This window comes from Bordetella tumulicola, from assembly GCF_965138755.1.
Taxonomy (GTDB): Bacteria; Pseudomonadota; Gammaproteobacteria; order Burkholderiales; family Burkholderiaceae_B; genus Bordetella_A; species Bordetella_A tumulicola.
In genome coordinates this window covers 1-50,979 of record NZ_CBCSFP010000019.1, presented here as the reverse complement: position 1 = coordinate 50,979, position 50,979 = coordinate 1, and the positions used below count along the sequence as shown (strand labels likewise).

Here is a 50,979-nt window from a genome sequence, read left to right as displayed (position 1 = left end):
CCCCTGAAGCCCCCGACACGAACGCCTAAACAGCCAACCCTCTCAGCAAGAAAAAATCACCGCTGCAACAGCACTCACCCGTCAACAGCAGCCAAGATCTTCCCAAATAACGCATCCGCATGCGCCGAATCCAACCAGCGCACAATCACCACCATACGACGCTCAGGTTCCACCCACGTAAACGAGCTCCCTGCCCCCACGCCAAAGAAACTCGACGCCGGCACGCTGGGAAACATACGCTGGCCATCATTCAGCCAAATCAGATAACCGTAGTAAGCCGCCAACTCACTAGGCGTGCGCATTGCCTTTAGCCATTCCTTCGAAATCACCTGCCGACCATCCGCTGCCTGTCCGTTATTCAGCAGCATTTGACCCACCAGCGCCTGATCCTCGCTGCTGATCGACATACCTCCGCCCCAATGCGAACCGCCCGGCACCGACGGCATCAACTCGCCATCGATCTCGACCCAAGCATTGTCATAAGACACCCAATTCCACGAGTCGCTAGCACCAAGCGGACCCATGATCGCCTCGCGAAAAATCTCCGGCAGCGGCTTGCGAAACAGATGCAGCAACGCGTACGACAACTGATTAATCCGTACGTCGTTATATTCCCAATACGTCCCCGGCTTTTGCAGCGGTCGCGCATCGCCCTTCTTGCCCCCCGGGGGCGCACCGAACGTCACCGCGCGATAGCGATCCACCTGGTCCGGCACGCCAAAGCGCTCGCCCTCCCATTCACTCGTTTGCTGCAGCAGATGACGCCACGTAATCTGCGCGTTATTGCCCTCATCAAAACCAATACCCGGCACCCGCGCGCGCACGGGCTCATCGACATCCGGCAACAGGCCGCGGTCATGCGCCACACCTGCCACCAGCGCCAGATACATCTTGGCCACACTAAACGTCAGATCCGCACGCTGCGGCTCCCCCCACGACGCCACCGTCTTGCCATCGACCACCACCAGACCCGTATTCGGACCGCGATCGTGCACTGGCCCAAGCAGACGATTCCATGGCGGGGGGTCCCCCTGATGCACGCCCCATACACCATCGACCGAGCGGTCCCAGTTGCTCTCGTGTTCTTGTGCAAACTGGATGGCTTGCTGCATCAATGCGTCTTGCATGGAACCCCTCTTTGTAAAGGCGGGCGACCGGCGTGCTCGCCCATCGCGATTGGTATACCAAAATAGCGTTTCAACTAAATCATACGCAACACACTATAGACCGGCAACGGCTACGCAGATTTTCCCTATCATCGATAACCCGTAACGTTCCGGGCTAACAAGGCTTCTTTTGGGTATTCCCTCATAAAAAAAACCCAGCTCATTGCCTTATAGTGATCGCATAATCAAATACCATTTGGTATACCAACCAATGTAGAGCAGCGCTTTCCCCTTCGCCTAATGGCACGTATTTCGACGCCGGATCACCCCCGACGCCGGGCGTCTGGCAATCGTCTCAGCAATACCCGCAGTTTTCCGCTTAACCGATACGCTCACAGGAGCTCATCATGGCTGAACGTCGCGTTAGTTTCGCTGCACCGCTGGATTTTGTCTGTTCATCGTCCACTCGTCCCGGGTTGCCGCGCCTCAAGACATTGGCCACCGCCCTCTTGCTGGCTGGCTCCGTACTGGGCCTGCAGCCCGCCATCGCCGGCAAACAAGATGACACGCTGCGCATGGCCTACGACCAGGCCCCCGAGAGCGTCGACCCCTATTACAACAACGTACGTATCGGCGTCATCATCGCCGCCAACGTCTGGGACACGCTGCTGTATCGCGACCCATTGACCAACGAATACAAGGGTCAACTCGCCAAGAGCTGGAAACAGGTCGACGACAAGACCCTGGAATTCGAACTGCGCGAGGGCGTGAAATTTCATAACGGCGAAGAGTTTGACGCCGACTCGGTGGTCTACACCCTGAACTTCGTGTCCGACCCGAAAAACAAAGCCACCACCCAACAAAACGTCCGTTGGATCGACAAGGTCGAAAAACTGGGCAAGTACAAAGTACGGATCACCACCAAAGAGCCTTTTCCCGGCGCCAAGGAATACCTGTCCACGACCGTGGCCATCCACCCCGCCAAGTACTACGCCGAAGTCGGCCCGCAAGGTATGAACGCCAAGCCGGTCGGCACCGGCCCCTACAAAGTCGTGGAATACATCCCCGGCAAATCCATCACGCTGGAAGCCAACAAAGACTATTTCAAAGACTCGCCCAAGGCCCAGCCCAAGATCGGTAAAGTCGAGATCCGTTTTATCCCCGATCGCCAGACCCAGATGGCCGAGGTGATCTCGGGCGGCGAAGACTTCATCATGCATGTGCCCAAAGATCAAGCCGAGCAACTGAAGTCCATGCCGCAATTGCAGGTCAAGAGCGGGAACACGATGCGTATCGTGTTCATCAATATCAACAGCCTCGACAACACGCCGACCCCGCAACTCAAGGACGAACGCGTACGCAAAGCCATTGGACACGCTATCGACCGCGAAGCCATCGTCAAAAACATCGTGGGCGAAGGCGCCGAAGTCCTGAACACCATCTGCACGCCGTCCCAAGTCGGCTGCACCGACGAGGGCGCCCCGGTCTACAAATACGACCCCGCGTTATCAAAGAAGCTGCTGGCTGAAGCCGGCTATCCGGATGGGTTTGAAACAAGCATCGTCGCCTATCGCGAACGCAACCAGACCGAAGCCATCATCAACTACCTGCAGGCCGTCGGCATACGCGCCAAGCTGAACTACTTGCAATACGCCGCCATGCGCGACCTGATCCGCGAGGGCAAAGCCTCGTTGACCCACCAGACCTGGGGATCGAACCTGGTCAATGACGTCTCGGCCTCGACGCCGGTGTACTTCTCGTTCGGCCACGACGATATCACCCGCGATCCCAAGGTACGCGAACTCCTGGACAAGGGCGACACCACCATCGACAGCAAGGCACGCAACGCGGCCTACAAGGAAGCGCTGACAATGATCGCCGAGCACGCGTACGCGGTCCCCCTCTGGTCGCTGCCGGTGTATTACGTCGCCAGCAAGGACGTGGAGTTCAAGGCCTATCCCGATGAACTGGTTCGTTTTTGGGAAATGAGCTGGAAGTAAACCCAACCGCCCATTCGGCCACGCGGCAGCACACGGAGCGTCACTATGCTTGCATTCATGATCCGGCGGTTAGGACTCGCGGTATTGGTCGCCCTGACCGTTTCCGTCCTGGCCTTTATGCTGCTGCATCTGTCGGGAGATCCGGCGGTAGCCCTGGCGGGCGAAGGCGCCCGCCAGGCCGACATCGACATGGTGCGCCAAACCTACGGGCTGGATCGCCCTGTCGTCGTCCAATATGCCGACTGGCTCTGGCACATCGTCAACGGCGAGTTCGGTAACTCGGTTTATTTCAAGACCGCGGCGGGGCCGCTGATCCTGTCCAAGCTGAAAACCACACTGATGCTGGGGCTCGGTGCCCTGGGCGTGGCCTTGCTCATCTCCATCCCGCTTGGCGTGATTGCCGCGCTCTACAAGGGCAGCATTGCGGATCGCATCTGTTTGGCTGTGGCCGTCCTGGGCCAGGCATTGCCGAACTTTTTCTTTGCCCTGATGCTGATCATGCTCTTTTCGATCTCGCTGCGGATCTTGCCCGTATCGGGCAGCGGCACGTGGCAGCACTTTGTAATGCCGGCTATTGCACTGGGCTACTACGTCGCGCCCGCGTTCATGCGACTGATCCGCGCCGGCATGATCGAAGTGCTGGCGGCGGATTACATTCGTACGGCGCGCGCCAAAGGATTGCCCGCGGGCAAGGTCATTTTCAAGCACGCCCTGCGTAACGCCATCGTTCCCGTCGTCGCGCTGGCCGCGGTGCAACTGGGCTACTTGCTGGGTGGCTCGGTGGTGATCGAGACGGTCTTCGCCCTGGATGGTCTGGGCTATCTCGCTTATCAAAGCATCACCTTCAAGGACTTTCCCGTCATGCAATTGATTGTGCTGTTGCTGTCCGTGCTGTACGTCTTGCTGACCCTCGTGTCCGACATCGCCAACGCGTGGCTGGACCCACGCATCCGGGTGTCGTAAATCATGGCGCTCTCACCCTCGACCCTCATCGCGGAAGCTCCTCCGGTCACCGTGACCGCCTCGGCCTTGAAATGGCGCCGGGCGCGTAAGAACAAGGCCTTGATGGTCGGCGGCGGCATCTTGCTGCTGATCGTACTGATCGCCCTCCTGGCGCCCTGGATCTCGCCGCACGACCCTTATTTTCAGGATCTGGCCTATCGCACCGCTCCGCCTGTGTGGTACGAGAAAGGCACGTGGTTGCATCCCCTGGGCACCGACCAGTTGGGTCGCGACTACATGTCACGACTGTTTTACGGCGCGCGGATATCACTATTGATCGGCATCAGCGTCGCCGTGATCTCGGGCTTGATCGGCACCGCGATCGGCATGGCCGCCGGCTATTTTGGCGGACGCGTCGACATGGTCGTGTCCTTTCTCGTCACGACGCGCCTGTCCATGCCGGTGATCCTCGTCGCGCTGGCCACCGTCGCTATCGTCGGCGGATCGCTCTGGGTCGTGGTCCTGGTACTGGGGTTATTGAAATGGGATCGCTTCGCCGTCGTCATGCGTAGCGCCACGCAGCAGGTTCGCTCGCTGGAATATGTCTCGGCCGCACAAGCGGCCGGCGCCTCGACCTGGCGCATCGTGCGTGGCGAGGTTCTGCCCAATGTCGTGCCGCACCTGATCGTGATCGCCACCCTCGAGGCCGCCAGCGCCATTCTGCTGGAGGCCTCCCTGTCTTTTCTGGGTCTAGGCGTGCAGCCGCCATTGCCCTCGTGGGGCCTGATGATCTCCGAGGCCAAGGCCTATATGTTCTTTTCGTTCTGGCTGATCGCCATTCCGGGCAGTGCCCTGGCGCTGCTGATTTTCGCCATCAACCTGGCCGGCGATGGCCTGCATCAATGGCTGACGCCCGAGGACAAAGCCTGACATGAGCGACTCCGATATTGTGCTGGACGTACAAGACCTGCGTGTCGACATCGACACGCCCCGCGGCGCACTGCATGCCGTGCGCGGTATCTCGTTCCAGGTGCGGCGCGGTGAAACCCTGTGCCTGGTCGGCGAATCCGGTTGCGGCAAATCCATGACCTCGCTGGCGATCATGGGCCTGCTGCCTCGTACCGCCAAGCGCAGTACCTCGCGTCTGGCCGTCCTGGGCGAAGACCTCTCGCGCGCCAGTCGTGGACGCATCAACACGCTGCGCGGCAACAAAATGGCCATGATCTTTCAAGAACCCATGACCGCGCTGAACCCCGCCTACACCATCGGTGATCAACTTACCGAACACTATCGCCACCATCGCCACGCCAGTGCCGCTCAGGCCCGCGACCGGGCCATCGAGCTATTGGAAAAAGTCGGCATCGCGTCGGCCGGACAACGCCTGGGTCAATACCCCCATCAGTTGTCTGGCGGCCTGCGTCAGCGCGTCATGATTGCCATGGCGCTCATGTGCGGCCCCGAGCTCCTGATCGCAGATGAACCCAGCACCGCGCTGGACGTCACCATCCAGGCGCAGATCTTGCGCCTGTTGGCCGACCTGCAGGCTGAACTCGGCATTGCCATGGTGTTGATCACTCACGATCTGGGCGTGGTAGCGCGCACCGCCCGTCAAGTCGCCGTGATGTATGCCGGCCAGATCGTCGAGCAAGGTCCCGTCGCCGATCTTTTCGCGGCGCCGCGCCATCCCTATACCGAAGGCCTGCTGGCCTGTATTCCCGTACCCGGACGCACGCCGCCCGGTACGCCATTGGGCACTATCCCTGGCGTGGTACCCAGTCTGGTGGGCGACCTGCAGGGCTGTTCGTTCCACGACCGCTGCCCTCATGCCGAGCCCGACTGTCTGCAAACCATTCCCCTGCATCAGTCGCCCCATCGCCAATGGCGTTGTATTCGTACGGAGGCCCATTGATGCCACCCTTGCTTCAGGCACAAGACGTCAGCCGCAGCTTCACCGTCAAAACCGGCATGTTCCAGCCGCGCCGCACCCTGCACGCCGTCAACAGCGTGGATCTCGATGTGGAACGCGGCGGCGTGCTGGGCATCGTGGGCGAATCCGGTTGCGGTAAATCCACCCTGGCACGCGTCCTGCTGGGACTAATACCCGCCACCCAAGGCAGCGTCACCATCGAGGGCCAGGACATTCACGCCCTGACCCGGCGCGAACTCGCCCGTCGCGTGCAGCCTGTCTTTCAAGACCCCTACTCCTCGCTGAACCCCCGGCGCACCATCGCCTCGATCGTGTCGCTACCCCTCGAAGTCCAGGGCATCGCCAACCCGCGCCAACACAAAGCCATCGACATGCTCGAGCGGGTAGGCCTGCCCGCCCGGTTCGCCGATAACACACCGGGTCAGCTTTCCGGTGGCCAGCGCCAACGCGTCGCCATTGCGCGGGCGCTGGTCATGAATCCCGAGATCGTCATCTGTGACGAGCCGACCTCCGCGCTGGATGTATCCGTGCAGGCGCAGATCATGAATCTGTTGATGGCGCTACAAAAAGAGTTCAACCTGACGTACGTGTTCATCAGCCACAACCTGGCTGTCGTCGAGCACATCGCAACGCATGTCTCCGTGATGTATCTCGGTCGCGTCGTCGAGTCCGCGCCCGCCGCCGAACTTTTTCATCAACCGCGCCATCCCTACACCCAGGCCCTGCTCGCCTCAGTGCTCACGCCCGAACCCGGCCTGGGTATCCCCGATATGGGTCTGGGGTTATCCTTTCCCGATCCGATCAATCCCCCGTCGGGCTGTCCGTTTCACCCACGCTGCAAGCACGCTATGCCGCAGTGCCAGCAACAGCGACCCGTCCTGCAAGTCCAAGGCCGGGCGCAAGTCGCTTGCCATCTTTACCCGTCGTCGAACATCGAAGGAACACCGACACCATGAGCCGCACACAAGCCATTGCCAACGCCGAGCACTGTTTTGATTCAGGCGCCTTTCGTTCCGTGATCGCCCGCCGCGTGGCGATCCCCACCGAAAGCCAGAATCCCGAGCGCGCCGACATGCTGGCCCGCTACTTGGCCGCCGAAATGCAGCCCGCCTTCGAGGCCATGGGCTTTACCTGTGAAACGCTCACCCACGACAAAGCGCGCGCGCCGTTTCTCTATGCCGAGCGCATCGAAGACCCCGCCTTGCCCACGGTGTTGGGCTATGGTCACGGCGATGTGATCCGCGGACTCGAACCGGAATGGCACGAAGGCCTCTCGCCCTGGGAGCTTACCGAGCGGGACGGTCGCTGGTATGGGCGCGGCATTGCCGACAACAAGGGGCAGCACAGCATCAACATGGAAGCCCTGCGCCTCGTACTCGAAACACGCGGCAAGCTCGGCTTTAACGTCAAATACCTGATCGAAATGGGTGAGGAAACCGGCTCGCCCGGCCTGCGCGAACTATGCGAACAGCACAAAGACCGTTTTCGCGCCGACCTGCTCATTGCCTCGGACGGCCCTCGACTCAGTCCCCAGCGCCCCACCGTCTTTCTCGGTGCACGTGGCAGCCTGAATGTGGATCTCACCATCGAGGCACGCGACGGTGGCCATCACTCCGGCAACTGGGGCGGCCTGATCTCGAATCCCGGCATTCAATTGGCGCACGCCATCGCCTCGATCTCGTCGTCCTCGGGCCAGATACGCATCCCCGAATGGGTGCCGGCCGAGCTACCCGCCTCCGTGCGTCGTGCCCTGGCCGACTGCGAAGTCGACGGCGGCGCCGACGGCCCCACTATCGAACCCGACTGGGGCGAGCCCGGCCTGTCTCCTGCCGAGCGTGTCTTTGGCTGGTGCTCCTTCGAGGTCCTCGCCTACAAGACCGGCAATCCCGACACGCCCGTCAACGCCATCCCGCCGCGTGCCTGGGCGCGTTGCCAGTTGCGCTTTGTCGTGGGCGTCGATCCCGACGGCCTCCTGCCCGCCCTGCGCCGTCACCTGGATCGCCAGGGCTTTCCGATGGTCAAGATCCAGACCACGCGCGAAACCATGTTCAAGGCCACGCGTATCGACCCCGAAGACCCCTGGGTCAAATGGGCTGTCGCGTCGCTCGGACAAACCAGTGGCAAAAAAATCGCCATCCTGCCGAACCTGGGCGGCTCCCTGCCCAACGACATTTTTACCGATGTCCTGGGCCTGAAGACCGTCTGGGTTCCTCACTCGTACCCCGGCTGCTCGCAGCACGCGCCCAACGAGCATTTACCGCCCGAACTGCTGCGTGAAGCACTCACGCTGATGACCGGGCTGTACTGGGATCTGGGAGACGGCGGCACGCCTGCCCGCCAATCAACCTAAGCCGGCTTCGGCCCCGAATCCCCGGGGGCCTTGGGATCCACGCCGTCGGTCGATGCGCCCTCGGCGTCCGGGTCCTCGACCACCCGGTCCAGTTCATTACCCAGCACGTCTTCCGATCCCTCGCCCTGCTCTTTCGACAACTGGCGCCGCGTGTGACCCGCCGCGCGCGCATTGTGCGTCGCGGGGCGTTCAGTCTGCATGAATACATTGGCCGGCGGCGCATAGCCGTTCTTGTCTTGGCCAAAGTACATCACGGTGTGCGGGTACGGGATCTCGATGCCGGCGGCATTGAAGTGTTTCTTGACCAGGCGGTTGTAGCCGCGCTGTATCGCCCACTGCATCCCCGGCGTCGTCTTGATCAGCACACGGATCGTCGCGCCCTTTTCGTTCAGCGCCGTCACGCCCGGGATACTGATATCCTCCAGCACCTCGGCGGCCAGCAGCTCGTCTTGCATCATCTCGTCAAACGCATGACGCAAGTGCTGTACGGCATCGTCCACGCTCTCTCGATGCGAGATCGTGTATTCGCCCAAGTGATACGAAAAATCGCGCATGTGGTTCGACACCACATCCACCGACGAAAACGGAATCAGGTGATAACCGCCATCCAGCGTACGGATACCCACCGAGCGGATCGTGATCTTTTCCACCGTGCCAAAAATCCCGGCGACCTGAACCACGTCATTCTGGTTCATGCCATTTTCGAGCTGGATAAAAATCCCGGTAATGATGTCCTGCACCAGTTTCTGCGACCCGAAACCAATCGCCAGGCCTACCACCCCGGCGCCCGCGATCAACGGGGCGATATCCACGCCGATCTGCGACAGCACCACCATCACCGTCATGGTAAGGATCAAAATCAGCGCCGCATTGCGAAACAGCGCCAGCAATGTGCGCTCGCGCGCCGTCGGCACCGCAGTGCCCTCTTGCATACTGAGCCGGTGTTCAATGATGCTGGCGATCACCGTCCAGGCAATCGCGGCGACCACGAGCACAATCGCCACATTGACCACCACCCGCACCGCCGCCGTTCCCGCCGGCGACACGATCCAGTTCGACAGATCAAACACCCGCCACGCATCCAGCACAAACAGCACGACCACGATACGCACTAATATCCCGAAACCCCGCAGGGTCGCCGGCACATAAGCATTCACCCGCGCCTCGAGCATAGGCAACTTGCGGCGCAGGTCTTCGGGCAAACGGATAGGACGCGACAACAGGCCGGCCAACACCAGGATGATCGAGGTCCCCACCCCGATCGCGATCGCCGACTGCACCGTGGCCTTGACCATGAACGGCAGGGCCTCATCGGTATCGACCTGACTGACCACCAGCAGCACCGTGAAATAGCCTATCGCCAGCAAATGCCAGGTGCGCGCCAAGAGGCGCAACCCCGTCCCGAACGAGCCGATCGACATGCGCTGCGCACGCTGCCTCAGATGATCCCGCAAAACAAAGCGGTTGCGCCAGATAATGTGTACGGCATAGACATAGGCCGTCACCATGATAATCAGCCCCATCAGCTTGCCGAGTGCCGGCGACAGCAGAGACTGCGCCAGCGGCTCTACCACCAACAAGCCATAGCCAATAACGGCCGCGATATTACCCAGCCGCGCGTTCCAATAGCTGGCCACATCGTCGGCCATCGTAAACAGACGCAACGTTGGGTAACGCGTCGAAAACACGCCGCGGATCAAGGCCCGCGTGACCCCCACCGCCACAAACGCATTCACAAATAGCGACTGGGCGGTCGTGATCCCGCCACGCGGCTCGGCCACCGTCATCGCCATCCCATACCCTGCCAGACCGGCGAGCAGCACAATGACCAGATCAATCAGCAACGCGCCGAACATCGCGCCAGCACGGCGAACCACCACGATCCCGGCCTTTGCGCGCAACGGCCCCTGAATCGGCGGCGGCGGCGGTTGCGCCGCCCAACGGTCAATCCGGGCATAGGCATAGGACGCGATCGCGCGCAGCACACCAAACACCACCACGCTCGTCGCCGCAACAATGGCCAGGCCCAATAGCGTTGATATCAGCCGCTCGCGTCTCCCGGGGTCCATCCCCTGGCCCCCCAGCACGCCTCGTAGCTCATCCACCGCGGTCTGGGCATTCGTGCTCATGTCCGCGACAAAGTCCTGCGTACCCTGGGCGATACGCGTTGGCAGCGACGGCTGCGCCGCCGCCTCCTGTTCAGCATTGGCGGACGCCGCCGGGGCAGCCTGCGTCCGTAATTGTTCAATCAGCTTGTCGCGAGTCGCCGGATCGGCCAGCATATCCGCCAGGGCGGCGGGGGTCAGCTCCGTCGCAGGCGTCGCCTTGGCCGGACTCTCGGCCGCCGGTTTCGCCGCCGACAGCCCCGGGAGCGTCACCGCCTGCGCGGCATTGCCCAGGCCCACGATCCACAACAAACCCACGGCGCAGCATAGCTGCACCAACCAGGGTATGACCCACCGTGCGCGCGATAGCGCCGGATTATTGTTCATATCCAGGAATGGGGTGGTGCGGACGTGCGAACCCACGTGGCGGTCTCCTTAATGAGACGGTGTGCGGCCACTGACGCGCCGGCCGCAACAACGCAACGCCCCAATGACTGGGGCGTTTCCCGCATGATATAGGTCATTGCAACAGGTAGACAACCACACATGCGTGCGGCATCACTACACCCAGGACTGCTTCATTGGCCTGCCTTACAGTTTGGCGACCGATACCTCGGTGGCTTTGACGAACGCCAGTACCTCGGTGCCGACTTGTAGATCCAGCTCCTTGACCGAGCGCGTGGTAATCACTGACGTCACGATACCCGCCGGGGTCTCCACGTCGACCTCGGACACGACCGGTCCGAGAATGATCTCCTTGATACGGCCGCGGAATTGATTGCGGGCGTTGATCGATTGAATGCTCATTGTCCTGCTCCTTGTTTATCAGTACGTAACCCGTACGTGTTCAGTTAGCGAGCCGTTGCCGCGCCCGGACAGCAGCGTCGACGCCCCACCTACACCGCCAGCCGCAAATGGCCAATGGAAATCACGGGCGCCAGCGGCCGGTTGCCCTGCGGCTCCTGTTCTTTATCCAGCACCGCGTTCAGCACGCGTGCCTCCAGGGCCGCAAACGCCGGACTCGTGCGTTGCCGCGGTCGCGCCAGATCAATCCGCTGATCGAGGATCACGCGGCCCTCTTCGATCACAATGACGCGGTCCGCCAGGGCGATGGCCTCATTCACATCGTGCGTCACCAAGACGGCGGTAAACCCATCGCGCTGCCACAGGTCTTCGATCAACTGTTGCATCTCTAGCCGCGTCAACGCATCCAGTGCACCCAACGGCTCGTCCAGCAACAACAAACCGGGTCGATGCAACAGCGCACGCGCCAGCGCCACCCGTTGCTTCTGGCCACCGGACAACGCGGCGGGCCATTCTTGCCCCCGCTCGCCCAGCCCGACCTGCCGCAACACCGATGCGGCCTCGCCGCGCTGACTTGCCGGTGTACCGATAGCGACGTTGCTCAAAATCGACTTCCACGGCAACAGTCGTGGATCCTGAAACATCATGCGGACACGGTCATCCGCGCCATCCTGTACCTGATCATCAAGACGGATCGCGCCGCTCGCGCGCCGATGACCGTCGGCGGCTGTCGCGCTTTCCAGCCCCGCCAGCAAGCGCAGCAACGTACTTTTTCCACAACCGCTACGCCCGACGATCGCGACAAACTCGCCCGGCGCGAACGCCAAATTGAGTCCCCTCAGGACATGCCGCTCGCCGTAATGCTTGTTCAAGTCCTTGAGCGTGACGCGCACCGGTGGCTGCGCCGCCGCGACCGTATCCTCGCCTTCGCGTTCCCGCTCGGCCTCATTGATCCGAGACGTCATATACGCCTCGGGCGACTCCCACTCATACGTATTCAAAAACATCCTCGGCTCCCAAAGACATGGTTGACATCAGGCGGGGCGATACGCCGGATTCCAGCGCAGCAGACGCGACTCGAGCCCACGGGCACAAACATCCGCCACCTTGCCCAATGCCGCGTACAGCAGAATGCCCAGCAACACGATGTCCGTCTGCAAAAACTCACGCGCATTCATCGTCATATAGCCAATACCCGATTGCGCCGAAATCGTTTCCGTCACGATCAAGATCACCCACACCAGACCCAACGCAAAACGCAGGCCCACCAGGATCGACGGCAGCGCGCCCGGAAAAATCACATCGCGATACAGCGCCCAGCCCGACAACCCGTACGAGCGCCCCATCTCGATCAACGCCGGATCCACCGAACGAATACCGTGAAAGGTGTTCAGGTAAACGGGAAAAAACACGCCCAGCGACAACAACGACAGCTTTGCCACCTCTTCGATTCCAAACCACAGAATCACCAGTGGAATCAGCGCCAGCACCGGAATATTGCGGATCATCTGCAACGTCGTATCCAGCAGCGTTTCGGCCAGACGCGACGCGCCATTCAACAAACCCAACGCCAGCCCCAATCCACCGCCCAGCAGCAAGCCCCACCAGGCGCGCAAAGCGCTAATACGCAGGTGCTCCCACAACTCTCCCGTAGCCGCGAGCGTCCAACCCGCCTTGGCCACGGCCCACGGCGCCGGCAAAATTCGGGACGACAGCCATCCCAGCTCCGACGAGACCTGCCATACGACTAAAATCAACAACGGCACCAACCAGGGCAATAAGCGGCGCGCGACGTTTACCGCCGTTGTTGTTACCGCCCTTGTCGTTGCCGCTCTCGCCGTTTGTGTCGTCGACGCCGTTGTCCTCGCTGCTGCTGTCGTTGCGGCCGCCGCTGTCGTCGTTGCTGCCGTCCTCACCGCTGCCGTCCTTGCTGCCGCTGTTGTCGCCGCTATCCCAGTCGTCGCGCTCATACCGGCTCCGCCACTGTTGCGGCGCGGGTTGGCGCCAACTCCGTCGCCATCACCTCGCCAAATGGTCCACTCAACAAGCCACCCGTCTGTTGTTTCCGCCCCTTGCCCGGCAACAAGGGAAATACCAACTCTGCAAAGCGATACGACTCTTCAAGATGCGGATACCCCGAGAAAATAAAGGTCTCGATGCCCAACTCGGCATACTCACGCATGCGCTCAGCCACCGTCTCGGCGCTGCCCACCAGCGCGGTGCCCGCTCCGCCTCGGACCAGGCCTACACCGGCCCAGAGATTCGGCGAAATCTCCAAATGCGAGCGGCCTCCCTGGTCATCGCGCAACTGCCCGCCGTGCAACGCCGCCATCCGTCGCTGCCCCTCCGAATCCATGCGCTGAAACGCCGCCTGAGCCGCAGCCACCGTGCCCTCGTCCAAATGCTGAATCAGTGCATCCGCCGCGGCCCAAGCTTCGTCATCCGTCTCTCGTACGATCACATGCAAACGAATCCCGAATTTCAGCGTACGCCCTTGCTGCGCGGCGCGGCGACGCATATCGGCGATCTTGGCCGCCACTGCCTGAGGCGGCTCACCCCAGGTGAGATACACATCGACCTGATCGGCCGCCAGCGCATGCGCGGCCTCTGACGAGCCACCAAAAAACAAAGGCGGGTACGGTTGCTGCACCGGTGGGTAAATCACCTTGCCGCCCTCGGATACCAACTGTGGACCCTTGTAATGAAAGCCCTGCCCCTCATGGCTTGCCTGCAAAATGCCGCGCCAGATTTTCACAAAATCATCCGTGATGGCATAGCGTTCGTCATGACTGACAAACACGCCATCGCCTGCTAGCTCGGACGGATCACCGCCCGTCACCACATTCACCAGCAAGCGCCCACCCGACATCCGATCAAATGTCGCCGCCATCCGCGCGGCGAACTGCGGCGAACTCACGCCCGGCCGGATCGCCACCAGAAACTTCAGCCGGCGCGTCGCGTCAATCAGGCTCGACGCCACCACCCAGGCATCCTCGCAAGATCGGCCCGTCGGCAACAACACCCCGTCATAACCCAGCGTGTCCGCCGCCACGGCAATCTGCCGAAAATAATCATGACTCGCCGCCCGGGCGCCCTGCGTCGTCCCCAGATAACGAGAATCCCCATGCGTAGGAATAAACCAAAATACGTTCATGGCACCACCGCGTTTAGAAAACGATCTAGCAAACAATCGAACAAACGATCCCACGAGCCACTCGATCAACGACCTATCGAAGATCAGGCGGCGCGGCCTCATTCACATCCAGCTTTTTCGGAATCAGCTTCAGCGCATAAAACGCATCCGCGATCTCCTGCTGGTGTTGCAACACCTCGCGTGTCACCGGCGTCACCCCGTACGCCAGGCGTTCCGCGGCCAACTCGACCACCGGTCGCTCCAGTCCCAACACCGGTTGCAAGAGATCCACCGACTCCTTGGGATGATCCTTCGCCCACAGATCACCCTTGCGGATCTCCTCCAACACCGTCTTGATCACGTCGGGATGCGCCGCCAGATAATCCTTCGACGCCAGGAAGAACTGATAGTTATTGACCACACCCACACCATCGGCCAGCACCCGCGCGCCCAACTGCTTTTCCGCCGCCGCCTGGAACGGATCCCAGATGACCCATGCATCCACCGCGCCGCGCTCAAACGCCGCCCGCGCATCCGCTGGCGTCAGATAAGACACCTTGACGTCCTGGTACGGAACACCCGCCTTTTCCAGCAGCTTGACCAGCAAGTAATGCACGTTCGAGCCTTTGTTCAAGGCGACCTTCTTTCCCTTGAGGTCCGCCACCGATTGAATCGGCGAATCCTTGGGCACCAAAATCGCCTCGCTCGTCGGCGCTGGCGGCTCATTGCCTACATACACCAACGGCGCACTCGCGGCCTGCGCAAAAATCGGAGGCGACTCGCCCACCGTCCCAAAATCAATCGAGCCTACGTTCAGACCTTCCAGCAGCTGCGGCCCCGCCGGAAACTCCACCCACTTGATCGTGATGTCCTGCTCGCCCAACGCCTTGTCCAATGACCCCAGCGCCTTCAGGATCGTCAACGTGCCGTACTTCTGAAAACCAATACGCAAGGTCTTCGCATCCTGCGCCGCCGCCGGTGCGCACGCCCATGCGACCGCGCACAACACCACAACCCCCGTCACCGCGATACGCAGTGAACGCGACAAGCCCACCAAACGTGAATGCAAACCTCGCATAGAGATGCTCCTGATCCATCATGGTTGTGTGAAAAAATTGTGCGAGCCATGACACCTGCACATCGCGGTGTCACACGCAGGTTCAATTACTGAATGTCATCGCACCGTCAGATACTGAATCGCGCATTCAGCGCCAAATACCCTAGGTCATAGCCCTGTGACAGCGGCGCCGTCGCCACATGCCGAGCCAACCGATCGACCGCACTATCCAGTCGCTCGCGCACATCGTCATCGATCGTGACGTGCCCCTGATGCAGGACCACCTGCCGATCCGTCGCATACACGCCCGCCAAAATATGACGGGCGCCCAGCGCCGACAGCACCGGCTTCAGACTGTATTCCAACGCCAGCAAATGCGCCGCGCTGCCACCTGTTGCAATAGGCAGCACAATCTTGTCCGCCAACGATTTCTCATCCAGCAAATCCAGAATCGCCTTCAGCCCGCCCGAAAACGAAGCCTTGTATACAGGTGTCGCGATCAACAGCGCCTGCGCGTCGCTCACGCGTTTACGCAATGCCCCCGCCGCCGCACCATTGAAATTGCCCTCAATCAAATCCACGGCCGGCACATCGCGCAGACCCAACTCATTGCCCGACAAACCACGCGCCGCTAATCGCTGCGCGGCATAACGTAATAAGGCCGTTGAACGCGAGTGCTGCGAAGGACTGCCGGCCAACATCAGAATCGTCATAATCGGGACTACTGCTCCATCTCATACCACCAGGGATGCAGTCATTCTGGGGCTCTCATTCCGATCTGAAAAATACTTAGTCGATATGTCGTTATGCGGTTTCGTGCGCGATGCGTCGTCGTGCCACGCGCGACGATCGGCACCATCACCCGCGTATCAACGCCAAACAAAAGGGCCTGAGCTCGGTGTGATACCGAACTCAGGCCCTGATGAACCTACAACAATAGCCGGATGAATAAAGCCTGCTGGCGGCTAATCTCCGATGTCGAACAACCCGAGAAGTGAAGCCGCCTAGCAGCTACTCGGCGTCGAACGACGCGATGAATCAAGCCTCCTGGCGGCTGACCTCCGAGGTCGATGCCGTGGACTTTTTACGCGCCGCGAAAAAGCGACCCAAGCCCACCACCAACAGCGCGCCGATGACTTCGGCAGCGATCTTGACCGCGCCCGAAACCTCGCCGAAACGCTCAACCACTACCACATCGGTCACCAGCATGCCGCCCGCGATCCAGCCCAACAAGGCCGCGCCAAACGTCACCACCAACGGATAACGATCGATCAACTTCAGCACCAGCGTGCTACCCCAGATGATGATGGGCACACTGACCACCAGGCCGAAGATCACCAAACCAATTTGATGCGCCGGGTCCGCCATTTGCGCGGCGCCGGCAATCGCGATGACGTTATCCAGGCTCATCACAAAGTCCGCCACGATGATCGTCTTGACCGCCGCCCATATCGACGCACTACCCTTGATATTTCCATGCGCGTCCTCCTCCGGGATCAGCAGCTTGACACCCACCCACAACAACAGCAGTGCACCAACCACCTTCAGATAAGGAATCGTCAACAACGTCAGGGCAAAGGCAATCAACACCACGCGCAGGAAAATGGCGCCCGCGGTTCCCCACAGAATGCCCTGCATGCGCTGTTTGCGTTCCAGATTGCGGCAGGCCAGCGCAATCACCACCGCGTTATCACCACCCAGAAGGATGTCGATAAGAATTATCTGAAACACTGCGGCCCAGCTAAGGGTCTGCAAAAACTCGAGCATGCAATCTCCGTAAGAAAAATCGGCAAAGCGCTGTTTTACCATTTCTTACAGCAACCTGAATACCACCTGACGGCAATTCTTACAAAAAACTGAATTTTTGGTAACTTGTAAGATAACCACATCCGGCAACCCCGACCCTGTAAACGCGGATTGCTCTGTCACCATTTTTTTGCGAAACCACTTCATGAATATCGGGAAAGACTCCATTGGCATGATCGGCGTGGGCCTCATGGGCCACGGCATTGCCAGCAATATCGTCAAACATGGCTACCCCCTGGTGCTGCTGGATCACCCCGGCAACCAGCCCGTTGACCAGCTCTTGGCTGCCGGCGCCGCCAAGGTCGCCAGCCCCGCCCAGGTCGCCCGACAATCCAATATCGTGATCCTGTGCGTCACGGGCACCCCGCAAGTGGAAGACGTCTTGTTCAGCCCCGACGGACTGCTGCAGGGGCTGCGCCCAGGCACCGTCGTCATCGACTGCTCGACTGCCATTCCCTCCTCGACCGTGCGCATCGCCCAGGCCGTCACCGAGGCCGGAGGCCAGTTCCTGGATGCCCCGATGACCCGCACCCCCAAAGAAGCCGCCGAGGGCCGCCTGAACCTGCTGGTCGGCGGCGACCGCGCCCTCTTCGAACGCTGCCAGCCGCTGTTGCGGTGCTATGCCGAAAACATCAGCCACGTCGGCCCCATCGGCGCCGGCCACCGAATGAAGCTGATCCACAACTATGTCTCGCTAGGCTGCGCCGCCGTCATCGCCGAAGCCGCCGCCTGCGCCGAACGCGCCGGCATCGAAGCCAGCGTCCTGACCGACATCCTGGCCAAAGGCGGCGGCGCTGGCGTCGCCCTCGAGCGCCTGCGTCCCTTTATCGAATCCGGCGACGACTCCGGCCTTCGCTTTTCTCTATCCAACGCACAAAAGGACCTGGGCTACTACACCACCATGGCCGACGAAACCGGCGCCGCACACGGTGCCGCCGACGCCATCGAGCAGTTGTTCAAACACGGCGCGCAAAACACCCCGCCACAGACGACGTTGCCGCATTTGGTTTCGTTGCTCGCGGGGGGGACGAAGTCACAGCAGTAGAGTTCTAAAAACGTCCCCGTCGGTGATCAAGGCAATGCGGTAGGTCATTAATATCGAAGCGACAGCCTCCACAGGCTCGGTGCCCAAGTCGATGACAGGGGCATAGGCACGATACCGATTGACCTGGGGCACAATGGCGCTTTGCTGATTGCTGCCCTGGTGGCCTACCCGCGATGAACCGTTTTCTGAAATTTCCGCTGGCCGGTGTGCTGGGCCTCATGATGCTGGCCGGCGCTGCCTACTCCGCATCTGAAAAACCGTTGCGCATTGGTGTCATTCCCAGCGTTGCCAATCAAGCCACCGAAATCGCCATCGCCGAAGCCGCCAAACAAGGCCTGCAGGTCCAGCTCGTTGAATTCAGTGATTGGGTCATGCCCAATACTGGTGTCGCCGAAGGCGCATTGGACGCGAATTTCTTTCAGCATGAACCCTTCATGCTGCTGTTCAACCAAAGCCGCGGCACCCAGCTCGCCCCCATCGCGTACGGCTACTCGACCACCATTGGCCTGTTCTCCAAGAAGCTCAAGCCAGGCGATGCCATCCCCCAACGCGCCAAAATCGCGATTCCCAACGACCCCGTCAACACAGGCCGGGCCTTGCTTTTCCTGCAGTCCATCGGCCTGCTCACACTACGCCCCGGCGCCACCCACGAAGCGTCGCTTCAGGATATCGTCGACAACCCCAAGCAGATCGAGCTCATCCAGATCGAAGGCTCGCAATCCGCCCGCGCGTTCGACGACGTCACCGCATCCGTCACCTACACCACGTTCGCCAAACACGCCGGCATCGACGAAAAGGACGGGTTGGCCTTCGACAACACCGATCCCGAGAACGTCCGCCGCTATGCGATCCGCTGGGTCACCACTCCCGACCACGCCCACGATCCGCGGCTGCTCAAGTTCATCGATATCTATCAAAAATCCCCTGAGGTCAGAGCCAAACTACGCGACCTATACGGCGACCTGATCGAATTCCCCTGGTAACTTGGGCCCGATCGCAGGGCAATTCAAAACCGAAGTCCCCGTCGTTGGTCAAGGCAATGCGGCNGGCCTAATCNAAACGGCTCGGCCCAACCAGGGGCCTCGGTCCCGCTGCGCGGGACTGCCCGTTTTTCAAAAGGCCCGCCGAATTGCCTTGACCAACGACGGGAACGTCTTTAGAACTCAGACTCGTCGCGAGCAACCGCAATCTCAGGCAGGCAACGCCAACAACTCACCCATACGCACCGGCCCCCGCACTGACGACCTATCCGTCCAGCGAACGCGATCTCGGCCAAACAGCACAATCACTGTCGAGCCCAGCAAAAAGCGCCCCATCTCAGCGCCCTTGTCCAGTTGAACCGGTCCACGCGACGCCGCGTCATACGGTACCGAACGCACCTTGCGTTTGTGCGGCGTCACCAGCCCCGCCCACACCGTCTCGATCGACGCCACAATCATCGCGCCCACCAACACCAGCGCCATCGGACCGTATTCCGTATCAAAAATACAGACTACCCGCTCATTGCGAGCGAATAGCTCCGGCACATGTCCCGCCGTCAACGGATTCACCGAAAACAACCGGCCCGGCACATGCACCATCTCGCGCAGCGTCCCCGCACACGGCATATGCACCCGGTGATAATCGCGCGGCGACAAATAAATCGTCGCAAACTCACCGCCGACAAACGGCTCGGCACGCACCATATCGCCGCCCAGCAGCGACGTCAGCCCATACGAATGGCCCTTCGCCTGAAAAATGCGGCCATGCTCAATACTGCCCAATTGACTGATCGCACCATCGGCCGGGCACACAATACCTTGCGGCGTTGCATCCAGCGGCCGTGCATCCGGCTTCAGCCCACGCGTAAAAAACTGATTAAACGTCTCATACGCCAATGGGTCTTCCTGCAGCGCCTGCGTCATATCCACGCCATAGCGACGCACAAAACGCGAGATCATCCAGTTCTTCACCGACGGATGGCGGCAATCAGAAGCCACCCCCATCAAGCGCGACACCAAATGATGGGGAGACGCGTACTGGCTCGCGAGGAAAATCTTATCTTTAACTTGCATGGAAGTCGGTTACAACAACAGGGCGTCGCCGCAGGAACGGCACAGGGCACGGATGTTACTTGTTATAGACGGGTAGCGCTACCCATCGGCCCCCTTGCGCCGTCCGCCCACATCGATAAACATGCTCTCATCGCCCCCAGATTCTGCGCCCCTCGCCGGCAGGGTCTGGCCTTCTCACCCCCAGGGAATCGCACCGTGCTTATCTCCGATCCATTGCCCGCCAATCGCATGTTGACCCTCATCGGTGCCCCCACCGACATCGGCGCCGGCTCTCGCGGCGCCTCGATGGGCCCCGAAGCCCTGCGCGTCGCAGGGCTCGGCCCTGCCCTGCAGGCCCTGGGATATGACGTCCACGACGCCGGCAATCTGACTGGCCCCGCCAACCCCGACCTGCCTCCCGACCAAGGCTATCGCCACCTGGACGGCGTCATCGCCTGGAACCAGGTCCTGCACGACGCCGTCTACGCCGAACTACAACGCGAGCGCGTCCCAGTCACCCTCGGCGGCGACCATTGCCTGGGCATCGGTTCGATCAGCGCTGTCGCCCGTCACTGTCATCACACCGGCAAACCCCTGCGCATCCTGTGGCTAGACGCCCATACCGACTTCAACACCCAGGACCTCACGCCCTCCGGCAACCTGCACGGCATGCCCGTCGCCTGCCTCTGCGGCCAGGGGCCCGACGCCTTGACCACCCTGGCCGGTGAAGTCCCCGCCGTGCATCCCGACTGGATACGCCAAATCGGCATCCGTAGTGTCGACGACGGCGAAAAACGCCTCATCGCCGCCGCCGGCATCGAAGTCTATGACATGCGCACCATCGACGAAATCGGCATGCGATCCGTCATGGAAGCCGCCCTCGCGGACCTGACACCGAACACCCACCTGCACGTCAGCTTCGACGTCGACTTTCTCGATCCTGAAATCGCTCCCGCCGTCGCCACCAGCATCCCCGGCGGCCCCACCTACCGGGAGGCACAGCTCTGCATGGAGATGATCGCCGACACCGGCCGGCTCGCCTCGCTCGACATCGTCGAACTCAATCCCGCGCTGGACATCCGCAATAAAACCGCCATGCTCGCCACCGAGCTTGTGCAAAGCCTGTTCGGCAAATCCACGTTGATTCGGCGGCCGTCCCGATCACGGGGATGATCACTCCGGTACAGAGGCCTCTTCGATACTCGCCATGTAGACAGAGACGGCCCGATATGAGGCGAGTAATAGCACCTTGGCGGCACGTTCGGCCTCGTCGGCATTCCCATCGGCCACCGCTTGCGCCAATCGCGTCCAATCCTCAGCAGACTCCCGGCGCCTTTTCTGTGTGCGAAAGCTGATCGAGTTTCCACGAATGGCATAACGCCATAGCGCCTGCTCGCTGAGTGCTTCGTAGATGGCACGCAACCGTTTACCCTGACACGCGCCAATCAACATATGCTGCGTATCAATAGACAAGTTGGCATACTCGGCCGGCGTCGTATCCTCCGCGTCCGCCAAAGCACGCAACTGCACCGAACGCGCAAGCAAAAGCTGAGCAAAATTCACTGAGGTGGGCTTTTCCACGGCCTGTCGGGCAGCCAGTCCGAGCAACTGAGCCCGTATGTTGAATATTTCTTCGATTTCCTCTGCATTGAACGCAATCACGCGTACGCCATAACGGGGAATGCGCTCGACCACACCGCGCCTCTCGAGCAACGCCATGGCCTCACGCACAGTACTGCGGCTTACAGCAAACAGCTCAGCATAGGTTTCTTCTTTCAGGCGCTCGCCAGGAGAAATAGCGCCATCATGGATAGCCGTCAGCAGAGACTCCGCCACTTGTTCGGGTAACGACTTGGCCAGGCGGCCAATCTGTGTCGATTCTTTATTGAAATAGGCGGACGCGCCGGTCATGGCTCTCAGATACTGGAAAGATTACGGTCAGTATACCGTTCGACTCCCCCGGGAATAGGCGTCAATACGGTGGCTCATCGCAAAATAATATTTTGTCGACAAACGACAATCGACTTAATATACTCGCTTTTGAGAGCGGCGGTTTGCCGCCCGCATCAAGGAGATTTCTCATGACTTCTATCACCGTCACTGCGCAGGCCTACGCGGCTGGGGCGCGTGTCACAGGGTTGGATCTACGAAAACCGCTGACACCCGAACAAATTGCGACTGTGCAGGCCGCCTGGCACGACCATTTGGTGCTGGCATTCCCCGATCAGGATCTCACCGCGCCACAACTCATTGCCTTCACTGCGCAAATGGGGGAAGTCGAGCGCAACGACAACGTGCCCTACTACCGTGACCCCGACTACCCCGAAGTCCTGCTGGTGTCGAACAAGCCTCGAAACGGTAAACCTTCGGAAACTCGCAATACCGGCCGAAACTGGCACGCCGACCTCACCTACACCGACCGTCCGGCCAAGGGCTCGGTACTAATGTGCAAAGAAAAGCCACCAATCGGTGGCGACACCATGTTTGCCAATATGTATATGGCGTACGAAACGCTCAGTCCCGTGTTGCGCGACTTCATCGAAACACTGGATGCTGTCCACGACATCACGCTGATCAAGGGGTTTGAGCGCCGCGACCCGGCCCAAATTGCCGACATGAAACGCGCCAACCCGCCTATCGCCCATCCGGTCGTACGCACGCACCCGGAAACGGGACGAAAGCTATTGTTCATCAGCGAGCGGATTCGAAACTTTGTTGGCATGACCGAAGAAGAAAGCCGTCCGCTACTGCGATTCCTGAATGATCACGCCACTGCGCCGGAGTTCGTATACCGGCATCAATGGGCATTGAACGACGTGGTCATGTGGGACAACCGTTGCACCTTGCATATCGCGCTAAAGGACTTCGATCAGAGCCAACCCAGACATATGATGCGTTGCTCCATGCGCGGCGAGAAATCGGGCTACGTCATTCAACCAGAAAGCAAAGACGACGCATCGCTCAAGAGCGCGCTGGCCGCTGTGTCCTGACACGCGCGCCCACCTGCTCAAAAAAACAACTCAGTCGCATTTCCCTGGAGGAGACCTGATATGCCCATCCATTTTTTTCGTCGAGCACGTACGCTCGCCCTGCTTGTTTGCCTGAATACCGCTTGTATGTCCGCGTACGCTGCACCGCCCATCCGACTTGAAGTCGGATTTCCACCCGGCGGCACCACAGACGTCATGGCGAGGTTGGTCGCCAAAGCGCTCTCCGCACAAATCGGCCGCGATATCGTGGTGGAGAATCGCCCAGGCGCCAGTGGCAACATTGCCGCGTCTGCTGTGGCCCAGGCGAAACCAGACGGCAACACCCTGCTGTTCGTGCCCAGCAGCCACGCAGTGAATGCGTCCCTCTACACCAACCTGCCCTTTGATCCCGTGCGCGATCTCACCGCAGTTGGCTTCGTCGCCACGACGCCTTATGTGTTAGTAGTCAATCCCAAACTACCAAGCACGTCAGTTGCCGAACTCGTTCCTTATCTGAAACAACACCCAGGGGAAGTCGCCTTCGCGTCGGCCAGTCCGGGGACCGGCCAACACCTGGCCGGTGAAGTGTTCAAGAAAGCCGCGCAAGTCGACATCTTGCATGTGCCCTACAAGGGCAGCTCAGCAGCATTGCCCGATCTGGTGGCAGGACGCACAGGCATGATGTTCGACAACGTCGCGGTCATGCTGCCCCACATAAAAAGCGACAAAGTCAGGGCACTCGCGGTCACCACCGCCCAACGATCATCGCTACTGCCCGATCAGCCAACCATCGCGGAAAGTGGCTATCCAGGCTTCGATATCGTTGGCTGGTTTTTATTGTTAGCCCCCGCGGACACACCAGACGCAATCCTGAACGAACTCAATCAAGAGTTGAACACGGTCCTGAAGGGAAAAGACCTAGCTAGCAGGCTAGCCGAACTGGGCGCAGAAGTGAAAACCAGCACGCCCCAAGAAGCCAACAGTTTTGTGCAAGGCGAAATCAGCCGTTGGGCCAAAGTCGTGCAAGAGGTCGGCATCAAGCCTAACTAAAAATCCGGAGTCAATGCTGCCGAGGAATCGCGTCCATCTTGTTCGTGAAGACGATCAAGGATGGGCGCGCGAGGCCGCTACTCTGTCATGGGCGTACGGCTTTCAGTCTCAGGCGATTCGCGGTCAGCTCTTGGGAATCGCTCCCCATGCGAACGTCCGCCAAGCTTTCGGCAGTCAGCGCTCGGCGTAGCGTTTTTCCAACTCGTCGTATAGGGGCTTATCGACCAGGCGCTGGCGCTCGTTAAACGGCGCCAGCAAGGTGGGGTCTTCGTCCAGTTTGCCGTCGCGCTTGAGCGTGGACAGGGCCGTTTGCATGCCTAGCACCGCGCCCTGAAGTGCAGCGTTTGCATACAGCACCAGGCTATAGCCCATGCCGCCCAGTTCCTGCGCCGTCAGCGTGGGGGTTTTGCCGCCTACCACGATGTTGATCAACAACGGCTGCTTCAGTAACTGAGGAATCTTGCGGATTTCTTCCAGGCTGGTCATGGCCTCGACGAACAAGATATCGGCGCCTGCCTCGGCGAATTTCTGCGCCCGTTCGATCGCCCCTTCGAAACCCTCCACCGCTCGGGCGTCTGTGCGTGCGATGATCTGGAAATCGGGATCTTTGCGCGCGTCAGTGGCCGCACGGATTTTGTCGAGCATTTCCTGCAGCGGCGCCACTGCCTTGCCGGCGAAGTGGCCGCACCGTTTCGGAAAGACTTGGTCCTCGATCTGGACGGCGTCGGCGCCGGCGCGCTCAAGCGCGCGCACCGTATGCCAGGCATTGACTGCGTTGCCAAACCCTGTGTCGATGTCGACGATCAGTGGCAGGTGCTCTACCGCCTCGCGGATGCGCGAGGCGGCATCGGCCACGTCGCGCAGGCCGATGATGCCCAGGTCGGGCGCGCCGTAGTGCATATTGGTCAGCCCGGCGCCCGTCAGATAGACGGCCTCGAAGCCCTGGTCCGCGACGATCTTGGCGCTCATCGCGTTGAAAGCGCCGGCCACAATCAGGCCGTCGCGACGGGCCACTTTTTCACGCAGGACTTGTTTCGTCGATTTTTCCATTAGGGGTCTCCCACATCGTGTATGAAAATGGCGTCATTCGAGCCGGATCTTGGCCGCCGTGATCAGCTTATCCCAGCGAGCGGCTTCACTCATCAGGAATTCGCCGGCCTGTCGAGGGTCGCCATTGATCGTCGTGACACCGATATTCTGAAGCTTTTCGCGCAAGTCTGGTTGGCGCAAGGCTTGGTCGAATTTTTCGGCCAATGTGTCAACCACCTCCTGGGGCACTTTAGCCGGCGCGGCCAGCATGTACCAGGTCGTAGAGGCATAGCCTTTCACGCCACCTTCCTCGATGGTGGGAATGTCCGGCGCGATGGGCGAGCGCACTCGGCCCGTCTGACCCATGGCTTGCAGCCGCTTGTCGCGGATGAATGGCAGGCTTTCGGCAATCGGCAGCACGGTGATGTCGGTCTGGCCGCCCACCACGTCGGTCATGGCAGCGCCGCCGCCCTTGTAGGGCACATGCAAGTATTGCAGGCCGGTCATGGAACGCAGCACTTCGGCGGCCAGATGCGAGGAACTGCCGTTTCCCGAGCTGCCAAAGCGAATGGCGTCCGGAGCCTTCTTGCTCATCGTTACCAAGTCATCAATCGATTTCACACCCAGCGAAGGACGCGCCATGAGCATCAGGGGCGCCTCGCCAACCAGCGAGATTGCCTTGAAATCCGTGAGCTTGTACGGAACCTTGGCGTACAAGCTGGGATTGATGGCGATACCCGGTGTGGCAAAAACCACCGTGTAGCCATCGGCGGGCGCGGTGGCCACGGCATCCAGGGCCAGGTTGCCGCCCGCGCCGGGGCGATTCTCAACCACGAAGTTAAAGCCCGACATTTCGCCAACCTTCTGCGTGACCAGGCGGCTGACAATATCGGCGCTGCCCCCAGCCGGGAACATGACCACCACACGTATCGGCCGGCTGGGATACTTGTCGGCAGCCTGGGCGGCCGGCGCCAGCGCGGCAGCGGCCAGCAGGCTGGCGCACAGCGACTTGAACGTCTTCTTCATGAGTTTGTCTCCTTTTGTATGAATGGACTGCGGCGGATGCCTTGCCCATCGTGATGGGTGATGCGATCCATCAACAGCCCCGTCATCCAGCCGTCGCGGATGGCGGCCAGAAAGTCGCCCGGCGCATTGCAGTCGCCGATGCGTGTATAGGGAACGCCACTAGCCTCAACCGCATCCAGGACGTCCAGCTCGGGCCTGGGACCGGTGGCAAAGACCAGCCAGCTGCCGATAGGCAGGCTTTCGGTGGACTTGTCGCCCTGTTGGATCTCGATCTGGTCACCCTGTACACCCAGGATGCGGCAGTGAGTGACCATGGAGACTCCGTGGGCCTCCAGGCGCTCGACCAGCTCGAATCGGTTGTTGCGCGCCATGCCCGTGGCGATGATGGGTAAACGGTCCAAGATCGTGATCTGCGCCTCCCGTACCCGCAGCGCGTCGGCCACTTCCGCACCCACCATGCCACCGCCCACGATGGTGACTCGCAATCCGGGCTGGACAGCATCCAGGTCGGCCAGCACGTCCCAGGCGTGCAACACGCGCACGCTGGCGTTCAGCGCCGACAAGTCCAGCGGCGGCTTTGCCGGGCGCGAGCCCGTGGCGNCGATAATGTGGTCTGGCGCGNNCGCGCCGATGCGCCCGGCATCGGCCTGCACGCCAAGGCGTATCGGCACACCCAACGTCTGCACGGTTTTCCAGCGGCAGGTCCAGACGGGCTCGACCTCGGTCTTGTCGGGCGAGGCCATCGCCAGCGGCATCTGGCCGCCAGGCTGGGCGCGCTTTTCCCAGATCTCGACGTCATGGCCGCGGCCCTTGAGCACACGCGCGGCCTCCACGCCCGCCACGCCGGCGCCCAGCACCAGCACACGCAGACGCCCTTTCGTCGGGGCGGGGAACAACTGTGGCTCGGCATATTCCAAGGTTTCGAATTCGGTGCCGATCATCGGATTTTGCACACAGGAAACGTCCTTTTCCAGCGTCAGGCGCTCGAAGCAGACGTTGCATGCGATGCACGTTCGGATGGGCGCCTGGATCTTGCCAAACGCCTTGTCGCACCAGTGCGGGTCAGCGTATAGCGCGCGGCCGATAGATACGAAATCGGCGCTGCCCGACGACAGCATGTTCTCAGCGTCCCGGGGCTCGACCATGCGGCCGGCTGCAAACACCGGAATCTTCACCTGTTGCTTGATCGGCTTCGCATGCGGCGCCAGGCAGCCGCGCGGGAACGACGGCGGCTGAATGCAGAACTTCGACAGCTGCGGGCTTTCGTTGCTGCCGCCGGAAAGGTCAATAGCATCCACCCCCGCATGCTCCACCGCCTGGGCCAGCGCAATGATGTCTTCGCGGGTGTAGCCGCCTTCGGCGAACTCGCTGGCCGACAGCCGTACCACCAGGCACAGGTCAGGCAGCGCGTCGCGCATGCGCACGATGGTCTCCAGCAGCAGCCGCGTGCGGTTCTCCAGCGATCCGCCATAGGCGTCCGTGCGCTGATTCACGCGCGGGCTGAAGAATTGCTGGAACAGGTAGCCGTTAGCGGCATGGATCTCGACACCATCGTAGCCCGCTAGCCACAGCCGGCGCGCACTGGCCACGAACAGCTTCTGGATATCAATGATCTCGTCCACCGCCAGGGGCCGCACCTTATCACCCGTGTTCGGGTTGACCCACGCAGACGGTCCGACCGGCTCCATGTTCAGCACGGCGCGGCGCAGCAGTCCACCTCGATGATTCAGTTGGCCAAAAACGTGGCAGTCGTGCTTCTTGATCGCCTCGACAATGCTGGCCAGGCCGGGGATGAACCGGTCGTGATAACAACACAGCGAATTGTGGTGCGGACGGGCATGCTCGGTCACAACCATGGCCTCGGTCATGATCATGCCCACCCCACCCTTGGCGCGCTCTTCGTAGTAACGCTTGTCGCGCTCTGTCGATAGGCCATCCGTCGTGCTGTAGTTGGTGCCCATGGGCGCCATCACGACGCGATTTTTCAGCCGCAGGTTACCCACCCGCCCCGGTTGTGCCAGCAACATGTCGGACACCCTGGAATCAACCATTCGACTTGACGCCGGCATCCTTGATCAGCTTGCTCCAGCGCTCACCCTCTTGCTTCAGGAAGGCATCGAATGCTGCGGGGGATTCCTGCGTAAAGGGCCCGATACCCAGTTTTTCCAGTTTGCTCTTGGTGTCCGGATCGTTCACTGTCTTGACCAGCGCATCATGCAGTCGCTGGCGGATGTCCATGGGCATGCCCTGGGGGCCCATTACCGCGAACCAATTAAATGCAAGCACCGACGGCAGGCCACTCTCGACCGTGGTTGGTACGTCGGGCATGACGGACGCGCGCTTGGTGTCGGTCACCGCGATTGCACGCAGCCGGCCGTCCATCACGAGCTTGTGCAGGGCCGGCAGGTCGACAATAATGCCCGCGACGTGGCCACCCACTGCGTCCACCATGCCCGGGCCTGCGCCCTTGTACGGTACGTGCACGATGCGCCCTTTCGATTCCGCCTTGAGCAGTTCGATTGCCAGGTGCGGCAGGCCGCCGTTGCCGGCCGACGCCAGCGTAACGTCCTGCTTCTTCGACAACGCGATCAGTTCGGCCAAATTCTTAGCCGGTACGTTCGGGTTGATCGCCAGCAATTCCGGCGTGGACGCTACCGTCGTGATGCCCGACAGATCCTTGTAGGGATCGTAGGGCAAGTTGGGATAGACGTAATAGCTGAGCAAGAGCGGGCTCACGCTGCCCAGGGTGATCGTATAGCCGTCAGGCTTGGCACGCGCCACGTACTCGGTGCCTATCGTGGCGTTGGCACCGGGCTTGTTCTCCACCACCACCGACACGCCCAGGATTTCCCCGAGCTTGGGTGCGATGATGCGGGCCACGATGTCGTTCGACCCGCCCGGCGGAAAGCCCACCACCATGGCGATGGGCTTGGAGGGATAGTTGTCGGCCGCAAGGGCCGGTATCGCGGTAACCGCAAGTGCGCCAGCAATGAAGACCTTCAACAGGCCACGGCGAGCGATTTCAGAATTCTTGATGAACATGGTTTGTCTATATGACCATCTCGGATTGCAAGGCCTGCCCGTGCAACGTGTCGATGATCCGCCTCCGTTGTGTAATAGTTGATTTTCATCACATCAAGCCTCGGACTTTCAGACCGGGACTGATGTGTCCTGACTGACATGCCGAGCCATGAACGCCATCGCCCAAAACCGTGCATGTCTTTCTTCTGGCCAAGCCTGTCGCCCCGTCATGAACCGGAACGGATGGCGCAAGACGTGGTGTTCGGGATCGCGATCGCAGGCCCGTACGCAGACACCGCTTTTTTTGCCAGGTGGCGGCACATGGGCTCGCCCATCACACCGACGCCGATGCATCCTAATGTTTGATTCATGGCACTAGACCCCCAAGTAGGCTTTCCGCACAAACGGATCGTTCAATAGTTCCTGCCCTGCGCCCGAGCGGATAATTTCCCCTTGCTCGAACACGTAGGCGCGCCTGGCCAGGCGCAGGGCCAAAGCGGCATTTTGTTCAACCAGCAAAACCGAAATCCCGGTTTCGCGATTGAGACGCTCGATGGCGGCCCGTATTTCCGACACGATCTTGGGCGCAATACCCAGCGAGGGTTCGTCCAGCATCAGGATCTTTGGGCAGGCCATCAGTGCACGGCCGATGGCAACCATTTGCTGTTCTCCGCCGGACAGCGATCCCGCCTGTTGGTGCTGGCGTTGCGCAACGATGGGAAACAGCGAGCAGACCAAGTCCTGCGCGTTGCGCTTGCGTGCGCCATCGCCCACCGTATGAGCGCCTATCTGCAGGTTCTCCCATACGGTCATGCGCGGAAACAGCCGCCGACCCTCGGGCGACAAGGCGATTCCCATGCGTACGCGTTGTGCCGCGCCGCTGCCCGAAATCCGCTGGCCGTCCAGCGTCAGCTCGCCCGATGTCAGGCGCATCAATCCCATCAGCGATTTCAGGGTCGTGCTCTTGCCTGCGCCATTCGATCCAATCAGCGCGACGATTTCTCCGTCTCCGATACTGAACGACGCGTGGCGCACGGCCTCCAACGGCCCATAGCGCACCACGATTTCCTTTGCTTCAAGCACCGGCATGTTCGGTTTCTCCCAGGTAGGCCTCGATTACCGCTGGATTGGCCTGTATTTCGGCTGGCGTGCCATCGGCGATCTTCTGCCCCTGCACCAGAACGACGATGCGTTCGCAGGTACCCATGACCAGTGCCATATGGTGCTCGACGAACAAGAGCGTCAGACGATAGTGGGAGCGCACACGCTGCAGGAACCTGCTGAATTCCGCGCATTCCTCGGCGTTCAGGCCTGCGGCCGGCTCATCCAGCAAGAGCAGACGCGGCTTGGTGGCCAACCCGATCGCGACGCCGAGCCGTTTCTGATATCCATACGCCAGGCCGCCCGCCAATTGATCCCGGACGGAATTCAAGCTCGCGATATCCAGGATCTCGTCGATCTCCGTATCGAGCTCCCGCAATTTTTCAAGATAGGCTTGCGTGCCGAACAGCTGATGGAAGAAAGGCACGCCTAACTTGGATATCGCGCCACGAAAGACGTTCTCGCGTACGGTCGCGTTGCCATAGACCGAGGCCGATTGAAAGGTTCGCGCCAGACCTTGCTGAACCACCTGGCTGGGCGTCATGCCCAGTATCTCCTTGCCGTTGAAGCACACGCTTCCCGACGTGGCTGGCTGCGTGCCGGTGATGAGATTGAACGCCGTGCTCTTGCCGGCGCCGTTCGGGCCTATCAAGCCGACGATCTCGCCCTCGTTGATATCAAAGCTGAGATCGCGCACGGCCTTCAGACCGCCGAATGTCTTGGAGAGATTCGTTACCCGCAAAAACACCGTCATAGCCGTTCTCCCGTCAAGCGTCGCAACAGGCCCAAGCTAGCGATTCCCTTGGGCAGAAACCGCAGGATAAGAATCAGGCTCATCCCGTAGAAGATGTTCTGAGACTGCACAGCGCCGCGGAACAATTCGGGCAGGGGCGTCATGATGAGCGCGCCGATGATCGGTCCGGCGACCGACACTCGGCCACCGACGACCAGCATGATGATGGCGGCGATCGAAACCTGAGCGGAAAAGGACTCGGGCGAGATATACCCCACATAGCGCGATAGCAGCACACCGCCTAGTCCGGCCATGCCGCTGCCCACGGTGAATGCAAATAGTTGGGCTTTACGTACACTGATACCGGACGATTCCGCCAGACCGGGCTGTTCCCCCACGGCGTCCAGAGCATGCCCTTTGGGCGTCCTGAAGAACGCGACAAGGAATATGATCGAAGTAGCGGCCAAGGGCGCGACCAGACAATAAAATGCCTTGCGGGTATCAAGCGCAAAGCCCAGCAAATCTACCGCCGGTATCTTCGCGATGCCATTCGCCCCGCCTGTCACCGAGGCGGCATCCAGCATGAAGAGACGAAACAATTCGCCGAACGCGAACGTGATCAGCACGAAATACACGCCACGCAATCGCAGTATCGCAGAGCCCAGCAGGTACGCCACTAGCGATGCCGCCATCGTTCCCAGGGCGGCTGCCACCAAGAAAGGCAGCCCCAACCGCATTTCTGCCAGAACGGAGACATAGGCGCCAATACCGACGAATGCCGCATGGCACAACGACAACTGCCCTGTACGGGTCAACAACGCCAAGCCGCTGACAATGAAGGTGTTCAGGCATATCAGGACCGCCAGATGCACATAGAACGCACTACTGAATCCCAGCGGCACGATCATCAGCGCAGCAAGCAGCATCCACGCCAGCACGGGATAGCTCGAGGACTTGCGTTTCTGCTTATCGAGCGAGGGATTCGCGAAGGAAGAAATGGAGTCGCGCGTCATTTATCAATGCTCCGCACGCCCGAGCAAGCCGGTTGGTCTGATGACCAGAACCAGAATCACCAGAGCGAATATCAACATGTCGGCCGTACTTCCATCGAAGAACGTGCCCCCCAGGCTTTCCGATATACCCAACAGCAGACTGGCAAGCACGGCCCCGCCGATACTGCCCAGGCCGCCCAGGACAACCACGATGAAAGCCTTGAATAGCGGCGTGGCCCCAATGAAAGGTGAAACGGAGAACACCGGTGCCATCAATGCGCCCGCGATCGCCGCCAACGCAATGCCCAGTGCAAAGCCCAACGGGTAAGCCGCACCCGAACGGATTCCATAGGACGAAGCGATTTCCATGTCCTGGACGACGGCTCGCAACGCACGCCCTGCCTTGCTGTGCATCAGGAATACATACAGTGCCACCAGCACCACCGCCGAAAACGCCACCACGTACAAGCGGGAAAGCGGCATGACGATTTTCCCCAGCGAGACGACCCCTTCAGCCGCCGGCGGCATGGATTGCGGATCAGGTCCAAAGGCCATAAGGGCCACATTCTGTATGACCATACCCAACCCGAGCGTCGCGATAAGTCCATTCAATTCGTCGCCCCGAAAGGGTTTCAGCACGACGATTTCCAGAATCCATCCGAGCACAAGCGTCAGGACAAACGCAATCAGCACCGACAACATATACGGCAGCCCTAATTGCGTCACGCAGATGAACGCAATGAAGGCCCCCAGCATGTAGAACTCGCCATGCGCGAAATTGGCGATACGCATCACGCCGAAGACCAGCGTAAAGCCGATGGCCATCAGTAAATAAAGCAATCCAATAATGAGCCCGTTCATCAGCGCCTGGCCCAGCAGAAAGAAGATATCCACGACGCCTCCTTTACTTGCAACCGGCCATCGTGCAGCGCGCACGGATGACTTCCTGACCTGCGATGACCTCGGAAAGATAGAACGGCGTATCGACCTGATGATTGATCCCGTACGTCTGCTGTCCGCTCCAGTTAGTAGTGCCCAATATGCCCGGATAATCCTTGAGGGATTCGAGTGCCGCGCGGACCTTGTCGGTGTCGGTCACGGTTCCCGCATCTGCCATGGCCTGGAACAACATATGCGTTCCGTCGTAGAAAGACGGACTGAAACCGTTCATGGGCTTGTGATACTTATCGCTATAGCGCTTGGAATAGGCCTTGACTTTGGGATCGTTCGGATCGAACTGGGTATAGACGATCATGCCCTCGACCGCCTTGGCACCCGCGACATTGAGGATTTCCGCAGTAGCCGGACCACCACTGCGAATAAACCTGCCCTTGAAGCCGAGCTCACGCGCCTGTTTGGCGATCAGGCCGGCCGTGGTGGGCGATATCCCATTCAGTTCAATTGCCTCCACGCCCTTGGCCATCAACCGCGTGATCAGCGGCATCATGTCGAGACGGTCCCGATCGAAGAACTCGCTGGCGACCAGCGGAATGCCCGCTCCGCTATAGGCTTTGGTGAGCCATTCATGCTGCTGCTGCCCGGATTCGTCGCTGACGAACAACCCGCCTACTTTCTTGATACCGAGAACCTGAGAGATCCATGCGACCTGGGGGCCAGCCGTTTCCACCGTGGTAAGCACGGGGCGGAAAGTGTAAGGCTTGTCGGCTCCCATGGCCTTCGCGGTAAAGGCCAGGGTCATGATGATGACCTTGTTCTTTTCCGTCACCGGCTGTATGGCCAATGCCGGCGCGGACCCCGTCGGGCCGATGACATACTGCACTTTGTCCTCGAAGATCAGGCGATTCACCGCCGTCACTGCCTCGTTGGCCTGGTACTTATCGTCATAAGCGACGATTTCCACCTTGTACTTCTTGCCGCCTACCTCGAGTCCGCCCTTGGCGTTGACGTCGTCTGCCGCGAATTGTGCGGCGTACTGCATACCCTGTCCCCAGGCAGCGCCGGGGCCGGACAAAGCCAGAACCGCGCCGATCTTCAGCGTCTCCTGCGCATGGGCCATTCCCGTCATCGCCAGCAAACCAGCCAACATCAATGATCTCTTCAACATGGTTGTCTCCCTTTATGCTTTTAATTATTCGCAGCCTGCGAGCGTGCAGTTCGCGACTATGACTTCCTTGCCTGAGTGAACTTCCGCCACATAGAAAGGCATGGCTACCTGCCTGTCGATACCGTAGGCCTGCTTGCCGGTCCAATTAAGCGTGCCGAGGATGCCCTGGTAATCGCGCATGGCGGCCAGGGCGTCTGCCACCTTTTTCGTGTCGGTAATGGTGCCGGCTGCGGAAATGGCCTGGAACACCATGTTGGCGCTGTCGTAGTACGAGGGGCTGAACCCATTCATGGGTTTGTTGTGGGCCTTGAGGTAGCGTTGTGCGTAATCGGCAACCGCCTTGTTCGACGGATCGATCGGTGCATAGACCACCATGCCTTCGGTGGCCTGCGTCCCTGCGACCTTGACAATTTCGGGTGTGGCCGGACCGCCGCTGCGGATGATCAACCCTTTGAATCCGAGCTCGCGGGCTTGCTTGACAATCAGGCCGGCCGTCGCGGGTGCGTTGCCGTCCAGATCGATGGCATCTACGCCTTGGGCCATCAGACGGGTCAGAAGCGGAACCATATCCAGCCGGTCGCGCTCGAACATTTCCTTGGCCGCCAATGGCACGCCAGCCTTGGCATAGGCTTGCTCCAGGTCGACAACGATCTTTTGGCCCGTCTCGTCATTCGGGAACAGGCCGCCGACTTTCTTCAGGCCGTATTTCTTGACGGCCCAGGCCACCTGCACACCGGCCGTTTCGGATGTCGTGAGAACCGGCCGGAACGTCAGCGGCTTGTCGGGACCCAGCGCCAGCGGCGTGAAAGCCATGGTGGTCGTCAACACCCCATGCTTCTCGACGGTGGGCCCGATCGCCAAGGCGGTGGCGCCACCCATGGGCCCCATGATGAACTTGACCTTGTCCTCGAAGATCAGCCGGTTGGCGGCGGTAACAGCCTCGCTGGCCTGATATTTGTCGTCGTATGCAACGATCTCGATCTTGTAGGACTTGTCGCCCACCTTCAGGCCGCCCTTGGCATTGACATCGTCCGCGGCGAATTGCGTGCCATATAGAATGGCCTGCCCCCAAGGCGCGCCAGGGCCCGAAAGGCTCGCGAGCACACCAATTTTCAAGGTGTCTTGCGCATTGGCACAAAACGCGGCCGCACCAGCCAGAATCGTGAATATCAATTTTTTCATCGTTTTCTCCTCCTTCCGTCATTTTTATTTTGATAAAACCGCTGCGACCGAACCTCCGTCTATGGGAATGATCGTGCCCGTCATATAGCGCGAATCATCACCAAGCAAGAAGCGAATCACCGACGTGACATCGGATGGCTGCGCGACCCTACCCAAGGGCGAAACGCCCGAAACCTGATAGCCGCTAGTCGCGGCATCGGCCACCAATTGATGCACGAGCGGGGTATCCACGGTCGCCGGCGCCACGGCATTCACCAGAATCGACTGATTCGCCAACTCCACCGCGAGCACCCGCGTGATGTAGGTCAATGCGACTTTCGACGCGGCATAGGCGCCGCCTCCCGTCTTGGGCCGAAACGCCGCGGCGGATGCCACGAATACCACTCGGGCTGGCGCATCCGGAGTCGCCGCGCGCCTGAGCAAAGGATGGGCGGCCTTCGCCGTCAGCCAACATCCCTTGGTGTTGATGTCGAACAAGGCGTCGTAATCCGATTCCGAAAGTTCCATCAACGCGCCGGTTCGGAATACACCGGCCGAGCACACCAGTACATCCACCGCACTCGTCGCGGCACGGATGTGTTCAAAGGCCTGCGCCACGGACGCGCTGCTCGAGGTGTCGCAGACAATAGGAATGAATTTCCCCGACGTACCTTTTGCCGTTTCCTCCACCTGGTTCAGTTTCTGCTCGTCCCTATCCAGCCCAAAGACCGTATAACCGCGCTCGAACAAATCCCGGCAGCAATCCGCCCCGATGCCCGACGCCGCGCCTGTAACCACCGCATGCTTGCCCATTGCTTTCATCTCCTGGTCGTCTTGTTCATTTCCCGGCTTGCTGTCCAATTCTGTTTCGGTACATGGCAAGCAGTGCCACTGCGTCCTTTTCTCCGTACCCTTCTTCCAACGCCTGGCCAAACATATCCCGCGCCAAAGTGGCTGTCGGAACTTGCACTCCCAAATCCTTGGCCATCGACAAGCCCAGTGCCAAATCTTTTTCCGCCAACGCCAACTTGAAACGCGGTTCGAAATCTCCCTTCAGTGCGAGTGGAAACCGCTTGGTGAATGTCATCGAGCGGCCACCGCTTTCCGACAGGACATCAAACAAGGTTGCCGAATCCACGCCCAAGGCCTCACCCAGCGAAAAGGCCTCGCAGGCGACCAACAGATTTCCCATTGCCATGGTGTTATTGATCAGCTTGACTACCTTGGCCGACCCCACATCTCCTGTGTGCCGGATCGTCGGACCCAAGGCTTCCAACAAGGGCAACGCTTGCTCCATCACCGTGGTCTCGCCACCCACCATCACGATGAGCTTTCCCGCGCGTGCCTCGACCGGACCACCGCTGACCGGACAATCCAAGACCTTCAACCCACGGCCCTTGGCGCCGTTGGCGACCTCTCGCATCGCAGACGGCTCCACCGTGCTCAGGTCGATAAGGGTTGCGCCCGCATCAGCCAGTTCGACCAATCCCGCCTTGCCCAACCAGCTTTCCCTGACGACGGCGCCGTTCGGCAAGCTGCTCAGCACATAGGTACGTCCCTTCAACGCGTCTGACAGCGTTTCTTCGACCTGCATGCCTTGCGATGCAACGCGCTTGCGCACAGCCGGCACAATGTCCCAGCCGATAACGTCAAATCCTTTATCTTTCAGATTGAGCGCCACGGCCGAGCCCATCTGGCCCATGCCAACCACCGCCACGGTCAGCTTGTCCATCATCCGTTCCTCTTGGCAGCATCCCGTTGTTCGCACCAAGCCACCAGACGGCGAATGCCCTCTTCAAGCAACACCTCGGGCTTCCAACCCAGCAGGCGCTCGATTTTTTCTCGGCTGAACGCCAGGTGCGTACCCACCGAAGCGCGTACCCCTTGCGTCGGCGTACGGTATTCAGGCCTCAGGTCGGACTTCATGACCTTGAGCAGCGTGTTCACCACGTCATTCAAGGTCGTGGCGACCCCGGTGCACACGTTCATGCTTTCACCCGAAACATCGGACCCCATGGCCAGAACATTGGCGCGGGCCACATCCGCAACATGAATGTAGTCATGGACTTCTTTTCCGTCGTCGGGAATGATGGGACGCTCTCCTCGCTTGATCCTGTCGTAGTTCTCCACGATGTACAGGGCGTTGACGCCACGGTAGTGCTGGCGTTCGCCGTACACCGTGGCATAACGCAGTGAGATCGTCTGCAGCCCCTGTTTCTGGTGGTAATACCTGTTCAGATGCTCGCCGATGAGCTTGGATGCCGAATACAACGCCGCCGCGGGTTGGAAAGGCGCCAGATTGGACGCCGTGGTTTCGTCCATGACCCCTTGGATCGGCTCGCCGTATACCGCCGTGGACGATGAGAAGACCATCTTCTTCACGCCCTGGTAACGACACGCCTCGAGGACGTTGTTCTGTCCTTGCACATTCACGGCCAGACCGAGCGCGGGATTGTTCGACAACGGCAAAGTCAAGAAAGCCGCGACAGAAAACACCCCTTGCACGCCCTCGAAGGCGTCATAGAGTTCGCCGATACGAAGGATGTCTCCCCGCACGACCCTGACTCGGGGGTTCTTGAGCAAATCACCGACTGTTTCCGGCGTGCTCAGGGAATAATTGTCGAACAGAATGATTTGTTCCGCACCGCGCGACAACAACGCTTCAGTGATGTGCGAGCCAATCAGACTGACCCCACCGGTAATGGCGAACCGACCTCCAGAAATTTCCATGGCCTTTGTCCCTGTCTACGTGATGTTTGAAAATGGTCTCAACCCTGAGGCGTAATTCCGGCTTTACGGATCAAGTCGCCCCAATTGCTGATTTCGCTCTTTAGAAATTTTCCGAACTCGTCCGGCGTGGACAGCTTTACCGCCAAGCCATGGTTCGCATACTTGCCTTGGAGCTTTTTGCTGGACAGCGCCTGCTTCAGTGATTCCGAAAGACGATCGACCACCGGTTTCGGCATGTTCGCGGGCCCGCCCAGGGCGAACCAGACGACTAGCTCATACCCTGGCGCACCAGACTCATTGATGGCCGGAATGTCAGGCACTATCGAGAACCGCGACGCTGTCGTGACCCCCAGGGCCTTCAGTTTCCCGCCTTGAATCTGAGGGATGGCCAAGGACAGATCGACGAACATGAAATCCACCTGCCTGGACATCACGTCCGTCAGCGCTTGCGGCGACCCCTTGTACGCCACGCCGACCGTCTCGATCCCTCCCATGTCGACCAGCTTCGCGGCCGCGATCTGCGCGCTGCCCGACCCATAGGCATAGGTCAGCTTGCCTGGCTCTTTGCGTCCAAGCTCGAACAACTCTTTCGTACTGTCCGGCCCGAATTGAGGGGCCGCCACCAGCACGATAGGCGACTCCGCGATCATGCCAATGGGAGTCAGGTCACGCATCGGGTCATAGGGCAATTTCTTGAACAGCGTGACGTTGCTGGCCCCGGTCGTCACGCCCAGCATGACCAAGGTATAACCATCCGGTGGCGAATCCACAGCCGCATTCACGCCGATGATGCCCTGCGCGCCTGGTTTGTTGTCCACCACGATCGGCTGACGCAGATCCTTCGCCATTTCTTCGGCCAATTCCCTTGCCACCGTATCTGTGCCGCTGCCCGCAGGGAACGGGACAATGAGCTTGATAGGCCGATCGGGATAATCCGCCTGGGCGGCCAAAGGTAAAGCCAACGCCAATGCCCAGCAAAACACCAAAGCCAACTTTTTCATCGCATGTCTCCTGATTTTTTTATGGTTGATTGCCGGCCGAATCCAGTGGCTACTGTTTTATCGGCGGCACGTCCAGCCTCGCTACGATCCCGGCTAGTTCCTGGCTTGCGGGCGGATACTTCTCCATCACCAGCGGGTCATGGCCGGGAATGATGTGGTCGGGTGACTGCGCCAGCGCCTCGATACGCGCGTAGCCCTGGAACAGATCGCCCATGTGGAACACCAACGTGAAGCTGCGGCGCTGCTGGATATGCTCATAGAAATGGCTGGCGTCGGACGCCAGCACGACCCAGCCCCGCGCCGTATGCACTCGCACCACCTGCAACCCTGCCGTGTGGCCGCCCACGCGGTGCACGCTGATGCCGGGGGCGATGTCGTCGTCGCCGTCGTGAAACGCGACGCGATCGCCGTAGACCAGCCGGACCAAACCCGCTACGTGGTCAGGCTCGTAGGCTCGTTTGTGCACCTCGCACGCCATGTGTCGGCCCGTCGCATAATCCATCTCGGCGTCCTGCAAATGGAAGCGCGCACTGGGCCAGGCGTCGAACGTGCCAACGTGGTCGTTGTGCATATGGGTGATGACGATGTCACGCACATCGGCCGCTTTGATACCGATCAGTTCCAGCGCCTGGGTCGGCGTGCGCAACAGGGTGCGATGGCGTTTGTCGGCCATGTCCTGGAAAAAGCCGGTGTCCACCAAGACCAGGCGCTCGCGATTGCGCACGACCCAGACGTAGTAATCCAGCGGCATGGGCGCGTCGTGGGGATCTCCCCCAACGAAATTCGCGCAACGCCGAGCCGCCCGTGTCGCGTACTTCAGCGCGTACACCTCGTACAAGGGCAGTTCCCCGGCCGTCCGAACCTGGCTCATGTCAGTTTCCCGCCGGCGCCAGCAGGCGCATCAACAGGCCGATATCCTTGCACTGTTCGATATTCGCCACCATATCGGCCGCCTCGGCCGAGCGCGACGCGCCGATCACCGGGATCGTCAGGCTGTCGAACTTGATTCGTAGTTCGTCGTCGGACATGGAATTCTGGATCGAGCCCTTGGGATAGTCGACCTGCGACACGTACTTGGCGCCATCTTCCATTTCCACTGTCAGCTTGCACGACACGCCGCGCGGCAGCGTGTCGTCCACAGTGATCTTGAGCATTTCGGAAAGCCTGATCAGCATGGGCTCTTTCAAGCGCGCGTTGTTGTACTGCGGGAACAGTGCTTGACCATCGGTGAAAGCAACCGCCACCGAGTACGGCAGGCTTACCTGCGCCTCATGATAAGTCTGAGGCTGGGTATTCTGGTGGTACAGCGCCCAGTCGGAATGACGCGCCATGGTCATGCTCTTGATGCGGTTCAGGTCGGGCGCATGCTTCTTGCGGATATCGAGCGCGCAGTCGATGGCGTTATGGATCGGACGCGCGCACGAGTAGGGCTTGAACTCGATGTCCAACTGGTAAGGCTTGTCCAGGTCGAGTGTCAGTTGTGCAGCGTCGCTCGTATCGGTAAAGGCCGCCAGCCAGCCGCGCTCACCTTCAAAAATGGTGGCCGCGCCGGTAAAACCCAGATTGGCCATGGCGGCAGCGGTCACGCCACTGCGCGAGGCTGGGCCGGGGTTAAATCGTTTCTGCATCGAAGGGCCGTACATTTCCATCAGGCCACCCGATTGCGCGCCCGCCAGGCCTAGCGACGACACGATCTGTTCTTCCCTATTGTCCAGCAACAGGCCGGAAGCAATCGTGGCACCGAAGATTCCGCAAGTGGGCGTGGTGTGGTAGGCGCGATTGCGCAGAGAATTGTTGGCCGCCTTGCTCAGGCGTTCCATCATTTCGCAGCCGGCCGCTAACGCAGTCACCAGGGCGCGGCCGTCCTTGCCCTTCTGCTCGGCCGTGGCCAGCGCCGCCGAATACACGGGGGGGCTGAAATGAAACAGCGCCAGGACGTCAATGTCGTCCAGTTCGACGCTGTGAGAGGAAATCGCATTGGCCAGCGCGGCCTGCATGGCCGGTACGCGGCGGCCGTCGCCGATCAGGGTGGCCTGTTCGAACCCGCCGGTAGACGTAGCGAACTCGCGCGCAACCTTGCCACTACCGGTCTGGCTGCCCGCCACACCCACTCCCAGGTAGTCCAGCAACAGGCGCTTGACCGCTGTACGGGTCGCCGGCGTCAGGGCGTCGTAGTTGAATTTGAAGAAATGTGAGGCGAGTTGTTCAGCGATCGTTTTTGGCATGGTGGTTTTGTGATGTGTTGAAGGGCAGTAATAGAAGAAAAAGTCAGGCGCGGGGCGCGCTCACGATGGAAATCAAATCGTCCAGGTTGGACAGCGTGTCCAGCCGCCTGGCCAACTCCACCAGGCGATCGATTTTGTCCGCCGACAGACAGGAACGGACGACATTGCGAAACTTGTATTCCACGTCGTCGGCAGAGATCGGGTTCTCGGGGCTGCCGCGCCGGTTCAAGATGCGGTGGGTCAACTCGCGACCGTCGCGCGTCTTTACCGTGACCGTGGCGGCATGACGAAACGCCGGACCCATGGCCTCGATCTCCGCGTCTTCGTAGGCCTGGATGCGCGCAACCAGGTCCAGCAGCACTGGATCGGAGAGGCGCTTCTCGTCGTACTGATCGACGAAGGCCACGCCATCGTGCGCGATCACGGCCAGACCGTAGTACAGGTTCATCTGCGCGGCCGTCACGCCTTGCGCCTTGTATTCCCAGGCGCAGTGCACATAGGTCATGTGACTGACCCCGACTCGGATCGAGGCCAAGTCAGCCGCCTTCAAGTCGTTGGACCGCATGATATGCGTCAGTGCGTCCAGCGCGGCGTGGATACTGGTCACACTGGCGTGCGGCTTATAGCCCACTTTTGCGGTTTCCCAGACGTCGCCCAGGCCATCGGTCAGGCGCGCGGCGTTAGGCTTGTCGGAATACGAGCTGAGGTAGCCGCCATAGCTGGCCTCCAGGACATCGACGATGCCGGTGAAGTCGCGATTGGCAAGTTCCGCCGAATACACGCCGCTCTGCGCGGCGCGCCCGGCGTGGAAACGTTTGACCATGGCGCCTTCCTGCGCGGCCATCAGGCCGCCGGCCTGCGAGCCCGCAATGCCAAGGGCATGCTGCATGGGGTCCGCGTCGAGCTTGAGCGCCTTGCCCGCTGATGCCGCCGCCACAAACACGCCGGAGGTGCCTTGCGGATGAAAGCCGCGGTAGAACAGACTCATGGTGGCGGCATTGCCTACACGCGTGCCGATTTCGTAGCCGGCCACCAGGGAAACAATAAGGTCGCGCCCGTTCCAGTTGCCGTCGCGCTCGGCATAGGCCAAGGCCACCGGCACGGCGATCGAGCCCGCGTGCACGATCGATTCCTTATGGATGTCGTCCAGCTCGAAAGCATGCCCCGCTGTGCCATTGACCAGTACTGCGTTGGCAATCGACGTCTTGCGGCCGCTGCCCCACAGGCTGGCCACGGGCGCTGCTTGTTCGGCCTCGGCCATGGCCTGCACACGCTGGGTCCACGGCAGAGTCGCCCCGTACAGGCAGCAGCCGATGCTGTCGAGCAGACTGGTCTTCATGCGGTCCACGGCCTCGGTGGGAATATCCTCGTAGCGCAGCTGCGCGGCGAAACGAGCCAGGTCGCGAGTGGCGTTTGTTAGAAGCGGAGGTTGCGAACTACTCATCGGAATGCCTTTGCTAATTGAACAAGTTTGCGGATCGGGGAATACATCAGTAAGTAGGCTCTTCATCGAGGCGGACGGCGATACCGGCCAGCTTGTCGGAGGCTGCGGGATAGCGCTGCATGACCAGAGGATCATGGCCGGGCACGATGTGCTTCGGGCTGTCGGCCAACATGTCGAGCTTGTTGTATCCGTCGATCACTTCACCCACATGGAACACGGTGGTGAAGGCGCGCTTCTTTTCGAAATGCTCGTAGTAGTGGCTGCAGTCCGACGCCAGCACGATCCAGCCGCGCTTGGTGTGCACGCGCACGCATTGCAGGCCATGCGTGTGGCCGCCGATGCGGTGAATGCTGAGCCCCGGAGCCAGGTCGGCGCTTCCCTTGTGAAAGCACACTCGGTCTTTGTAGACCAGACGCACCATGCCAATTACCTCGTCCGCCTCATAACCGTGATTGAACTGCCGATAGCGCATATGACGGCCGGTGGCGTAGTACATTTCGTCGTCTTGCAAATGAAAACGCGCGGCCGGGAAACTGTCGAACGTACCCACGTGGTCATAATGCAGATGCGTGATGATCACGTCCTCGACCGTGTCCACGTCCACATCCAGCAGGGCCAGGCCTTCGGCCGGATGGCGCAACAGCGTGCGGCCGCGCTTTTTCGCGACCTCGGCGCCGAAGCCCGTATCGACCACGAACTCCCGGCCGTCGCCGCGCACCAGCCACAGGTAATAGTCCATGGGCATCGGCGCATCGTGCGGATCGCCGCCAATAAAGTTATTGGTTCGCTTGGCATCGCGCGTGCCGTAGCGAATGGCATAAACCTCGTAGTCGGGCAATGTCGTATGGCTCATCTGTGTCTTCATCAGGTAGGGTTGGCTTGCAACAGGTCGTTCAGTGCCTTGACGTCCTGCAGCGACGGCAGTGACATCGCGAGCGCCTTGATCCGGTCCGCGGATGCGCCGTACAGCGTGCCCGCAGTCAGGTCGAACTTGCGTTCAACGTCATCGTTCGCATAGGGCTGCTCCGGCTCGCCCAGCGCACGGTCCAGCGCGTATTCCAGTTGGTTTCCAGTGGTAGTGCACACACGGATCACCGCGCCGCGCCTGTCAGGAAACCCGGCATCCAGAGCGGTGTCGGCGCTCACCCGGATGCGTGCCATCAACGCGCGCACCTGGGGGTCTTGCAGCGTGGCATCGGTGTAGCGCGCGGGCATGGCGTCGCCCTTGAGCAGCCTCACCGCGATGGAAAACGCGATAGAAAACCTGGCCTGGTCGGCGTTGGCCGGCGCGGCTACCTCGGCAGCCAACGTGACGGTATCCACCCGCACATCCATGGACACGATGTCCCGTGGCACCACGCCGTACTCACGCGTCAAGGCCACCGCCGTATCCACCGGCGCGTGGTTGCCGCGGCAGCCGCCATGCATCTTCAGGTAGGTCTGTCCGATGCCCCATTCCAGACCCAACTCATGGGTTACGAGGTCAGCTCGCGCGTTGGCCGCGTAGGCCTTGAAGAAGCCTTGCTCGATCACCTCGGGGACGCCGTCGGCTCCCTGCGCGGCGTACAAAGCCGACAGCAAGCCGCCTTCGCTGCTGCGGCCGACTTGCAGAGGTTGGCTGCCCGCATTCTTCAATGCCATCTTCAGGCCCGCGCCGTGGCTGCAAGCGATGGCGATGGCATGCGCGGCCCGGTCAGCGGGCAGGCGCAGCAACACGGCGGCAGCCGCCGCCGTCGCGGGCGCCGCCAGAATTGCCGTGCTCTGGAAGCCGCGCTCGACCGTAGACGGATAGATGGCACGCCCCAGGCGCAGGAAGACCTCGTATCCCGCGACGATGGCAGCGACGAGCTCTGCGCCACACACCCCGCGCTCACAGGCCAGCGCGAACGCCGCCGGGATCAGCGCCGATGAGGGATGCCCGCCGGTGTAACGGCAACCATCCTCGAAATAGGTGGAATGCGACACCGCGCTATTGATGATGACGGCATCGCGCAGGCTGCGTCCGACTGCGGTACCCCAGATAGGACTCGGGCCATCGCCAGGCAGTAGTGCCAACAGCCCCAGATGAGTGCCCTGTTGCACACCGCTGGCGGCTGCCGCCAATGTGTCCAGCACGCGCAAAGATGCAGCCCGCGTCACATCCGAAGGCAGGTGTTCGGCCCGCACATCGGCGACGAAACGTCCCAGGACCACGGTCAGTGGAGATGTGTCTGCTTTGCGGGAAACTGTGGATAAAGCCTGCACGATCAATCCACCTGAAGGCCGATGGCATTGATGACATCGCGCCACTTGATCACGTCGTCGCTCACCCGTGCGGAAGCCGACTCGGGGCTATCGCCCACCACCTCAGCGCCCTGCTCGGCGAAAAGCGTCTTGATGTCAGGCGAATTCAATGCTCGGGCTACGTCGGCGTTGATTTTTGCAACGATGGCGTGTGGCGTGCCGGCCGGCGCGAATAGGCCATACCATGTGTCAGCCTCATAGCCCTTCAGGCCACTTTCGTCCAGTGTGGGTAGATCGCCGACCGAAGACGGTCGCTTCGCGCTGGTGGTGGCCAGTCCGCGCAATTGGCCGGATTTCATATACGGCAGTGCCACCGGGGCGTTGACCATCATCGCCTGAACCCGTCCGGCGATCAGATCGGTGACGGCGGGACCGGTACCCTTATAAGGCACGTGTGTGATCTTGACGTTGGCCATGCGCTTGAGTATCTCCATGGCCAGGTGGGGTGGCGTACCGTTGCCCGGCGAAGCGAAGTTCAACTCATCGGGATGGGCACGGGCATAGTCCAGCAATTCCTTCACGGTTTTGATCGGCAGAGACGACGGCACTGCCAGGATATTCGGGGTGCTGACCAACATCGTGACGGCGGTGAAATCGCGCACGGCGTCGTACCCAGCCGATTTGTACAGGCTCTGGTTGGCGGCGAGCGTGATGACCGGGGTGAACAGCAAGGTGTAGCCGTCCGATGCGGACCGTGCCGCAGTCGCGGCACCTACGTTGCCCCCTGCTCCGCCGCGGTTTTCGATCACCATCGACTGACCCCAGTATTCGCCCAACCGCTGCGCCAGGGGCCGCGCCAAAATGTCGGTACCGCCGCCCGGCGGAAACGGCACAATCAGCGTCACGGGACGAGCCGGAAAGGATCCTGCCGACTCTGCCGCCGCCTGCGCGGCGCCGCCGCACAGGAATAGCGCCAATGCGGCGATGAGGGCTCGCCCCGCCCACATCAAGGAGGCCGTGCTCTTGGTTCCGGATCCACACACCACTTTTGTCTCCCGATTAACACGTGCCTGCAGTGCTTGCGCGTTTAAGTATTTATTGATGTCTGCAGTCTAATTACGCTATAAAAACAGATCAATTACTAAAAATTCAAAATACTAGTGAATCAAATTCACTAAACTAGTTCACCAGAAAACCAGGAGACAACCGCGTGGAAAACCTGAACGCTTTGCGCGTCTTTGTGCGAGTCGCCGAAACTCGAAGCTTTACCGAGGCCGCCAAACGGCTCGGCCTGACGTCATCCGCGGTCAGCAAAGCAATCACGCGGTTAGAGCAAGAACTCAACGTACGGCTGCTTCACCGCACGACACGCTCGGTGGGCTTGACCAACGATGGCGCCAGCTTCTTCGAGCATTGCTTGCAGGTATTGGCGCAGATCGAAGATGCCGAAAACGTGTTGAATCGCGCCACATCCAGCCCACACGGCCGGCTACGCGTGCATATGCCTGTGGGCTTCGGCCGGCGCGTCATCGTGCCCGCGCTCAGTCAATTCATCGAACAGCATCCCGCCCTGGTGTTGGACGCCGAACTCAGCGACCGGACGGTCGATCTCGCCTACGAAGGCATCGACGCAGCTGTACACATCGGCGAGCCGGCCGACGCCCGCCTCATCGCACGCAGACTGTGCAACCTGCGTTTCGTCGCCTGCGCCTCGCCCGAATACCTCGCGCGTCACGGCGCACCCCTCACGCCGGACGAACTCGACCGGCACCATTGCCTCGCCTACGTCCTGATGCATACGGGACGCTATCGCGAATGGCAATTCGTCCACGACGGAAAACCCTTCAGCAAAACCGTGTCCGGCCGCCTCAACTTCAACAATGCGGAATCCCTGCTCGAAGCCGCCACATCCGGCCTGGGCATCGCCATGATCAGCAACTTCATCGCCGCCGAGGCGATTCGTGAAGGCAAACTACAGTGCGTCCTGACCGACTACGCTGGCATCGGCCCACCTGTCTCGGTCGTCTACTTGCCCGGACGAAATCTATCGCCAAAGGTTCGCGCCTTTGTCGACTTTCTGCGCGACCTGATTCCCAGCGATCCCGACTGGGACAAAATCACATTACAGTGAATGGAGTCATTGTCGGATCACGCCGCAATAGACGTATCCGTTACAGGATCACGCAGCAACGAACGATTCCGTACTTGGCGTCACCGACGCTTGCGCCAGCAGCTTTGCCAACGGATTCACCGACGCCGCGTCAAAGAGCGTATTGGCCAGCGCCAAAATATCGGCGGCGGCATCAGCCCCAATCGCCGCCGTTGCCAACGACAAATACTTGCTCTCGATCTCCGCGTGCGACATCGGATTCTCCGGCATGCCCCGCGAATAATCGACCTGGCGCACCAGCGTCTGACCCTGACGCGTCACAAGCGTCACCTTGCCCCCGTAGATCTCGGGATAGGCCTGATCAATGGCGGGATCGATCTCAATCTCGACCCGACTCGCCAGCGCGACAACCTGTTTCTCGACAATACGTTCGGGCGTAAATTGCTCCAGATAAGCCTGGCCATCACACAATGCCACGGCGATGTTGTACTGCAGACTCATCTGCGCATTCAGTACCGAATCGGCTCTATAAACAAAACCCGTCTGCGTGTTCACCACCCTCGCGACACCCGCCACGATGCGATCGATATCGGCTAAATCGAGCTTATGCTCTCGCATCAGCGCCAGTGCCGCATCGACGCAGGCGTGGTTGCTACCGCAACACGCATGTGGCTTGAAGCAGGTTTCGTCGGTATGCCAGCGGGTACCCAGCCCCTCAGTCAATAAAGCCGGCCGTGGTGTATCGGACATGCCAAACAGCAGCCCCCCATCTTCCGCCTCCAGGATGTAGCGAGGCCCCTCGAAGCCACGCTGCGCCAACAGTGCCGCCATGACACCCGCCTGGGCCGATCTACCCGGATGCATGCGCTTGCTCATACCCCCATCAGCGGTAAATGCCCACGTACCTGCGGACTGAGTGCCCGCCAAGCCCAGCGCACTCGCCGTTGTGGTCGCGTCCAGTCCAAGAATGACACTCGCGGTCGCCGCGGCGGCGAGCGTGCCGGTGGTTCCGGTAAGATGCCAGCCACGCATGCGTGTCCGGCTCGGATTGGCTGCTTGGCTAACGCGATTCATCGTCTCATAACCCGCGGCCATGGCCGCCAGAATCACGTTCCCGGTCACCCGTTCGCGCTCACCCAGGGCCAACGCCACCGGCACGACCAGTGCGCCTGGATGAATCTTCGCACGGCTATGATCATCAAAGTCGAAACTGTGTATTGCCGTGCCGCCGGACAATACGCTGTTACCCACACTGACCCGTACGCCGCCGCCCCACAACGCCGCCTCGGCGGGCCCTTGCTGCTCGCGCGCGAAATCGGCCATGATTCGGCCCCACGGCGTAGTCAACCCATACAGACCACAGCCCAATGCGTCGATCAAGGCCTTCGACAACACGTCGCGACTTTGCGACGTTACGTCCGACGCTTGGAGCCCTGCGATAAAAGCGGCAAGTTCCTGAGTAATGCCGCGATGTTCGCGTGCAAGCACCTTCCACGAGTCCAAATCGTCCACACCAGATACTCCAGCTGCGGGCCCCATGCTGTGACCCTGATTAGATTCCATAGCGCATTCGATCGCATTGACAGGGCCACGTAGACATAAGCGTCGAACACGGGTAGCCGCCATGCGAGCGAGACTCGCTATTGCAGGAATACTAAAGGGAGGACATATCCACGATCTACGGTCGACGCGTCACAATAGAGATGATCTCAGTTCAGCAATGAGTTGATCGTGCAGCTACGTCGACAAGACCGGCACATGGGGTCCGAACGGGTACGCCATAGCCTGACGATGACATCCAAGCCCGCCTAGCGACGGGCGCAATCTCGACTCAGGAAAACACATCCTCGAGACGTTCAGCTTGCAGAATACGCAGTGCCCACTGGTTCAACGTGACTTCATCGGCCTCGACGATGCGAGCGCGCGCCCAATCTGGCAGCATGCCAAATTTACTGGTGATTTGCATTGTCAGCAGCCCAGAAGCGCCTTTAATTTGGCCTTCTTCCCGGCCTTTTTCCAAGCCCTCAGCGCGTTCGCGCTTGAGCCGCACGCGCTCGATACTGGTCACGTAAGTCATCTGGTGTTCCTCTTCGATTTGAATGACAGCGGCTTCGAATACGGGTTCTAGGTCATCTGGCAGATACAGCATGGCATCGATGACCCGAAATAGCGTACGCCTATTATCGCGCGTGAATCCCCATTTGGGCATGCGTATCCGGACGAAGCATCTGCATGAATTCGGGGAAATACGCAGACAAGGCGTCTTTCCAGACACTATCGTAGTCCGGGCGTTGGGCCATAAAGCATTTCGTGAGGGCGGTTAAGCGAGCCCTCTACGATACGCCCTGAACCCGTAGTACCTCGGGCGATGAATCCTTCTGATGAAACAGTAAATACAGGCTTCAAGTGCTGTCGACAGACTTTATTTTCCCTTATCACCGATAATCGCTTATCAGCGACCGACAATCAGCCATCGGTCACCAACAACCGGTTCCACTTCGGCATCATCATCTCGACATCACTAAGGACGCCCCCATGACCGACCGCCAGCTCATCATCCTGGCCGCCCTCAACATGATCGCCGCCGTCGGCGCGGGCGCCTTTGGCGCGCACGGCCTCAAACAAATGATCAGCGCCGACCTGCTCGCCGTCTGGCAAACCGGCGTGCTCTATCACCTGATCCACGCCCTCGGCCTATTCATCGTCGCCCTACTCGCCGCCCGCTACGGCGCAAGCCTCTTTACTACTGCGGGCCTCATCATGTTCGTCGGCATCGTTCTCTTCAGCGGCAGCCTGTACATCCTGGCCCTCACCGGCACGCGCTGGCTAGGCATCGTCACCCCGATTGGCGGCGTCGCCTTCCTTGTGTCCTGGGCATTAGTCGCCTGGGCCGCCTGGCGCGCGGCGTAAATTGCACCTTCCTGACGCCTAGGCGGCGATTGCAATCGCCGCCTCAGCCCTCGCTACGCCAACAATCACAGCACTGACAACCGCAGTACCGATCATCTCGATCCTAACAGCGCGCAGCAGCCTACTTCACCTCCGCCGGGGCCAGCCGCAACAGCTTGCCGTCATCCTCATCCGTCAACACATACACATAGCCATCCGGCCCCTGACGGACATCGCGAATCCGCGCATCCTCATCCTGCAGCAAACGCTCCTCGCCCACCACCTTCCCATCCTTTAGCTGCAGCCGAATCAACGTTTCGTCCGCCAGCGCCCCAATAAACAGCGACCCCTGCCACGCCGCAAAACGGTCCGCATCATAAAACGCCATCCCGCTAATTGCCGGCGACTTCTTCCACCAATACAACGGCCCCTGCCCACCACTCAACGTCTTGCCCTTCGCCTCCGGAATGGGCAAACCCGAATAATTAATCCCATACGTCGCCAACGGCCAACCGTAATTCTTCCCCGGCGCAATGACGTTCACCTCATCCCCGCCGCGCGGCCCGTGCTCACTCTCCCAAAGCTCACCCGTCCACGGATTCAGCGCCATCCCTTGAGGATTACGCATCCCGTACGTCCAGATCTCGGGCAACACATCAGCACGCCCCACAAACGGATTGTCCTTCGGCACCGACCCATCCGCCCCAATCCGCACAATCTTGCCTTGGTGCTTATCCAAATCCTGCGCCGTCGGCCGTTGATTGTTTTCTCCCAAAGCCACAAACAACAACCCATCACGACCAAACACCATCCGGCCACCAAAATGATTCCCCGTCGACAACTTCGGTTGTTGCCGGAAAATCACCCCAAAATCCTCCAGCCCCCGCCCATCCTCCGACAAC

48 protein-coding genes and 1 pseudogene are annotated in these 50,979 nt (G+C 60.5%); 13 read left to right on the top strand and 36 right to left on the bottom strand.

Features of this window, described 5'->3' with window-relative positions; all coding sequences use genetic code 11:
- Positions 1-74 precede the first annotated feature (74 nt).
- Positions 75-1,127 carry a serine hydrolase domain-containing protein gene (locus tag ACNAZS_RS26200; protein WP_415793509.1) on the bottom strand — a complete coding sequence of 351 codons (1,053 nt, stop codon included), beginning with the start codon at positions 1,125-1,127 and terminating at the stop codon, positions 75-77.
- Positions 1,128-1,513: 386 nt separating this feature from the next.
- Here ACNAZS_RS26200 and ACNAZS_RS26195 point away from each other — a divergent pair, with 386 nt between their 5' ends.
- The 6 genes from ACNAZS_RS26195 to ACNAZS_RS26170 are packed head-to-tail and all read left to right on the top strand — an operon-like array spanning position 1,514 to position 8,325.
- Complete coding sequence (locus tag ACNAZS_RS26195; RefSeq protein ID WP_415793507.1) at positions 1,514-3,106, top strand: ABC transporter substrate-binding protein; 1,593 nt, start codon at positions 1,514-1,516, stop codon at positions 3,104-3,106.
- 45 nt (positions 3,107-3,151) lie between these two features.
- Positions 3,152-4,069 carry an ABC transporter permease gene (locus ACNAZS_RS26190; protein WP_415793505.1) on the top strand — a complete coding sequence of 306 codons (918 nt, stop codon included), beginning with the start codon at positions 3,152-3,154 and terminating at the stop codon, positions 4,067-4,069.
- A 3-nt stretch (positions 4,070-4,072) separates the two neighbouring features.
- Positions 4,073-4,978 (top strand): ABC transporter permease, encoded by a 906-nt coding sequence (locus tag ACNAZS_RS26185; protein ID WP_415793504.1) that lies wholly within the window; start codon positions 4,073-4,075, stop codon positions 4,976-4,978.
- Position 4,979: 1 nt separating this feature from the next.
- Positions 4,980-5,957 carry an ABC transporter ATP-binding protein gene (locus ACNAZS_RS26180; RefSeq protein WP_415793503.1) on the top strand — a complete coding sequence of 326 codons (978 nt, stop codon included), beginning with the start codon at positions 4,980-4,982 and terminating at the stop codon, positions 5,955-5,957.
- Positions 5,957-6,931, top strand: a complete 975-nt coding sequence (locus ACNAZS_RS26175; RefSeq protein WP_415793502.1) for an ABC transporter ATP-binding protein — start codon at positions 5,957-5,959, stop codon at positions 6,929-6,931. The genes ACNAZS_RS26180 and ACNAZS_RS26175 overlap by 1 nt, the downstream gene beginning before the upstream one ends.
- The gene (locus ACNAZS_RS26170) at positions 6,928-8,325 is read left to right on the top strand and encodes a M20 family metallopeptidase (RefSeq protein WP_415793501.1); all 1,398 of its coding nucleotides are present in this window, start codon (positions 6,928-6,930) and stop codon (positions 8,323-8,325) included. The genes ACNAZS_RS26175 and ACNAZS_RS26170 overlap by 4 nt, the downstream gene beginning before the upstream one ends.
- On the opposite strand, the gene ACNAZS_RS26165 is transcribed toward ACNAZS_RS26170, so the two are convergent.
- The 8 genes from ACNAZS_RS26165 to ACNAZS_RS26130 form a co-directional block, all read right to left on the bottom strand.
- A complete protein-coding gene (locus ACNAZS_RS26165) occupies positions 8,322-10,853 on the bottom strand; it encodes a mechanosensitive ion channel domain-containing protein (protein ID WP_415793500.1) in 2,532 nt (843 codons plus the stop codon). The two genes, ACNAZS_RS26170 and ACNAZS_RS26165, sit on opposite strands and share 4 nt — an antisense overlap.
- Before the next feature lie 168 nt (positions 10,854-11,021).
- Positions 11,022-11,237 carry a TOBE domain-containing protein gene (locus tag ACNAZS_RS26160; RefSeq protein ID WP_415793499.1) on the bottom strand — a complete coding sequence of 72 codons (216 nt, stop codon included), beginning with the start codon at positions 11,235-11,237 and terminating at the stop codon, positions 11,022-11,024.
- 89 nt (positions 11,238-11,326) lie between these two features.
- Complete coding sequence (locus ACNAZS_RS26155) at positions 11,327-12,199, bottom strand: ATP-binding cassette domain-containing protein (RefSeq protein ID WP_415793517.1); 873 nt, start codon at positions 12,197-12,199, stop codon at positions 11,327-11,329.
- Positions 12,200-12,268: 69 nt separating this feature from the next.
- A complete protein-coding gene (gene ssuC / locus ACNAZS_RS26150; protein WP_415793515.1) occupies positions 12,269-13,150 on the bottom strand; it encodes an aliphatic sulfonate ABC transporter permease SsuC in 882 nt (293 codons plus the stop codon).
- Positions 13,151-13,200: 50 nt separating this feature from the next.
- Positions 13,201-14,388, bottom strand: a complete 1,188-nt coding sequence (ssuD, locus tag ACNAZS_RS26145) for an FMNH2-dependent alkanesulfonate monooxygenase (protein WP_415793498.1) — start codon at positions 14,386-14,388, stop codon at positions 13,201-13,203.
- A gap of 73 nt (positions 14,389-14,461) precedes the next feature.
- Positions 14,462-15,445: a sulfonate ABC transporter substrate-binding protein gene (locus ACNAZS_RS26140; RefSeq protein WP_415793497.1), complete on the bottom strand. Its 984-nt coding sequence runs from the start codon at positions 15,443-15,445 to the stop codon at positions 14,462-14,464.
- Between the two features lie 107 nt (positions 15,446-15,552).
- A complete protein-coding gene (gene ssuE / locus ACNAZS_RS26135) occupies positions 15,553-16,137 on the bottom strand; it encodes an NADPH-dependent FMN reductase (protein ID WP_415793496.1) in 585 nt (194 codons plus the stop codon).
- Between the two features lie 325 nt (positions 16,138-16,462).
- Positions 16,463-17,191: a TerC family protein gene (locus ACNAZS_RS26130; RefSeq protein ID WP_415793494.1), complete on the bottom strand. Its 729-nt coding sequence runs from the start codon at positions 17,189-17,191 to the stop codon at positions 16,463-16,465.
- 184 nt (positions 17,192-17,375) lie between these two features.
- On the opposite strand from ACNAZS_RS26130, the gene ACNAZS_RS26125 reads away from it, so the two are divergent.
- A complete protein-coding gene (locus ACNAZS_RS26125) occupies positions 17,376-18,275 on the top strand; it encodes an NAD(P)-dependent oxidoreductase (protein WP_415793493.1) in 900 nt (299 codons plus the stop codon).
- 218 nt (positions 18,276-18,493) lie between these two features.
- A complete protein-coding gene (locus tag ACNAZS_RS26120; protein WP_415793514.1) occupies positions 18,494-19,258 on the top strand; it encodes a MetQ/NlpA family ABC transporter substrate-binding protein in 765 nt (254 codons plus the stop codon).
- 207 nt (positions 19,259-19,465) lie between these two features.
- On the opposite strand, the gene asd is transcribed toward ACNAZS_RS26120, so the two are convergent.
- Entirely contained in the window at positions 19,466-20,329 is an 864-nt protein-coding gene (gene asd / locus ACNAZS_RS26115) for an archaetidylserine decarboxylase (protein ID WP_415793492.1), read from the bottom strand.
- A 228-nt stretch (positions 20,330-20,557) separates the two neighbouring features.
- Between asd and rocF the strand changes: the two genes are divergently transcribed.
- Positions 20,558-21,481 carry an arginase gene (gene rocF / locus ACNAZS_RS26110; protein ID WP_415793512.1) on the top strand — a complete coding sequence of 308 codons (924 nt, stop codon included), beginning with the start codon at positions 20,558-20,560 and terminating at the stop codon, positions 21,479-21,481.
- On the opposite strand, the gene ACNAZS_RS26105 is transcribed toward rocF, so the two are convergent.
- A complete protein-coding gene (locus tag ACNAZS_RS26105) occupies positions 21,482-22,219 on the bottom strand; it encodes a GntR family transcriptional regulator (protein WP_415793491.1) in 738 nt (245 codons plus the stop codon).
- A gap of 170 nt (positions 22,220-22,389) precedes the next feature.
- Here ACNAZS_RS26105 and ACNAZS_RS26100 point away from each other — a divergent pair, with 170 nt between their 5' ends.
- A complete protein-coding gene (locus ACNAZS_RS26100; RefSeq protein ID WP_415793490.1) occupies positions 22,390-23,298 on the top strand; it encodes a TauD/TfdA dioxygenase family protein in 909 nt (302 codons plus the stop codon).
- A gap of 60 nt (positions 23,299-23,358) precedes the next feature.
- Positions 23,359-24,327, top strand: a complete 969-nt coding sequence (locus ACNAZS_RS26095; RefSeq protein WP_415793489.1) for a tripartite tricarboxylate transporter substrate binding protein — start codon at positions 23,359-23,361, stop codon at positions 24,325-24,327.
- Between the two features lie 174 nt (positions 24,328-24,501).
- Here the strand turns inward: ACNAZS_RS26095 and ACNAZS_RS26090 are convergent, their stop codons facing one another.
- The 22 genes and pseudogenes from ACNAZS_RS26090 to ACNAZS_RS25985 all read right to left on the bottom strand — a co-directional run bounded on the left by ACNAZS_RS26090 (position 24,502) and on the right by ACNAZS_RS25985 (position 46,121).
- Positions 24,502-25,377 (bottom strand): isocitrate lyase/PEP mutase family protein, encoded by an 876-nt coding sequence (locus ACNAZS_RS26090; RefSeq protein ID WP_415793488.1) that lies wholly within the window; start codon positions 25,375-25,377, stop codon positions 24,502-24,504.
- 33 nt (positions 25,378-25,410) lie between these two features.
- Positions 25,411-26,382, bottom strand: coding sequence for a tripartite tricarboxylate transporter substrate-binding protein (locus ACNAZS_RS26085; protein ID WP_415793487.1), 972 nt, complete (start codon positions 26,380-26,382; stop codon positions 25,411-25,413).
- Positions 26,379-26,982 (bottom strand): annotated as a pseudogene (locus tag ACNAZS_RS26080) (FAD-dependent oxidoreductase); the annotation flags it as partial. The gene ACNAZS_RS26085 and the pseudogene ACNAZS_RS26080, both read right to left, overlap by 4 nt.
- A 23-nt stretch (positions 26,983-27,005) precedes the next feature.
- On the bottom strand, positions 27,006-28,433 hold a 1,428-nt coding region (locus ACNAZS_RS26075), incomplete at its 3' end, for an oxidoreductase (protein ID WP_415793486.1).
- Positions 28,426-29,424, bottom strand: a complete 999-nt coding sequence (locus tag ACNAZS_RS26070; protein WP_415793485.1) for a Bug family tripartite tricarboxylate transporter substrate binding protein — start codon at positions 29,422-29,424, stop codon at positions 28,426-28,428. The genes ACNAZS_RS26070 and ACNAZS_RS26075, both read right to left, overlap by 8 nt.
- A gap of 206 nt (positions 29,425-29,630) precedes the next feature.
- Positions 29,631-29,738 (bottom strand): hypothetical protein, encoded by a 108-nt coding sequence (locus tag ACNAZS_RS26065; protein WP_415793510.1) that lies wholly within the window; start codon positions 29,736-29,738, stop codon positions 29,631-29,633.
- A gap of 40 nt (positions 29,739-29,778) precedes the next feature.
- Positions 29,779-30,492, bottom strand: a complete 714-nt coding sequence (locus ACNAZS_RS26060) for an ABC transporter ATP-binding protein (RefSeq protein WP_415793484.1) — start codon at positions 30,490-30,492, stop codon at positions 29,779-29,781.
- A complete protein-coding gene (locus ACNAZS_RS26055; RefSeq protein ID WP_415793483.1) occupies positions 30,479-31,258 on the bottom strand; it encodes an ABC transporter ATP-binding protein in 780 nt (259 codons plus the stop codon). The genes ACNAZS_RS26060 and ACNAZS_RS26055 overlap by 14 nt, the downstream gene beginning before the upstream one ends.
- Positions 31,255-32,250, bottom strand: a complete 996-nt coding sequence (locus tag ACNAZS_RS26050) for a branched-chain amino acid ABC transporter permease (RefSeq protein WP_415793482.1) — start codon at positions 32,248-32,250, stop codon at positions 31,255-31,257. The genes ACNAZS_RS26055 and ACNAZS_RS26050 overlap by 4 nt, the downstream gene beginning before the upstream one ends.
- 3 nt (positions 32,251-32,253) lie before the next feature.
- On the bottom strand, positions 32,254-33,123 hold the full coding sequence (locus ACNAZS_RS26045; RefSeq protein WP_415793481.1) for a branched-chain amino acid ABC transporter permease: 870 nt from the start codon (positions 33,121-33,123) through the stop codon (positions 32,254-32,256).
- Positions 33,124-33,133: 10 nt separating this feature from the next.
- Positions 33,134-34,294 carry an ABC transporter substrate-binding protein gene (locus tag ACNAZS_RS26040; RefSeq protein ID WP_415793480.1) on the bottom strand — a complete coding sequence of 387 codons (1,161 nt, stop codon included), beginning with the start codon at positions 34,292-34,294 and terminating at the stop codon, positions 33,134-33,136.
- A gap of 24 nt (positions 34,295-34,318) precedes the next feature.
- Entirely contained in the window at positions 34,319-35,476 is a 1,158-nt protein-coding gene (locus tag ACNAZS_RS26035; RefSeq protein WP_415793479.1) for an ABC transporter substrate-binding protein, read from the bottom strand.
- A gap of 24 nt (positions 35,477-35,500) precedes the next feature.
- Positions 35,501-36,268 carry an SDR family NAD(P)-dependent oxidoreductase gene (locus ACNAZS_RS26030; protein ID WP_415793478.1) on the bottom strand — a complete coding sequence of 256 codons (768 nt, stop codon included), beginning with the start codon at positions 36,266-36,268 and terminating at the stop codon, positions 35,501-35,503.
- A 25-nt stretch (positions 36,269-36,293) separates the two neighbouring features.
- Positions 36,294-37,190 (bottom strand): NAD(P)-dependent oxidoreductase, encoded by an 897-nt coding sequence (locus ACNAZS_RS26025; protein ID WP_415793477.1) that lies wholly within the window; start codon positions 37,188-37,190, stop codon positions 36,294-36,296.
- The gene (locus tag ACNAZS_RS26020; RefSeq protein WP_415793476.1) at positions 37,187-38,185 is read right to left on the bottom strand and encodes an NAD-dependent epimerase/dehydratase family protein; all 999 of its coding nucleotides are present in this window, start codon (positions 38,183-38,185) and stop codon (positions 37,187-37,189) included. Before ACNAZS_RS26020 ends, ACNAZS_RS26025 begins: the two co-directional genes overlap by 4 nt.
- 38 nt (positions 38,186-38,223) lie before the next feature.
- On the bottom strand, positions 38,224-39,186 hold the full coding sequence (locus ACNAZS_RS26015) for a Bug family tripartite tricarboxylate transporter substrate binding protein (RefSeq protein ID WP_415793475.1): 963 nt from the start codon (positions 39,184-39,186) through the stop codon (positions 38,224-38,226).
- 49 nt (positions 39,187-39,235) lie between these two features.
- On the bottom strand, positions 39,236-40,057 hold the full coding sequence (locus ACNAZS_RS26010; RefSeq protein WP_415793474.1) for an N-acyl homoserine lactonase family protein: 822 nt from the start codon (positions 40,055-40,057) through the stop codon (positions 39,236-39,238).
- 1 nt (position 40,058) lies between these two features.
- Positions 40,059-41,411: an MmgE/PrpD family protein gene (locus ACNAZS_RS26005; protein ID WP_415793473.1), complete on the bottom strand. Its 1,353-nt coding sequence runs from the start codon at positions 41,409-41,411 to the stop codon at positions 40,059-40,061.
- A gap of 43 nt (positions 41,412-41,454) precedes the next feature.
- Positions 41,455-42,855, bottom strand: coding sequence for an MmgE/PrpD family protein (locus tag ACNAZS_RS26000; protein ID WP_415793472.1), 1,401 nt, complete (start codon positions 42,853-42,855; stop codon positions 41,455-41,457).
- A gap of 46 nt (positions 42,856-42,901) precedes the next feature.
- Complete coding sequence (locus tag ACNAZS_RS25995) at positions 42,902-43,708, bottom strand: N-acyl homoserine lactonase family protein (protein ID WP_415793471.1); 807 nt, start codon at positions 43,706-43,708, stop codon at positions 42,902-42,904.
- Between the two features lie 11 nt (positions 43,709-43,719).
- On the bottom strand, positions 43,720-45,099 hold the full coding sequence (locus tag ACNAZS_RS25990) for an MmgE/PrpD family protein (protein ID WP_415793470.1): 1,380 nt from the start codon (positions 45,097-45,099) through the stop codon (positions 43,720-43,722).
- Between the two features lie 2 nt (positions 45,100-45,101).
- Complete coding sequence (locus ACNAZS_RS25985) at positions 45,102-46,121, bottom strand: tripartite tricarboxylate transporter substrate binding protein (RefSeq protein WP_415793469.1); 1,020 nt, start codon at positions 46,119-46,121, stop codon at positions 45,102-45,104.
- Positions 46,122-46,288: 167 nt separating this feature from the next.
- On the opposite strand from ACNAZS_RS25985, the gene ACNAZS_RS25980 reads away from it, so the two are divergent.
- Entirely contained in the window at positions 46,289-47,209 is a 921-nt protein-coding gene (locus ACNAZS_RS25980; protein ID WP_415793468.1) for a LysR family transcriptional regulator, read from the top strand.
- A 48-nt stretch (positions 47,210-47,257) separates the two neighbouring features.
- Here ACNAZS_RS25980 and ACNAZS_RS25975 read toward each other — a convergent pair whose 3' ends face one another.
- Together ACNAZS_RS25975 and ACNAZS_RS25970 are read right to left on the bottom strand one after the other, a co-directional pair.
- Positions 47,258-48,700, bottom strand: coding sequence for an MmgE/PrpD family protein (locus ACNAZS_RS25975; protein WP_415793467.1), 1,443 nt, complete (start codon positions 48,698-48,700; stop codon positions 47,258-47,260).
- Between the two features lie 319 nt (positions 48,701-49,019).
- Positions 49,020-49,397 carry an RpnC/YadD family protein gene (locus tag ACNAZS_RS25970; RefSeq protein WP_415793466.1) on the bottom strand — a complete coding sequence of 126 codons (378 nt, stop codon included), beginning with the start codon at positions 49,395-49,397 and terminating at the stop codon, positions 49,020-49,022.
- A 326-nt stretch (positions 49,398-49,723) separates the two neighbouring features.
- Here ACNAZS_RS25970 and ACNAZS_RS25965 point away from each other — a divergent pair, with 326 nt between their 5' ends.
- A complete protein-coding gene (locus ACNAZS_RS25965) occupies positions 49,724-50,098 on the top strand; it encodes a DUF423 domain-containing protein (protein WP_415793465.1) in 375 nt (124 codons plus the stop codon).
- 121 nt (positions 50,099-50,219) lie between these two features.
- Here ACNAZS_RS25965 and ACNAZS_RS25960 read toward each other — a convergent pair.
- Positions 50,220-50,979 (bottom strand): PQQ-dependent sugar dehydrogenase (locus ACNAZS_RS25960; protein WP_415793464.1); only part of this gene is annotated, 760 nt, incomplete at its 5' end.

Coding starts and splice junctions, on each gene's coding strand:
- ACNAZS_RS26200 (WP_415793509.1), bottom strand. CDS start 1,127: ATGCAAGACGCATTGATGCAGCAAGCCATCCAGTTTGCACAAGAACAC.
- ACNAZS_RS26195 (WP_415793507.1), top strand. CDS start 1,514: ATGGCTGAACGTCGCGTTAGTTTCGCTGCACCGCTGGATTTTGTCTGT.
- ACNAZS_RS26190 (WP_415793505.1), top strand. CDS start 3,152: ATGCTTGCATTCATGATCCGGCGGTTAGGACTCGCGGTATTGGTCGCC.
- ACNAZS_RS26185 (WP_415793504.1), top strand. CDS start 4,073: ATGGCGCTCTCACCCTCGACCCTCATCGCGGAAGCTCCTCCGGTCACC.
- ACNAZS_RS26180 (WP_415793503.1), top strand. CDS start 4,980: ATGAGCGACTCCGATATTGTGCTGGACGTACAAGACCTGCGTGTCGAC.
- ACNAZS_RS26175 (WP_415793502.1), top strand. CDS start 5,957: ATGCCACCCTTGCTTCAGGCACAAGACGTCAGCCGCAGCTTCACCGTC.
- ACNAZS_RS26170 (WP_415793501.1), top strand. CDS start 6,928: ATGAGCCGCACACAAGCCATTGCCAACGCCGAGCACTGTTTTGATTCA.
- ACNAZS_RS26160 (WP_415793499.1), bottom strand. CDS start 11,237: ATGAGCATTCAATCGATCAACGCCCGCAATCAATTCCGCGGCCGTATC.
- ACNAZS_RS26155 (WP_415793517.1), bottom strand. CDS start 12,199: ATGACGTCTCGGATCAATGAGGCCGAGCGGGAACGCGAAGGCGAGGAT.
- ssuD (WP_415793498.1), bottom strand. CDS start 14,388: ATGAACGTATTTTGGTTTATTCCTACGCATGGGGATTCTCGTTATCTG.
- ACNAZS_RS26140 (WP_415793497.1), bottom strand. CDS start 15,445: ATGCGAGGTTTGCATTCACGTTTGGTGGGCTTGTCGCGTTCACTGCGT.
- ssuE (WP_415793496.1), bottom strand. CDS start 16,137: ATGACGATTCTGATGTTGGCCGGCAGTCCTTCGCAGCACTCGCGTTCA.
- ACNAZS_RS26130 (WP_415793494.1), bottom strand. CDS start 17,191: ATGCTCGAGTTTTTGCAGACCCTTAGCTGGGCCGCAGTGTTTCAGATA.
- ACNAZS_RS26125 (WP_415793493.1), top strand. CDS start 17,376: ATGAATATCGGGAAAGACTCCATTGGCATGATCGGCGTGGGCCTCATG.
- ACNAZS_RS26120 (WP_415793514.1), top strand. CDS start 18,494: ATGATGCTGGCCGGCGCTGCCTACTCCGCATCTGAAAAACCGTTGCGC.
- asd (WP_415793492.1), bottom strand. CDS start 20,329: ATGCAAGTTAAAGATAAGATTTTCCTCGCGAGCCAGTACGCGTCTCCC.
- rocF (WP_415793512.1), top strand. CDS start 20,558: ATGTTGACCCTCATCGGTGCCCCCACCGACATCGGCGCCGGCTCTCGC.
- ACNAZS_RS26105 (WP_415793491.1), bottom strand. CDS start 22,219: ATGACCGGCGCGTCCGCCTATTTCAATAAAGAATCGACACAGATTGGC.
- ACNAZS_RS26100 (WP_415793490.1), top strand. CDS start 22,390: ATGACTTCTATCACCGTCACTGCGCAGGCCTACGCGGCTGGGGCGCGT.
- ACNAZS_RS26095 (WP_415793489.1), top strand. CDS start 23,359: ATGCCCATCCATTTTTTTCGTCGAGCACGTACGCTCGCCCTGCTTGTT.
- ACNAZS_RS26090 (WP_415793488.1), bottom strand. CDS start 25,377: ATGGAAAAATCGACGAAACAAGTCCTGCGTGAAAAAGTGGCCCGTCGC.
- ACNAZS_RS26085 (WP_415793487.1), bottom strand. CDS start 26,382: ATGAAGAAGACGTTCAAGTCGCTGTGCGCCAGCCTGCTGGCCGCTGCC.
- ACNAZS_RS26070 (WP_415793485.1), bottom strand. CDS start 29,424: ATGTTCATCAAGAATTCTGAAATCGCTCGCCGTGGCCTGTTGAAGGTC.
- ACNAZS_RS26065 (WP_415793510.1), bottom strand. CDS start 29,738: ATGGGCGAGCCCATGTGCCGCCACCTGGCAAAAAAAGCGGTGTCTGCG.
- ACNAZS_RS26060 (WP_415793484.1), bottom strand. CDS start 30,492: ATGCCGGTGCTTGAAGCAAAGGAAATCGTGGTGCGCTATGGGCCGTTG.
- ACNAZS_RS26055 (WP_415793483.1), bottom strand. CDS start 31,258: ATGACGGTGTTTTTGCGGGTAACGAATCTCTCCAAGACATTCGGCGGT.
- ACNAZS_RS26050 (WP_415793482.1), bottom strand. CDS start 32,250: ATGACGCGCGACTCCATTTCTTCCTTCGCGAATCCCTCGCTCGATAAG.
- ACNAZS_RS26040 (WP_415793480.1), bottom strand. CDS start 34,294: ATGTTGAAGAGATCATTGATGTTGGCTGGTTTGCTGGCGATGACGGGA.
- ACNAZS_RS26035 (WP_415793479.1), bottom strand. CDS start 35,476: ATGAAAAAATTGATATTCACGATTCTGGCTGGTGCGGCCGCGTTTTGT.
- ACNAZS_RS26030 (WP_415793478.1), bottom strand. CDS start 36,268: ATGGGCAAGCATGCGGTGGTTACAGGCGCGGCGTCGGGCATCGGGGCG.
- ACNAZS_RS26025 (WP_415793477.1), bottom strand. CDS start 37,190: ATGATGGACAAGCTGACCGTGGCGGTGGTTGGCATGGGCCAGATGGGC.
- ACNAZS_RS26020 (WP_415793476.1), bottom strand. CDS start 38,185: ATGGAAATTTCTGGAGGTCGGTTCGCCATTACCGGTGGGGTCAGTCTG.
- ACNAZS_RS26015 (WP_415793475.1), bottom strand. CDS start 39,186: ATGAAAAAGTTGGCTTTGGTGTTTTGCTGGGCATTGGCGTTGGCTTTA.
- ACNAZS_RS26010 (WP_415793474.1), bottom strand. CDS start 40,057: ATGAGCCAGGTTCGGACGGCCGGGGAACTGCCCTTGTACGAGGTGTAC.
- ACNAZS_RS26005 (WP_415793473.1), bottom strand. CDS start 41,411: ATGCCAAAAACGATCGCTGAACAACTCGCCTCACATTTCTTCAAATTC.
- ACNAZS_RS26000 (WP_415793472.1), bottom strand. CDS start 42,855: ATGAGTAGTTCGCAACCTCCGCTTCTAACAAACGCCACTCGCGACCTG.
- ACNAZS_RS25995 (WP_415793471.1), bottom strand. CDS start 43,708: ATGAGCCATACGACATTGCCCGACTACGAGGTTTATGCCATTCGCTAC.
- ACNAZS_RS25970 (WP_415793466.1), bottom strand. CDS start 49,397: ATGCCCAAATGGGGATTCACGCGCGATAATAGGCGTACGCTATTTCGG.
- ACNAZS_RS25965 (WP_415793465.1), top strand. CDS start 49,724: ATGACCGACCGCCAGCTCATCATCCTGGCCGCCCTCAACATGATCGCC.